General features: G+C 72.3%; 53 protein-coding genes and 1 pseudogene (1 of these 54 running past the window's edge). 22 read left to right on the top strand and 32 right to left on the bottom strand.

Annotated elements, in window-relative coordinates; translation table 11 throughout:
* The first annotated feature begins 40 nt into the window (after positions 1 to 40).
* From tgmA to tgmC, 3 genes are read left to right on the top strand one after another with little or no spacing between them, the layout of a single operon-like run.
* Positions 41 to 313, top strand: coding sequence for a putative ATP-grasp-modified RiPP (tgmA, locus tag ACF1BH_RS02780; RefSeq protein WP_391640579.1), 273 nt, complete (start codon positions 41 to 43; stop codon positions 311 to 313).
* The gene (gene tgmB / locus ACF1BH_RS02785; RefSeq protein ID WP_391640580.1) at positions 313 to 1,275 is read left to right on the top strand and encodes an ATP-grasp ribosomal peptide maturase; all 963 of its coding nucleotides are present in this window, start codon (positions 313 to 315) and stop codon (positions 1,273 to 1,275) included. Before tgmA ends, tgmB begins: the two co-directional genes overlap by 1 nt.
* Entirely contained in the window at positions 1,272 to 2,414 is a 1,143-nt protein-coding gene (gene tgmC, locus ACF1BH_RS02790; protein ID WP_391640581.1) for an ATP-grasp peptide maturase system methyltransferase, read from the top strand. Before tgmB ends, tgmC begins: the two co-directional genes overlap by 4 nt.
* A gap of 88 nt (positions 2,415 to 2,502) precedes the next feature.
* Here tgmC and ACF1BH_RS02795 read toward each other — a convergent pair whose 3' ends face one another.
* From ACF1BH_RS02795 to ACF1BH_RS02815, 5 genes are all read right to left on the bottom strand, one after another.
* Positions 2,503 to 3,774, bottom strand: a complete 1,272-nt coding sequence (locus ACF1BH_RS02795) for an amidohydrolase (RefSeq protein WP_391640994.1) — start codon at positions 3,772 to 3,774, stop codon at positions 2,503 to 2,505.
* A 192-nt stretch (positions 3,775 to 3,966) separates the two neighbouring features.
* Positions 3,967 to 5,277, bottom strand: a complete 1,311-nt coding sequence (locus ACF1BH_RS02800; protein WP_391640995.1) for a hypothetical protein — start codon at positions 5,275 to 5,277, stop codon at positions 3,967 to 3,969.
* A gap of 122 nt (positions 5,278 to 5,399) precedes the next feature.
* Entirely contained in the window at positions 5,400 to 6,326 is a 927-nt protein-coding gene (locus tag ACF1BH_RS02805; RefSeq protein WP_391640582.1) for an N-acetylneuraminate synthase family protein, read from the bottom strand.
* 68 nt (positions 6,327 to 6,394) lie between these two features.
* A complete protein-coding gene (locus ACF1BH_RS02810) occupies positions 6,395 to 7,693 on the bottom strand; it encodes a cytidylyltransferase domain-containing protein (RefSeq protein ID WP_391640583.1) in 1,299 nt (432 codons plus the stop codon).
* Positions 7,694 to 7,746: 53 nt separating this feature from the next.
* Positions 7,747 to 9,084 (bottom strand): DUF6716 putative glycosyltransferase, encoded by a 1,338-nt coding sequence (locus ACF1BH_RS02815; protein WP_391640584.1) that lies wholly within the window; start codon positions 9,082 to 9,084, stop codon positions 7,747 to 7,749.
* Between the two features lie 187 nt (positions 9,085 to 9,271).
* Here ACF1BH_RS02815 and ACF1BH_RS02820 point away from each other — a divergent pair, with 187 nt between their 5' ends.
* From ACF1BH_RS02820 to ACF1BH_RS02830, 3 genes are read left to right on the top strand one after another with little or no spacing between them, the layout of a single operon-like run.
* Positions 9,272 to 10,249, top strand: coding sequence for a glycosyltransferase family 2 protein (locus tag ACF1BH_RS02820; protein ID WP_391640585.1), 978 nt, complete (start codon positions 9,272 to 9,274; stop codon positions 10,247 to 10,249).
* Entirely contained in the window at positions 10,249 to 11,592 is a 1,344-nt protein-coding gene (locus tag ACF1BH_RS02825) for a polysialyltransferase family glycosyltransferase (protein ID WP_391640586.1), read from the top strand. The genes ACF1BH_RS02820 and ACF1BH_RS02825 overlap by 1 nt, the downstream gene beginning before the upstream one ends.
* Positions 11,589 to 12,731, top strand: coding sequence for an acyltransferase family protein (locus ACF1BH_RS02830; protein WP_391640587.1), 1,143 nt, complete (start codon positions 11,589 to 11,591; stop codon positions 12,729 to 12,731). Before ACF1BH_RS02825 ends, ACF1BH_RS02830 begins: the two co-directional genes overlap by 4 nt.
* Positions 12,732 to 12,787: 56 nt before the next feature.
* Here ACF1BH_RS02830 and ACF1BH_RS02835 read toward each other — a convergent pair whose 3' ends face one another.
* The 3 genes from ACF1BH_RS02835 to ACF1BH_RS02845 all read right to left on the bottom strand — a co-directional run bounded on the left by ACF1BH_RS02835 (position 12,788) and on the right by ACF1BH_RS02845 (position 14,591).
* Positions 12,788 to 13,357 (bottom strand): GNAT family N-acetyltransferase, encoded by a 570-nt coding sequence (locus ACF1BH_RS02835; RefSeq protein ID WP_391640996.1) that lies wholly within the window; start codon positions 13,355 to 13,357, stop codon positions 12,788 to 12,790.
* Positions 13,358 to 13,506: 149 nt separating this feature from the next.
* Positions 13,507 to 13,878 (bottom strand): VOC family protein, encoded by a 372-nt coding sequence (locus tag ACF1BH_RS02840; protein ID WP_391640588.1) that lies wholly within the window; start codon positions 13,876 to 13,878, stop codon positions 13,507 to 13,509.
* A gap of 38 nt (positions 13,879 to 13,916) precedes the next feature.
* Entirely contained in the window at positions 13,917 to 14,591 is a 675-nt protein-coding gene (locus ACF1BH_RS02845) for a TetR/AcrR family transcriptional regulator C-terminal domain-containing protein (protein ID WP_391640589.1), read from the bottom strand.
* Positions 14,592 to 14,629: 38 nt separating this feature from the next.
* Between ACF1BH_RS02845 and ACF1BH_RS02850 the strand changes: the two genes are divergently transcribed.
* The 3 genes and pseudogenes from ACF1BH_RS02850 to ACF1BH_RS02860 all read left to right on the top strand — a co-directional run bounded on the left by ACF1BH_RS02850 (position 14,630) and on the right by ACF1BH_RS02860 (position 17,414).
* Complete coding sequence (locus ACF1BH_RS02850) at positions 14,630 to 16,234, top strand: FAD-dependent monooxygenase (RefSeq protein WP_391640590.1); 1,605 nt, start codon at positions 14,630 to 14,632, stop codon at positions 16,232 to 16,234.
* A gap of 504 nt (positions 16,235 to 16,738) precedes the next feature.
* Positions 16,739 to 16,924: pseudogene (locus tag ACF1BH_RS02855) on the top strand (DUF2079 domain-containing protein); the annotation flags it as partial.
* A gap of 133 nt (positions 16,925 to 17,057) precedes the next feature.
* Entirely contained in the window at positions 17,058 to 17,414 is a 357-nt protein-coding gene (locus tag ACF1BH_RS02860; RefSeq protein WP_391640591.1) for a DUF2079 domain-containing protein, read from the top strand.
* Between the two features lie 69 nt (positions 17,415 to 17,483).
* On the opposite strand, the gene ACF1BH_RS02865 is transcribed toward ACF1BH_RS02860, so the two are convergent.
* Positions 17,484 to 18,881, bottom strand: a complete 1,398-nt coding sequence (locus tag ACF1BH_RS02865) for a gluconate:H+ symporter (protein ID WP_391640592.1) — start codon at positions 18,879 to 18,881, stop codon at positions 17,484 to 17,486.
* A gap of 62 nt (positions 18,882 to 18,943) precedes the next feature.
* Positions 18,944 to 19,453, bottom strand: coding sequence for a gluconokinase (locus tag ACF1BH_RS02870; protein WP_391640593.1), 510 nt, complete (start codon positions 19,451 to 19,453; stop codon positions 18,944 to 18,946).
* A gap of 135 nt (positions 19,454 to 19,588) precedes the next feature.
* Here ACF1BH_RS02870 and ACF1BH_RS02875 point away from each other — a divergent pair, with 135 nt between their 5' ends.
* A complete protein-coding gene (locus ACF1BH_RS02875) occupies positions 19,589 to 20,290 on the top strand; it encodes a FadR/GntR family transcriptional regulator (RefSeq protein ID WP_391640594.1) in 702 nt (233 codons plus the stop codon).
* Positions 20,291 to 20,309: 19 nt separating this feature from the next.
* Here ACF1BH_RS02875 and ACF1BH_RS02880 read toward each other — a convergent pair whose 3' ends face one another.
* The 4 genes from ACF1BH_RS02880 to ACF1BH_RS02895 form a co-directional block, all read right to left on the bottom strand.
* On the bottom strand, positions 20,310 to 20,522 hold the full coding sequence (locus ACF1BH_RS02880; RefSeq protein ID WP_030284618.1) for a hypothetical protein: 213 nt from the start codon (positions 20,520 to 20,522) through the stop codon (positions 20,310 to 20,312).
* Positions 20,523 to 20,789: 267 nt separating this feature from the next.
* Positions 20,790 to 21,776: a hypothetical protein gene (locus tag ACF1BH_RS02885; protein ID WP_391640595.1), complete on the bottom strand. Its 987-nt coding sequence runs from the start codon at positions 21,774 to 21,776 to the stop codon at positions 20,790 to 20,792.
* On the bottom strand, positions 21,776 to 22,555 hold the full coding sequence (locus ACF1BH_RS02890) for an RNA polymerase sigma factor (RefSeq protein WP_391640596.1): 780 nt from the start codon (positions 22,553 to 22,555) through the stop codon (positions 21,776 to 21,778). The genes ACF1BH_RS02885 and ACF1BH_RS02890 overlap by 1 nt, the downstream gene beginning before the upstream one ends.
* A 506-nt stretch (positions 22,556 to 23,061) precedes the next feature.
* Positions 23,062 to 24,831, bottom strand: a complete 1,770-nt coding sequence (locus ACF1BH_RS02895) for a glycoside hydrolase family 20 protein (protein ID WP_391640597.1) — start codon at positions 24,829 to 24,831, stop codon at positions 23,062 to 23,064.
* Between the two features lie 645 nt (positions 24,832 to 25,476).
* Between ACF1BH_RS02895 and ACF1BH_RS02900 the strand changes: the two genes are divergently transcribed.
* The 5 genes from ACF1BH_RS02900 to ACF1BH_RS02920 all read left to right on the top strand — a co-directional run bounded on the left by ACF1BH_RS02900 (position 25,477) and on the right by ACF1BH_RS02920 (position 29,543).
* Positions 25,477 to 25,950 carry a 2-oxo-4-hydroxy-4-carboxy-5-ureidoimidazoline decarboxylase gene (locus ACF1BH_RS02900; RefSeq protein WP_391640598.1) on the top strand — a complete coding sequence of 158 codons (474 nt, stop codon included), beginning with the start codon at positions 25,477 to 25,479 and terminating at the stop codon, positions 25,948 to 25,950.
* 181 nt (positions 25,951 to 26,131) lie between these two features.
* The gene (gene sdhC, locus ACF1BH_RS02905; RefSeq protein WP_037678497.1) at positions 26,132 to 26,512 is read left to right on the top strand and encodes a succinate dehydrogenase, cytochrome b556 subunit; all 381 of its coding nucleotides are present in this window, start codon (positions 26,132 to 26,134) and stop codon (positions 26,510 to 26,512) included.
* Positions 26,513 to 26,521: 9 nt separating this feature from the next.
* Positions 26,522 to 26,995, top strand: a complete 474-nt coding sequence (locus ACF1BH_RS02910; RefSeq protein WP_391640599.1) for a succinate dehydrogenase hydrophobic membrane anchor subunit — start codon at positions 26,522 to 26,524, stop codon at positions 26,993 to 26,995.
* Between the two features lie 20 nt (positions 26,996 to 27,015).
* The gene (sdhA, locus tag ACF1BH_RS02915; protein ID WP_391640600.1) at positions 27,016 to 28,770 is read left to right on the top strand and encodes a succinate dehydrogenase flavoprotein subunit; all 1,755 of its coding nucleotides are present in this window, start codon (positions 27,016 to 27,018) and stop codon (positions 28,768 to 28,770) included.
* Positions 28,770 to 29,543, top strand: a complete 774-nt coding sequence (locus ACF1BH_RS02920; RefSeq protein WP_030284601.1) for a succinate dehydrogenase iron-sulfur subunit — start codon at positions 28,770 to 28,772, stop codon at positions 29,541 to 29,543. Before sdhA ends, ACF1BH_RS02920 begins: the two co-directional genes overlap by 1 nt.
* Positions 29,544 to 29,807: 264 nt before the next feature.
* Here the strand turns inward: ACF1BH_RS02920 and ACF1BH_RS02925 are convergent, their stop codons facing one another.
* From ACF1BH_RS02925 to ACF1BH_RS02940, 4 genes are all read right to left on the bottom strand, one after another.
* Complete coding sequence (locus tag ACF1BH_RS02925) at positions 29,808 to 30,329, bottom strand: FBP domain-containing protein (protein ID WP_391640601.1); 522 nt, start codon at positions 30,327 to 30,329, stop codon at positions 29,808 to 29,810.
* 186 nt (positions 30,330 to 30,515) lie between these two features.
* Positions 30,516 to 31,700 carry a S8 family serine peptidase gene (locus tag ACF1BH_RS02930; RefSeq protein ID WP_391640602.1) on the bottom strand — a complete coding sequence of 395 codons (1,185 nt, stop codon included), beginning with the start codon at positions 31,698 to 31,700 and terminating at the stop codon, positions 30,516 to 30,518.
* A 119-nt stretch (positions 31,701 to 31,819) separates the two neighbouring features.
* A complete protein-coding gene (locus ACF1BH_RS02935; RefSeq protein WP_391640603.1) occupies positions 31,820 to 33,151 on the bottom strand; it encodes a hypothetical protein in 1,332 nt (443 codons plus the stop codon).
* Positions 33,152 to 33,209: 58 nt separating this feature from the next.
* Complete coding sequence (locus tag ACF1BH_RS02940; protein WP_391640604.1) at positions 33,210 to 33,521, bottom strand: hypothetical protein; 312 nt, start codon at positions 33,519 to 33,521, stop codon at positions 33,210 to 33,212.
* Between the two features lie 383 nt (positions 33,522 to 33,904).
* Here ACF1BH_RS02940 and ACF1BH_RS02945 point away from each other — a divergent pair, with 383 nt between their 5' ends.
* The gene (locus tag ACF1BH_RS02945; protein ID WP_391640605.1) at positions 33,905 to 34,156 is read left to right on the top strand and encodes an SCO4848 family membrane protein; all 252 of its coding nucleotides are present in this window, start codon (positions 33,905 to 33,907) and stop codon (positions 34,154 to 34,156) included.
* A gap of 242 nt (positions 34,157 to 34,398) precedes the next feature.
* Positions 34,399 to 35,871, top strand: a complete 1,473-nt coding sequence (locus ACF1BH_RS02950) for a D-alanyl-D-alanine carboxypeptidase (RefSeq protein ID WP_391640606.1) — start codon at positions 34,399 to 34,401, stop codon at positions 35,869 to 35,871.
* Between the two features lie 158 nt (positions 35,872 to 36,029).
* Here the strand turns inward: ACF1BH_RS02950 and ACF1BH_RS02955 are convergent, their stop codons facing one another.
* The gene (locus tag ACF1BH_RS02955) at positions 36,030 to 37,043 is read right to left on the bottom strand and encodes a YihY/virulence factor BrkB family protein (RefSeq protein WP_391640607.1); all 1,014 of its coding nucleotides are present in this window, start codon (positions 37,041 to 37,043) and stop codon (positions 36,030 to 36,032) included.
* 191 nt (positions 37,044 to 37,234) lie between these two features.
* Between ACF1BH_RS02955 and ACF1BH_RS02960 the strand changes: the two genes are divergently transcribed.
* Positions 37,235 to 37,990: a decaprenylphospho-beta-D-erythro-pentofuranosid-2-ulose 2-reductase gene (locus ACF1BH_RS02960; RefSeq protein WP_391640608.1), complete on the top strand. Its 756-nt coding sequence runs from the start codon at positions 37,235 to 37,237 to the stop codon at positions 37,988 to 37,990.
* A 106-nt stretch (positions 37,991 to 38,096) separates the two neighbouring features.
* Here the strand turns inward: ACF1BH_RS02960 and ACF1BH_RS02965 are convergent, their stop codons facing one another.
* The 5 genes from ACF1BH_RS02965 to ACF1BH_RS02985 form a co-directional block, all read right to left on the bottom strand.
* Positions 38,097 to 38,678 (bottom strand): 2'-5' RNA ligase family protein, encoded by a 582-nt coding sequence (locus ACF1BH_RS02965; protein ID WP_391640609.1) that lies wholly within the window; start codon positions 38,676 to 38,678, stop codon positions 38,097 to 38,099.
* A gap of 232 nt (positions 38,679 to 38,910) precedes the next feature.
* Complete coding sequence (gene trpS, locus ACF1BH_RS02970) at positions 38,911 to 39,924, bottom strand: tryptophan--tRNA ligase (RefSeq protein WP_391640610.1); 1,014 nt, start codon at positions 39,922 to 39,924, stop codon at positions 38,911 to 38,913.
* A 226-nt stretch (positions 39,925 to 40,150) separates the two neighbouring features.
* Positions 40,151 to 41,341: a glutathionylspermidine synthase family protein gene (locus ACF1BH_RS02975; protein ID WP_391640611.1), complete on the bottom strand. Its 1,191-nt coding sequence runs from the start codon at positions 41,339 to 41,341 to the stop codon at positions 40,151 to 40,153.
* Positions 41,342 to 41,348: 7 nt separating this feature from the next.
* On the bottom strand, positions 41,349 to 41,723 hold the full coding sequence (locus tag ACF1BH_RS02980; protein WP_391640612.1) for a hypothetical protein: 375 nt from the start codon (positions 41,721 to 41,723) through the stop codon (positions 41,349 to 41,351).
* Between the two features lie 42 nt (positions 41,724 to 41,765).
* Entirely contained in the window at positions 41,766 to 43,220 is a 1,455-nt protein-coding gene (locus ACF1BH_RS02985) for a PLP-dependent aminotransferase family protein (protein ID WP_391640613.1), read from the bottom strand.
* Between the two features lie 47 nt (positions 43,221 to 43,267).
* Between ACF1BH_RS02985 and ACF1BH_RS02990 the strand changes: the two genes are divergently transcribed.
* Together ACF1BH_RS02990 and ACF1BH_RS02995 are read left to right on the top strand one after the other, a co-directional pair.
* The gene (locus ACF1BH_RS02990) at positions 43,268 to 43,747 is read left to right on the top strand and encodes a carboxymuconolactone decarboxylase family protein (RefSeq protein ID WP_391640614.1); all 480 of its coding nucleotides are present in this window, start codon (positions 43,268 to 43,270) and stop codon (positions 43,745 to 43,747) included.
* A gap of 46 nt (positions 43,748 to 43,793) precedes the next feature.
* Positions 43,794 to 44,519 carry an isocitrate lyase/phosphoenolpyruvate mutase family protein gene (locus tag ACF1BH_RS02995; protein ID WP_391640615.1) on the top strand — a complete coding sequence of 242 codons (726 nt, stop codon included), beginning with the start codon at positions 43,794 to 43,796 and terminating at the stop codon, positions 44,517 to 44,519.
* 59 nt (positions 44,520 to 44,578) lie between these two features.
* Here ACF1BH_RS02995 and ACF1BH_RS03000 read toward each other — a convergent pair whose 3' ends face one another.
* From ACF1BH_RS03000 to ACF1BH_RS03025, 6 genes are all read right to left on the bottom strand, one after another.
* Complete coding sequence (locus ACF1BH_RS03000) at positions 44,579 to 45,571, bottom strand: ABC transporter substrate-binding protein (protein ID WP_391640616.1); 993 nt, start codon at positions 45,569 to 45,571, stop codon at positions 44,579 to 44,581.
* A gap of 2 nt (positions 45,572 to 45,573) precedes the next feature.
* Complete coding sequence (locus ACF1BH_RS03005) at positions 45,574 to 47,553, bottom strand: ABC transporter permease (RefSeq protein WP_391640617.1); 1,980 nt, start codon at positions 47,551 to 47,553, stop codon at positions 45,574 to 45,576.
* A complete protein-coding gene (locus ACF1BH_RS03010; RefSeq protein ID WP_391640618.1) occupies positions 47,550 to 47,714 on the bottom strand; it encodes a hypothetical protein in 165 nt (54 codons plus the stop codon). Before ACF1BH_RS03010 ends, ACF1BH_RS03005 begins: the two co-directional genes overlap by 4 nt.
* Entirely contained in the window at positions 47,714 to 48,871 is a 1,158-nt protein-coding gene (locus ACF1BH_RS03015; RefSeq protein ID WP_391640619.1) for a glycine betaine/L-proline ABC transporter ATP-binding protein, read from the bottom strand. The genes ACF1BH_RS03010 and ACF1BH_RS03015 overlap by 1 nt, the downstream gene beginning before the upstream one ends.
* Complete coding sequence (locus tag ACF1BH_RS03020; protein WP_391640620.1) at positions 48,871 to 50,439, bottom strand: GMC family oxidoreductase; 1,569 nt, start codon at positions 50,437 to 50,439, stop codon at positions 48,871 to 48,873. The genes ACF1BH_RS03015 and ACF1BH_RS03020 overlap by 1 nt, the downstream gene beginning before the upstream one ends.
* Positions 50,440 to 50,600: 161 nt before the next feature.
* Entirely contained in the window at positions 50,601 to 52,103 is a 1,503-nt protein-coding gene (locus tag ACF1BH_RS03025) for an aldehyde dehydrogenase family protein (RefSeq protein WP_391640621.1), read from the bottom strand.
* A 198-nt stretch (positions 52,104 to 52,301) separates the two neighbouring features.
* Between ACF1BH_RS03025 and ACF1BH_RS03030 the strand changes: the two genes are divergently transcribed.
* Positions 52,302 to 53,132 (top strand): hypothetical protein, encoded by an 831-nt coding sequence (locus tag ACF1BH_RS03030; RefSeq protein ID WP_391640622.1) that lies wholly within the window; start codon positions 52,302 to 52,304, stop codon positions 53,130 to 53,132.
* 100 nt (positions 53,133 to 53,232) lie between these two features.
* Entirely contained in the window at positions 53,233 to 53,448 is a 216-nt protein-coding gene (locus tag ACF1BH_RS03035; RefSeq protein WP_391640623.1) for a Uma2 family endonuclease, read from the top strand.
* Between the two features lie 19 nt (positions 53,449 to 53,467).
* Here the strand turns inward: ACF1BH_RS03035 and ACF1BH_RS03040 are convergent, their stop codons facing one another.
* Together ACF1BH_RS03040 and ACF1BH_RS03045 are read right to left on the bottom strand one after the other, a co-directional pair.
* Entirely contained in the window at positions 53,468 to 53,800 is a 333-nt protein-coding gene (locus ACF1BH_RS03040; protein ID WP_391640624.1) for a hypothetical protein, read from the bottom strand.
* 170 nt (positions 53,801 to 53,970) lie between these two features.
* Positions 53,971 to 54,773, bottom strand: the 3' portion of a protein-coding gene (locus ACF1BH_RS03045; RefSeq protein WP_391640625.1) for a DUF5954 family protein. Its footprint extends 208 nt past the window's final position; 803 of the gene's 1,011 nt are visible here — the last part of the coding sequence; its start codon lies beyond the right edge, outside the window — the gene reads right to left on this strand; its stop codon occupies positions 53,971 to 53,973.

The raw sequence follows: 54,773 nt of genomic DNA on the forward strand, positions 1-54,773 counted from the left end.
TGGACTTTCGGCACCATCGGGAAACGGAGGCACAGCACAGATGACGCAGACGCCCGCGCCGTGGGGCACGCAACGCATGTGGCCGTACGCCGCCACCACCACGGTTCCGCAGTACACGCCCGTGATCGACCCTGAAACGCAGATCGCCGTCATCATGGACGAGCACGGCCGCACGGTCGAGCTGGGTAACCATGGCACCAGCACGAGCGGCCTGACGCCCACCACGACCACCCCTGGTGACGGGTCCGGTCCGGGCGGTGCGACCGACGCGGACAGCACCGAGTCGTACGACCAGGACCAGAGTTCCGGCTGATGAGTGACGGCAGGCCGGTGCTGGTGCTGACCAACCCCTACGACGTGACGGCGGACGGGGTGTTGCGGCTTCTCGCCGATCGCCGGGTTCCCGTGGTCCGTCTGGACCCTGGCACCGACCTGCACGCGGGTGCCTCGCTGACCGCCACGTACCGTACGGGCGGCCAACGAGGCACCCTGCGCACGGCAAGCCGGGAACTCGATCTCACCCGAGTGCGATCGGTGTGGGTGCGACGGCCCTCTCCTTATGAAGGCCCGCCGGACCAGGACGACCAGAACCGCCGCTTCGCCGCAGAGCAGTCGTTCTGGGGCGCCGGTGGCATCCTCGCGTCGCTGCCCGGAGCACACTACGTCAATCACCCGTGGAACAACCGGGCCGCCGAGTTCAAGCCCGCGCAGCTTTCGACCGCGCGACGCTGCGGCTTTCTGCTGCCCGACACAGTGATCACCGACGACCCGAACGAAGCACGGGAGTTCGCCACGTTCCCTCACGGCGGAGTGGTCTACAAACCTCTGTGGAACACGCCCTATCGCGTGGACGACCAGCCACACAGCGTGTGGGTCCGGGAGGTGCACGGGGCCGAGATCACCGACGCCGTGTCCGTCTGCCCACACATGTTCCAAGCCAAGGTTGACAAGGCGTTCGATGTGCGAGTGACCGCCGCAGGCGACCGGCTGTTCGGGGTCCGGATCGACAGCCCCGATCTCGACTGGCGCTACCGTCAGTCCCTGATGACGTGCACACCGATCGAGGTACCCGAGCCGGTCGCTCGTGCGGTCGCCGCCTACCTTGCCGAAATGCGTTTGATCTACAGCGCGTTCGACTTCGCCGTCACCACCTCAGACGACTGGTACTTCCTGGAGTGCAACCCGAACGGCCAATGGGCGTGGCAGCCGGCGGAGACCACCGCAGCGATCGCCCACGCCATCGCCGACCAGCTGGAGAAAGGCCCCGACACGTGAGCGCATCGGCTCGACTCCGCGACACCTTGACGGACGAACTCACCGAGGAGGGCGCCCTCGCGGAACACGAGTGGCGCAGCGCCGCCAGAGCGGTCCCCCGCGAGCTGTTCACGGGGTCCTACTTCAGGCCGGTAGCGGGCACCGTCCCGACCAGCTACCGGCCCGTCCGTGAGGGCGAGCCAGGATGGCTGGAAGGGGTCTACTCCGACGAAACACTGATCACCCAACTGGACGGCCGGATCAGGCCCGACGACGTGGCCAAGGGCGTCGTGACCGGCTCCCCGTCGTCGTCGTCCACCCTGCCGTCGCTGGTGCTGCGCTTGTGGCAGCAGCTCGGAGCCGAGGCCGGGCACCGAGTGCTGGAGATCGGCACCGGAACCGGGTACTCGACCGCCCTCGGCGCGCACCGTCTCGGGGACACCAACCTCACCAGCATCGAGTACGACCCGGTGGTGGGCGGGGCTGCGGCCGCGGCGCTCAAGGCTGCCGGTTTCGCCCCCCGACTGATCATCGGTGACGGGTTGCGGGGCGACCCGGACGGTGGCCGGTACGACCGGCTGATCGCCACGTGCTCTGTCCGGTACATCCCGCTGCCGTGGCTGCACCAGGTGCGGCCGGGCGGAAGGATCCTGGTCACCCTGTCCGGGTGGAGCTACGCCAACGCCCTTGCGCTGCTGGACGTCACCGGCCCCGGGGAGGCCATGGGGCGGTTCCTTCCCGGCTACACCAGTTTCATGATCGCCCGACCCCACGACCGGCCGCCTCGCCCCACGTTGGCTCTGCTGCCCGGGGATGAACGCCCGAGTCGGATCAATCCCACGAAGCTCGATAGTTGGACCGGAGGTTGGGTCGCACAGCTCGCGGCGCCCTCGGCAGAACGCATGGGGGCGGGAGCGGAACAGATCCTCTGGGACGTGTCCACCGGGTCCCAGGCCCGGACGGCCCGCGACCCCAATGGCGGGTGGAGCGTCGTACAGCGCGGGCCCGTCCGTCTGTGGGATCGGGTCGAGGAGGCCGTGCAGCGCTGGCAGGCCGCCGGCGAACCTCATCAGGAGGCGTTCGGAATCGCGGTCTCGGCCGCCGGTCAGCGGGTGTGGCTCGGCGCCGAGGAGGGCCCCGGCTGGGACCTGCCGATCTGACGGTCGCCGGTCGGGCCAGGACGGCATACGGCCGCACGGGCGGGAAGCCGTGCGGCCATACCGGAGACGGGGCCGGGCGGGCGGGCGGTCAGAAGACCGGTGCCGCCCCGGACAGGAGCGCTGCCGCCGTGAAGAGTTCGACGCCGGTGCGGATCGCGGACTCGTCGACGTCGAAATCGCCGCGGTGCAGGTCGTAGCGGTCGTTGCTGCCGGGTACGCGGACGCCGAGGCGGGCCATGGCGCCGGGCACGTGCTCCAGGTACCAGGAGAAGTCCTCGCCGCCCAGCGACTGCTCGGTGGCCTCGACGGCCGCGGGGCCGTAGCGGGCCGTCATCGCGTCGTGCAGCAGCTGGGCCGAGGCGGCTTCGTTGACGACCGGCGGGACGCCGCGGACGTAGGTGATCTGCGACTTCGCGCCGTGCACGGTGGCGATCTCGTCGATCGCGGCATGGACGAGGTCGGGGGCGCGGCGCCAGGCCGCCAGGTCGAGGCAGCGGACCGTGCCGGAGAGTTCGGCGTGCTGCGGGATGACGTTGCAGGCGTGCCCGGCGTCCAGACGGCCCCAGGTGACGGCGAGACCGGAGCGGGCGTCGACGCGGCGGGCGACGAGGGCGGGGACATCGACGGCGACGCGGGCGGCGGCGGTGACCAGGTCGGTCGTCAGATGCGGGCGCGCGGTGTGGCCGCCGGGGCCGTCCAGGGCGACCTCCAGGCGGTCGCAGGCGGAGGTGATCGGGCCGGTGCGCAGGCCGATACGGCCGGCGTCGACGCGCGGGTCGCAGTGGACGGCGAGGATGCGTCCGACGCCCTCCAGGACGCCGGCCTCGATGGTGTCGGGGGCGCCGCCGGGCACCAGTTCCTCGGCGGGCTGGAAGAGCAGCCGGACCGGGTACGGCAGTTGCCCCTTACGGGCCAGCTCGGCGAGGACCAGTCCGGCACCGAGGACGACGGTGGTGTGGACGTCGTGGCCGCAGGCGTGGGCGCGGTTGGGGAGGGTGGAGCGGTACGCGACCGTCTTCGTGTCCGGGATGGGAAGGGCGTCGATGTCGGCGCGCAGGGCCAGCAGCGGGCGGGCGGCGGGGCCGTCCCCCTCCTCGATGTCCACGCGGGTGATGTCCGCCGGATCGGTGCCGATGTCGCAGATCAGGCCGGTGCCGAGGGACAGGACGCGGGGCCGCAGGCCGGCCGCCTCCAGACGGCTGCGGATCACCTCGGTGGTGCGGAACTCCTGATTACCCAGCTCGGGGTGCATGTGCAGGTCGCGGCGGAAGGCGGTGAGTTCGGCGTGCAACGCCTCGGGGAGGGATCCAGGGAGCAGGTCCTGCGGGTCGGTCGGGTCAGGGGCGGCGGCAGGGTACATCAGTTGGCTCACGCGGGGAAGGTTACGGCCCCCACAGGGGCAACTGTCCCTGGATCAACAAAAGTTCAGCCCGTCAGGGGAAGATTTTCGAACCTTCCGCCGCATGGATGGCTTCGGGGTGGGGTATTTCCTTTTGTTTTTGCGCCGTGCGCTCCCGCGCCCCGACCGCCGGCGCACCCCGGGGCCGTCGCCTCACTCCGTACCCGTGGGCGACTCCGATTCCGTGGCGGACCCCGGTGGCAGGCGGTCGACGCCGCGGGCGGTGCCGGTGACGTCGTCGAGGAAGCCCTGGGCGCGGGGCGAGGCGCGGCTGGTCAGCCAGGCCGGATCGACGTCACAGACCGCGACGCGGACGCCGGTGCCGACGAGGGCGAGCGGCAGGGTGTGCACCACCGTCGACGGGAAACTGACGATCAGCCGGCCGATCGGCCCGCGGCGGGCGATCAGCTCCAGCGGCAGGTCGGGGCGGACCACCTCCAGGCCGGTCTCGGTGGCGAGGCGGTGCAGCTTGTCGGTGTGCTCACGGCGGTGGGCGAAGTAGCGGGTGGCGCCGTGCGTACGGGCCAGGTGGGCGACGGCCGCCAGATAGCGGTCGACGTCGACGACGCCGGTCTCGACGAGGGAGGTGCCGACGATGTCGGCGGCGCGGGTCAGCCGCGGCGGGCCGAAGCGGCGGCGGGTCCAGGCGAAGGCGTTGGTGGCGATGCGGACGCCGGGCGGCGCCTCGACCGGCATGGAGCTGAAGACGCCGACGGTGCGGCGGCCGCCCTCCGGCGCCGGGGTCAGCCGGCGGCGCGCAGCCCGGGCGAACGGCGCGAAGACCAGATCGCGCGCCCCCCGGCCGCTGCCGTGCCGGTGCCAGCGCACCAGCCGTTCACCGCGCGCCAGTTGGGCGATGAACTCCATCGTCGCGGTGCCGTCGTCGACGACCACCAGGTCGCGGGCGCGGGCGAGGGTGAGCAGCAGGTGGACGTAGCGGGAGAAGGGGTCGCCGATGACGATGCGCTCGGCGCGGCGCAGCAGCGGGGCGAGGCCGCCGATGGTGCGCAGCGGGGCTGTCGCACCGCCGCGGGCGTCCTCCCAGCGGACGGAGTGCCCTTCCTCGCGGGCGAGTTCGGCCATCCGGCGCAGCTGACCGCGGGTCATCGGGTCGTGCGGGGAGAGGACGACGATGGTGAGCGCGGTGGCGGCGGGCGCACGTCCCGGCGCGGCGGTGGCCCGGGGCCCGCAGACGTGCCCGGGGGCGACCGGGGGTGCGGAGCGGGGCGCCGGGGCGCCGGACGCGGCCGGGGCGCCGGACGCCGCGCCCCCGGCCGCTGCTCCTGCCCCGCCTGCCCCGCCTGCCCTGCCTGCCCCGCCTGCCCCGCCTACCCCTCCTGCCCCTCCTTCTTCGTAAGCCCACTCCAGCACATTGAGCAGCTGAACCGGGCTTTCGACGAAGGCGAGGGTGGCCGGGGGCAGGGCGGTGGCGCCGGTGGCGGCGCGGTCGCGGGGGCGGGGCACCCCCGGGAGGCGGCGGGGGGTGCCCGCCGCCTCCTGGGGCGGGGCCGCCGCGCCGGGCGCGGGCAGCTCGGCGTGGGGGCCTTCGGATGCGGTCACGGGGGTGTCCGCCCTTCCTGGGCCGGTCAGACCGCGGCGGGGGCCGCGGCCTCCGCCTCGGCGACGACACCGGCGTGGCGGCGGAGCTTCTTCATCGGGCCCAGCTCGCTCTCGTAGACCTTCTTGATGCCGTCGCCGAGGGACTCCTCGATGGTGCGGATGTCGCGGACGAGGCGGGTCAGGCCCTGCGGCTCGACGGAGGCGGCCTGGTCGGAGCCCCACATGGCGCGGTCGAGGGTGATGTGGCGCTCGACGAAGGTGGCGCCGAGGGCGACCGCGGCGAGGGTGGTCTGGAGGCCGGTCTCGTGGCCGGAGTAGCCGATCGGGACGTTCGGGAACTCGTCCTGGAGGGTGTTGATCATCCGGAGGTTCAGCTCCTCCGCCTTCGCCGGGTACGTGGAGGTGGCGTGGCAGAGCAGGATGTTGTCGCTGCCCAGGACCTCGACGGCGTGGCGGATCTGCTTCGGGGTGGACATGCCCGTCGACAGGATGACGGTGCGGCCGGTGGCGCGCATGGCGCGCAGCAGCTCGTCGTCGGTGAGGGAGGCGGAGGCGACCTTGTAGCAGGGGACGTCGAACTTCTCCAGGAAGGCGACGGACTCCACGTCCCAGGGGGAGGCGAACCACGCGATGTTCCGCTTCTTGCAGTACTCGTCGATCGCGCGGTAGCCCTCCTCGTCGAACTCGACGCGGTGGCGGTAGTCGATGTACGTCATCCGGCCCCAGGGGGTGTCACGCTCGATGTCCCACTGGTCGCGCGGGGTGCAGATCTCCGGGGTCCGCTTCTGGAACTTCACGGCGTCGCAGCCGGCGTCGGCGGCGGCGTCGATCAGCGCGAACGCGTTCTCCAGGTCGCCGTTGTGGTTGATGCCGATCTCGCCGGTGACGTAGACGGGACGGCCGGGACCGGCCTCGCGGTTGCCGAGGTTGCGGATGCGGGAGTTGCTGCTCATGGGGAGGTCCTTCGTGTGTGGGTGGGTACCGGGCGCGGTGCCCGGGTGTGCGGTGTGGTGCGGGGTGTTCAGAGGGACGGGCCCAGGAGCCAGGAGGCGATCTCGCGGACGGCGCCGCTGCCTCCGGGTGTGGCGGTGACGGCGCGGGCCGCGCCGCGCACCACGTCGTGCGCCCCGGCGACGGCGACGGGCCAGCCGACGACGTCGAAACAGGGCAGGTCGTTGACGTCGTTGCCGACGTAGAGCACCCGCTCGGGCGCGACGCCGGACTCCTCGCACCACTGCTTGAGGGCGAGGTCCTTGCGGTCGATGCCGTGCAGGACGGGGATGCGGAGCTTGCGGGCGCGCGCGGCGACCACCGGGTTCTGCTCCGAGGAGAGGATCAGCAGTTTCAGGCCCGCCTTGCGGAGCGCGGCGATGCCGAGGCCGTCGCCGCGGTGGACGGAGACGAACTCCCGCCCGTCCGCGTCGATCAGCACCCGGTCGTCGGTCTGGGTGCCGTCGAAGTCCATGACGACCGCGTCGATGTCGTCCGCGCCGGGCAGCGCGGCGGGCAGCTCCGCGTCGAGGAGCGGTGCGAGGGCGCGGGCGCGGGCCAGGTCGTGCGGGTCGTCGATCTCCAGGACGCGCGCCGGATCGGTGCGGACCGGCTCGGTGCGGCCGAAGAAGCGGTGGCCGACGGCGCGGAAACCGGTGGCGTCCATCGCATAGGCGGCGCCGGTCTCCAGCAGGTCCTGGGGGCGGTCCTGGCGGCGGGGGCGGAAGGACTTGTCGTGGTTGACGCCGTAGCCGCCGGACGGGGCGACGGCGGTCGCGGTGGCGCGGCGGGCGGCCGGCGCGGCGTCCACCACCGTCTCCAGGGCGCCGTCCTCCAGCGCTCCGGCGGCCTGAGCCATCGTGTCGGCGTCGCGCCAGACGAAGCCGTGGAAGGGGGCGACCGTCAGCGCGGTGTCGGCGCCGCCCTCGACGACGGCGGCGGCGACCCCGTCGACGTCCTCGGGGGTGAGGAACGGGCTGGTGCACTGGACCAGCAGCACCGCGTCGACGGAGACCGCGTGTTCGGCCTCGTACGCGTCCATGGCGTGCCGCACGGCGGCTTCGCTGGTGGCGGTGTCGCCGGCGAGGTCGCCGGGGCGGCGGACGACGACGGCGCCGGCGCCACGGGCGACCGCCGCGATGGCGTCGTCGTCGGTGGAGACCACGACATCGGTGATCAGCCGGGAGCCGCGGCAGGCACGGACCGCGCGGGCGACCAGCGGGACGCCGCCGACGGCTGCGAGGTTCTTGGCGGGAACGCCCTTGGAGCCGCCGCGCGCGGGGATGACGGCCACCACGACGGGCGGGGTGACGGGCGGGCGGTGCGGCATGGCGGGCTCCTTCCGGGGGCCGCGCGGGCTCCCCTGGCGGGCGGACGGAACGGTCACAGCTGCCCCCAGCGGCGGATGGCGGGGGCGACGCGCTGGACGCCGTGGCGGTAGGCGCCGCGGGCGGCCTCGCGGACCGCGTCGCGGGCGACCCGGCGCAGCCCGCCGGGCGCCTCGCCGCCCTCGGGCACGCCGCCGGCGACCGGCGCGCCGCGGGTGTCCAGGCCGTACCGGGCGAGGATGCCGGGGAGGTAGCCGGGGGCGGTGCGTGCCGTGTAGTACGGGGTGAGCGGCGGCAGCGGACCTGCGGCGTGCAGGGCGGCGACCTTCGCGCGGACCGCGTCGAAGGCGTGCGGATAGCTGCCGTCGGCGCAGACGCCCTGGCGGGCGAGCCAGCCGGGGTCGGGCTCGGGCCGGTGGTCGGCGTCGAGGTCGTCCCAGGAGGCGAGGCAGCCGGAGCCGAGGAAGTGGTGGTTGCCGAGGACCTCGCGGATGCCGAGGTCGGTGAGGACGGCGGTGGGCACCCCGCGGTGCAGCGACTCCAGCGCGGCGGTCGAGGAGACCGTGACCATCAGGTCGGTGCGGTCCAGGACCTCGCCCATGTTGCCGTAGACCAGGCGGCAGTTGGCGGGCAGGCCACCGGGGGCCTTCGCCGCCAGCTTCTGGTACGGCAGCTCCTCGATGTGTGTGGTGTGCTCGCCCGGCTTGCTGCGGAGCTTGATCAGCACCTCGCGGTCGGGGTGGCTGCGGGCGTGCTCGACGGCGCGGCGCAGCAGGTACGCGCGGTCGGCGCGGTTGTCGGGCACGGACGGCTGGGCGGCGAACACCACGGTGTACGGGGTGTGTTCACCGGTGTACCGGTCGCCGCCGAGGAACGGCAGGGCGCATTCGGTGACGGCCGAGTCGTCGGCGCCGACGCCGCGGTAGACCTCGCGGAACCGGTCCGCGTCGTGCCGGGAGTTGGCGAGGACGACGTCCGCGCCGTGGCGCAGCAGCAGCCCGTCGGCGAGCTTCTCGTAGACCACGCCGACGTAGCCGGTGACGACGGCGGGGCGGCGGTCGGTGCCCTCCCAGGCGCGGGCCAGTCCGTGCAGCATCGCCTGGACACCGCCGCCGACCAGCGACAGGACGACGGTGTCGTAGGGCTCGGCGGATCCGGCGTCGCCGCGCATCAGGTCGAGGAAGTCGATCCCGCGGATCTCGCGCAGCGTCTCCGCGCGGACGCCGACCTCCTGGAGCTGGCGGACCGTGGGGGTGGCGCGACCGCGCAGGAGGTAGCCGTCGAGCCGGGCCTCCGGGTGGATTCGGTACGCTGTCAAAGCGCCCCATTTCCACCGGGTGTCCGAATCGGCGAGTACTGCGACCCGCGGCGTAGAAGAGGTACGTGAGGGCACGTCGATGACGCTAGGAATCGATTCGGTTCGGCGGGCCAACCACCGCGCAACAAAGGGTTAACAGCGGGTCGCCGAATGACGAACCGGCCCTCGGTTCGGGCGGGTTAACCGTCCCGACATTCTTCGTTCACCGTGCCGCCCGCCCGCGGTAAAGACGAATGGCGGCGCCGCCCCTAACGTCACCCGGGTGGTTAAGCTCTCCGTCATCGTGCCGTTCTACAACGTGCAGACATACGCGCCCGACACCCTCAAGAGCCTGGCGGCGAACGCCCGGGAGGACTTCGAATTCCTGCTCGTCGACGACTGCTCGCGCGATGAGACGCCGCAGATCCTGGAGCGTGCCGAACGCGAGCTGCCGGGCGCCCGGCTGCTGCGGCACGAGAAGAACGGCGGACTCGCCACCGCCCGCAACACCGGGCTCGACGCGGCGCGCGGCGAGTACCTCACCTTCCTGGACGGCGACGACTGGCTGGCCCCGGGCCATCTGAGCGATCTGCTGGGCGCCATCGAGGAGTTGGGGTGCGACTTCGTCCGCACCGACCACGTCCAGTGCACCGCGCGCGCCCGCACCATCAGCCGGGTGCCGCACGGGCGGCGCGGGGTGGTGATGAACCCGCGCGACGTGATCCTGCCCGCGGACCGCTCCACCTCCGTCGACTACGCGTACGCCTGGGCGGGCATCTACCACCGGCGGCTCCTGGACAACGGTGTGCTGCGGTTCCGCGACGGGCTGCGGACCGCGGAGGACCGGCCGTGGATCTGGCGGCTGCACCGCGAGGCGGAATCGATGGCGGTGGTCGGACTGCTCGGTGTGTTCTACCGGCGGGGCGTCGCCTCGTCGCTCACGCAGATCGGCGATGTGCGGCAATTGGATTTCCTGCGCGCATTCGATCAGGTAATCGAGGAAACGGCACAGGACCGCGATGCGGACAAACTGCTGCCGAAAGCGGTCCGGACATATTGCGCGATCATTTCCCACCATCTCGGTTCCATCGAACGTTTTGAGCCGCAGGTGGCGCGCGCACTGCGGGAATTGAGCGCGGCGGCGCTGAAGCGTATGCCGCAGGACGTACTGAAGGAAGCGTTGGATTCCATGGATGTGCAGCGGGCGTCCCGGCTGCGGCGGCTGCGCCGCCGGCCCGTCACCTCGGGGGTCGCCGCCTGATGGGTACCCGGCCGCTGACCCGCATCTTCCTGGCGTCGACCCTGTACGGCGCGGCGACCCTCGCCGCCGCCCTGGACAGCGGCGCCTTCTCCCCCGTCGACCGCAATCTGCTGCTGATCTGCAACAACGCGGCGACGCCGGAGACCACCCCGGCGCTGGACGCGGCGCCCGGCTTCGCGAGGCTGCGCGCCCGCTTCGACTCCGTACTGTCCTGGAACGCGACCATCCACCCCTTCCACCCGGGCGGCTGGTCCCCGCGCCCGGACGACGTCCCGCTGTGGGAGCGGTATCTGCGCAAGGAGTGGGAGCTGGGCGACGACCGCATCGCGCTGGTCGTGGAGTCCATCCAGGTCAACCCGGCGCTGGCGGTGGCGCAGCTCTTCCCGGACGCGCCGGTCGACGTCTACGCGGACGGGCTGATGAGCTACGGTCCGACCCGCAACAAGCTCGACCCGCTGGTCGGCACCCGCATCGACCGGCTCCTCCACCTGGACCTGGTGCCGGGCCTCGTCCCGCTGCTGCTCACCGAGTTCGGGGTGGCGGCGGAGAAGGTGCCGACGGCGGCGTTCACCAAGGTGCTCGGCGAGCTCGACGACGCCGCCGGCGCGTTGGCGCTGCCCGAGGGCGGGGCGCTGCTGCTGGGGCAGTACCTCTCCGCGCTCGCCATCCTCACGCCGCAGGAGGAGGAGGACCTGCACGTACGGATGGTGCGCGGCGCGGTCGCACGCGGCCACCGCACGCTGGTCTTCAAGCCGCATCCGTCGGCCCCGGCGCGCTGGTCGCGGCTGCTGGAGCGGGAGGCGGAACGGCTCGACGTCACGCTGACGGTGCTGGACACCCCGGTGCTCGCCGAGGTCGTCTACGCCCGGATGCGGCCGGATCTCGTCGTCGGCTGCTTCTCCACGGCGCTGCTGACGGCGTCCGCGTTCTACGGGCTGCCGGTCGCCCGCACCGGCACCGGGCTGCTGCTGGAGCGGCTCACGCCGTACCAGAACAGCAACCGCGTCCCGGTGACGATCGTGGACGCGACGGTGCCGGACCTCGACGACCCGGCGGCCACCGCGGTCACGCCGGTTCCGCCAGGGCTGATCGAAGCGGTCGGCTATGCGATGCAGCACCAGATCTACCCGCGCCTGCGCCCGGCCGCCGAGCAGTATCTGACGGCGCATCTGACACCGCGTACCCGGCGCTACTTCAAGCGGCGGCGGCTGACCGCGCTGGCGCTGCCCGGCGCGGTCCCGTCGCAGCTGGCGTTCCTGCCGCGCAACCCCGCCGTCCTGCGGGTGGCGCGCCGGGCGCGGGCGGTGCAGCGGCGGCTGAAGAAGCGGGTCGCCTCGGCATGACCGGTCAGCTGACGGCCTTGGCGCCCGCCGCCGGGCAGAGCGACGCCGCACCGTCCGGCGCCCCCGAACGGGCGCGCCGCGCGCCGTCCCGGCTGCGGGCGCTGGACGGGTTGCGGCTGCTGGCCGCGCTGATGGTCGCCGCGTACCACTACGGCGGGCGCGACGGGGAGATCGGCACGGCGTGGGGCTCCTCGCCCGCCACGCAGTTCCCGACCGCCTCGGGCCTCTTCGCGTACGGCTGTCTGGGCGTGCAGATCTTCTTCGTGATCAGCGGTTTCGTGATCTGCCTCAGCGGCTGGGGCCGCACCCTGCGGGCGTTCATCGCGTCCCGGATCTCACGGCTGTATCCGGCGTACTGGGTCGCGGTCCTGCTGGTCACGGCCGTCTTCGCGCTGCCGGGCGTGGTCTACAAGGCCGTGCAGCCCAGTGAGGTGCTGACCAATCTGACGATGCTCCAGATGCCGTTGGGCGCCCATCGGGTGCTGGGGGTGTGCTGGACGCTCTGGGCGGAGATGCGGTTCTACGCGCTCTTCGCGCTCTGCGTGGTGCTGCCCGGGGCGACCCGGCGCCGGGTGGTGCTGTTCTGCGCGGGCTGGACACTGGCCGCGGCGCTGGCGCAGGCGGCCCACGAACCGCTGCTGGACACCGTCCTGATGCCGGAGTACGCCCCGTTCTTCATCGGCGGCATCGGTCTTCACCTGCTGCACCGCTACGGCGCCCGCGATCCGATCGCCTGGTCGATCGTGCTGGTCAGCTGGCTCATCGGACAGCATTTCGCGGTGGCCGGGCTCTGGCATCCGGCGTCCGCGGGCGGCTTCTCCTACCGCTCGCAGTTCGGCATCGTCGCCGTCGTCACGGTCGGTTTCGTCCTCGTCGGCGCCATCGCGCTGGGCCACTTCCGGTGGGCGAACTGGCGCTGGCTGACCGTCGCCGGCGCGCTGACCTACCCCTTCTACCTCGTCCACGAGCATCTGGGCTGGGTCGTCGTCCACGTCCTGCACCGCGGCGCCGGACTGCCGTCGTCCGCGACGCTGGCGCTGACCGTCACCGCGATGCTGCTGCTGGCGTGGCTGCTCCACCGCCTGGTGGAGCGCCCGCTGACACCACTGCTGAAGCGGGCGATCGACCCGAGGCGGTGACGGCGCACGGGGGCGCGGGCCGGCCGGGCCCGCGCCCCCGTAGCGCGGCGTCGGGCTCAATCGCCTGATCGACTGCGAAGATCCGCGGACAGCGCCGCGTAGATGTACTCGCTGCCCCAGCGGTCCCCGTCGAGGTCGTTCTCGACCAGGTGCGCCTCCCGGCGCATTCCGAGGCGCTCACAGACCCGCACGGACCCGGTGTTCTCCACATCCAGCCGTGCGTAGAGCCGGTGCGCGCCCAGCGTGCCGAAGGCGAACCCGGCCAGCGCCGCGGCCGCCTCGGTCGCGTAGCCGTGCCCCTGGTGACCCGGATCGAGAGTCCAGCCGATCTCGGCCTGGGCGGCGCGGGCATCGGCCAGGGTGAGGCTCACCTCGCCGAGGACGTCGGGCTCATCGCGCCGGCAGACGGCGAGCGCCAGCTTGTCCCCGTCGGCGCGCCAGACCGTCTGCGCCGCGCGCTCGGCGGCAACCTGCTCGCTGCGCTCACGTGTGTGCGCCGGCCGGTACAAGTAGCGCGCCACGCTCGGCAGGCTCTGGTAGGCGTACAGGTCGTCGGCGTCGCCGGGAGTGAACAGACGCAGTGACAACCGGGCCGTGGTCAACGGCAGCAGCGAGGCGACGTCCACACGGACCTCCGGGACGCGGATGCGGATCACATTGCGGACCGATTTTCACATCACGGCTGCCCGGCAGCCACGCCTTTTCACGAGCAGCGCCCGGCAGGCACTTCACCACGGGACGCGGCATGCCAGGGCTCGTTCGCCGCCCCACGCTCCTAGCCGATGAGGGTCCGCTTCGGGCGGACCACACAGAATTCGTTTCCCTCCGGGTCGACGAGTACGGTCCACGACTCGTCGCCGCGCTGTCCGACGTCCGCCCGGCGGGCACCGAGCGCGAGGATCCGCTCGATCTCGGCCTCCCGGTCCTCCGCGACGGTCGTCAGATCCAGATGCAGACGGTTCTTGACGACCTTGCGGTCGGTCACCGGCATGAAGCAGATGCCCACCGGGGCGTTCTCCTCCGGCCCGATCACGACCTCCCGCTCCCGCTCGGACAGGATCCGCCACCTCAGCACCTCGGCCCAGAACCGGGCCAGGGCAGGCAGATCATGGGCGTCGATGACGAGATGGTGCAGCGTCAGAGGCATGCCGGCGAGTATGCCCGCGAGCCACCGGAGGACACCCGCTAGCGCGCGTCCGGGCGTATCTCGGCCGTCGCCTCGATCCCGGCGATGATGATCCGCAGCCCGGTCTCGAAGTTCCGCTCGATGTCGCCGAAGAGCTCGGCACCGGCGCGCGCCGCGTACGGATAGCGGTCGCCGAGCCGCGCGGTGCGCTCGGCGTCGTCGTACGCCGGGTCGCGGTACTCCGGGTGGGCCGGATCAGGGTGGACCGACTGCTCCTCGATGACCAGACCGACGGTGAAGTTGTACGCCGTCCACCACGCCCGGACCGCGTCGGGGAAGGCGAAGCCCGCCCCGACGAGCCGCCGCAGGAAGACGTCGTACGGCTCGGCGTAGCCGTGGCCGACCATCCGGGTGCCGCTGAAGACCTTGGCGCCGTCGCGGTAGCCGAGCAGTCCGCGGCGCAGCCCGCGGCAGACCTCGGCCAACTGCTCCTGCCACGGGACGCCGGGCTCGGGCTCCAGCTCGACCAGCAGGGGGGTGGCCATCCGGCGCATCATCTCGGTGGCCATCTCGTCGAGGAGTTCCTGCTTGTTGCGGACGTGCCAGTAGAGCGCGGGAGCCTGGACGCCCAGCTCCGTGGCGATACGGCGGACGGTGAGCTTGTCGAGACCGACCTCGTTGAGCAGCCGGAGGGCGGTGTCCACCATCTTTTTCCGGTCGATGCGCGAAACCATGTTGACAACTTAACACCGTTAAGCGCAGCCTCGGAAGCATGGAACTTAACAACGTTAAGGACGCCGCTGCCGAAACCCCGGCCGCGACCGCCGCCCTCCTGCCCGCCCCCGCAGACTCCGGCAGCCAGGTCGACGTCCTCATCGCCGGGGCCGGCCCGACCGGCCTCGCCCTCGCCATCGACCTGACCCGCCGCGGCCTGCGCGCCCTCGTCGTCGAGCGGCAGCAGACCCTCTCCCCCGGCGCCCGCGGCACCGGCCACCAGCCGCGCTCCCTGGAGGTCTACGACGACCTCGGGCTGCTGGACGCCGTCCGGGCGGCGGGCGGCCCCTACCCGGAGATCGGCCTCTGGCGCGACGGCCGCCTTGTCGAATCCCTCACCGCCATCGAGCGGTACGAGCCGACGCCCGCCACCCCGTACGCCAACATCCTGATGGTGCCGCTCTTCCGCGCCGTCGAGCTGTTCCACGACCGGCTGCGGGAGCTGGGCGGCGAGGTCCGCTTCGGCACCGAACTCACCACGTTCGCCCAGGACACGGAGGGCGTGACCGCCACCCTCCGCGGGCCCGACGGCGCCTCGCGGCCGCTCCGCGCCCGCTATCTGGTCGCCGCCGACGGCGGCCGCAGCACCGTCCGCCGCGCCCTGGGCATCACCATGAGCGGGCCGTCCCTGGAGGAGGGCGCCGCGCTCCTCGCCGACCTCCGCGTCGACGGCCTCGACCGCGACCACTGGCACCGCTGGGTCCTGCCGGACGAGCGCGGCATGGTGATGATGCTCCCGCTGGCCCGCACCGACCTCTTCCAGGTGTTCGTCATCGTCCTGGACGAGACCCCGGACCCGAGCGAGGAAGGCACCCGCGCCGCCCTCGCCCGCCACACCCACCTCACCCCCGAGCAGATCGGCGAGGTGCGGTGGACCTCCGTCTACCGCCCCCGGGCCGCCCGCGCCGACACCTTCCGCGCCGGCCGCGTCTTCCTCGCCGGCGACGCCGCGCACATCCACTCCCCCGCCGGCGGCCAGGGCCTCAACACCGGTGTGCAGGACGCCTACAACCTCGGCTGGAAGCTCGGCCAGGTGCTCCGCCACGGCGCCCCCGACACCCTCCTCGACAGCTACGAGACCGAACGCCTGCCGATCGCCGACCACATCCTCGACACCAGCACCCGCCTCCACCGCAACCGCACCTGGCGCCGCAGCCGCGACCTCCACCAACTCGGCATCGGCTACCCCGACAGCCCGCTCACCCAGGAGCTGCGCCCACACGTCCCCGCGTCCGCCCCCCACGCCGGCGACCGCGCCCCGGACGCCCCGTGCACCGCCCCCGACGGCACCCCCGTCCGCCTCTTCGACCTGCTCCGGGGGCCGCACTTCACCCTGCTGGCGCTGGGCGACGTCGAGCTGGACACCGCCGCCCTCCCGGCCGACCCGACCGTCCTCCGCCTCGTCCGCGCCGCGGGCCCGGCCCCCGACCTCCTCGACCCCCACGGCCATCTCCGGGACGCCTACGGCCCGGACTCCGCGCTCTACCTCATACGCCCTGACGGATATATCGCGTGGGCGGCACCGGCGGAGGGCGCGGAAGACCGTGTGGCGAAGGCCCTGCGGTCGTTCTTCGGGGAGGGGGCACTCGGGGCGGCGGGTTGAGGTGCGGCGCCCGCGCCCTCCGTCGGACCGTCAGCGGCGGCCGGGGAACGGCCGGTTCCCCGGCGCGCCGGGGGCGGGCCGGCGGGCGCACCGCCCGGTCCACACTCCCGTCGCCGCCCGGGCGCCCGGCGCCCCGCCGCGCGCCGGTTCTCACGCCCGCCCACGGCGAGGCGGCAGCGCCCGGGCGGGCCGAGCACAGGTGGGGCGATGGCAGAGCCGGCGGAGCGGACCGGCGGCATACCCGCGAAGGCCGGGCGCACCGCCCGGGACGCGGCGGACGCGGGCCGGATACCGGGCGCCCGGAATCCGGCGGAGCCCGCCGCACCCGGGACGGCAGGCACCCGGGAGGCCACCGCGGACCGGCCGCCGGGGGCCGGGGAGTCCGGCGGGCGCCTCCTCCCGGCGCTGCGCGCCCGCCTCCCCGGCCCCCGGGCCCTGGCCTGGTCGCTCTCCGCGGCCTGCTTCGTCCTCTACACCGTCGTCTCGCTGCTGCGCCACGGCCAGATGCTCAACGCGGGCTACGACCTGGGGATCTTCGAGCAGGCGATCCGCGCCTACGCCCACGGCCGGGCCCCGGTCGTGGAGTTGAAGGGCCCCGGCTTCAACCTGCTCGGGGACCACTTCCACCCGATCCCGGTGCTCGTCGCCCCCGTGTACCGGCTCTTCCCCGGCGCCACCACCCTGCTCGTCGTCCAGGCCGCCCTGATGGCGTCGGCCTGCTACCCGCTCACCCGGTGGGCGCACCGCGCGGCCGGGCCGGTCGCGGGGCTCGTCCGCGACGTTCACGCTGATCGCCGCGGCCGTCTATCCCTTCCACGACCTGGTGCTGCCCTCGGCCTGGCGCACCCCGGCGCACGTCCGTACCTCCGAGGAGGTCGCGGCGCGGATCCCGGACGGCGCGCGGGTCGCCTCGTCCAACCGGCTGGCGCCGCTGCTGACCGGCCGCACCACCGTCAGCCTGGTCTGCTTCGGCACCGGCCCCGCCCCCGCCGCGCCCACCGGCCTGCCCGCCCGGCTGCCGGACTGGGTGATCTCCGACCGCCACGACCCCACCGTCAAGACCCCCTGCCCGGCGGCCGGCACGGCCCGCATGCTCGACCTCTACCGCGCCCACGGCTACCGCCAGCTCACCGAAGAGGACGGCATCGTCCTGCTGAAACGACCGCCGGACACGCCCTGACCCGCGCATATACGACGGGGCCGTACGGGCGGCGATCCGCCCGTACGGCCCCGTCGAAGGGAAAGGGGGCTAGACGACCAGCGACAGCAGCAGCACGCAGGCGATGCCGACCACCGAGATCAGCGTCTCCATCACCGACCAGGTCTTGAGGGTCTGGCCGACGTTCATGCCGAAGTACTCCTTGACCATCCAGAAGCCGGCGTCGTTGACGTGGCTGAAGAACAGCGAGCCGGTGCCGATGGCGAGGACCAGCAGGGCGACATGGGTGCTGCTCATGTCGGCGGCGAGCGGGGCGACCAGGCCCGCCGCGGAGATGGTGGCCACCGTCGCGGAGCCGGTCGCCAGGCGGATGGCGACGGCGATCAGCCAGGCCAGCAGCAGCGCGGAGATGTTCCAGCCCTTGGAGATGTCCAGGATCATCTGGCCGACGCCCGCGTCCACCAGCGTCTGCTTGAAGCCGCCGCCGGCACCGACGATCAGCAGCACACCGGCGATGGGCCCGAGCGACGACTCGACGGTGGTGGCGATCCTGCCCTTGGTGAATCCGGCCGCGCGGCCCAGCGTGAACATCGCGACGACGACACCGGTCAGCAGCGCGATCATCGGGGAGCCGATGACGTCGAAGACCCGCTGCACGGAGTCCTTCGGATCGTCGATGACGATGTCCACCAGCGCCTTGGCCAGCATCATCACGACCGGCAGCAGCACGGTGGCGACGGTGACGCCGAACCGCGGGCGCTTCGCCAGCTCGGCCGAGGCGCGCTCGGGGATCATGTTCTCGGGCGGCTTGATGTCGACCCAGCGGGCGGCGTAGCGGGAGAACAGCGGCCCGGCGACGATCGCGGTGGGGATCGCCACGACGACGCCGAGGGCGAGGGTGATGCCGAGGTTGGCGCCGACCGCGTCGATCGCGACGAGCGGCCCGGGGTGCGGCGGGATCAGGCCGTGCATCACGGAGAGTCCGGCCAGGGCGGGGATGCCGATGCGCATCAGGGAGAAGTTGCCGCGCTTGGCGACGAGCAGAACCACCGGGATCAGCAGCACGATGCCGACCTCGAAGAAGATCGGCAGCCCGACGACGCAGGCGATCAGCACCATCGCCCAGGGCATCGACCGCCGGTTCGCCTTCGCCAGGATCGTGTCGACGATCTCGTCGGCGCCCCCGGAGTCCGCGAGCAGCTTGCCGAGGATCGCACCGAGGGCGATGAGCACGCCCGTGCCGGCGACCGTCGAGCCCAGTCCGGTGGAGAAGCTGGCGATGGCCTTGTCGAGCGGCGCCCCGGCGGCCGCGCCGAGCACCAGCGAACCGATGATCAGCGACAGGAAGGCATGCAGCTTGAACTTGGTGATGAGCACAACGATGACGGCGATGCCCGCCAGAACGGCGATGCCCAGCTGCGCATGACCGGCCGAGGTGATCGGCTCGACCGCGTCCGCTGCGAGCATCTCGACGCTGAGATGAGTCACGGCGATTCCTAGGAGGAAGGGGAGGTGAGGGAGGGGTGGGCCCTTGGGGGCGGGCCCGGGGGTCAGACGGCGGGGACGCGGAGCGCGTCGGCCGCGCGGGCGGCGATCTCCTCGGGGGTGCCCGAGACGTCCACCGCGACGCCGCGTTCGTCGGCGCCGAGGGGTTCGAGGGTGGCGAACTGCGAGTCGAGCAGCGCGGTCGGCATGAAGTGGCCCCTGCGCTCGGCCATCCGGCGCTCGATCAGCGCGCGGTCGCCGCTGAGGTGGAGGAAGACCACCTCGGGGGCGGCGGCGCGCAGCCGGTCGCGGTAGCCGCGCTTGAGGGCGGAGCAGCTGACCACGCCGCCGTGGCCGGCCCGCTCATGAGCCCAGGCGCCGATGGCGTCCAGCCACGGGCCGCGGTCGGCGTCGTCCAGCGGGGTCCCGGCGGTCATCTTGGCGATGTTGGCCGGCGGGTGGAAGTCGTCGCCCTCGGCGTACGGCACGCCGAGCGCCTGCGCGACCAGCGGGCCGATCGTCGTCTTGCCGGTGCCGGCAACTCCCATCACGACGATGACGTGGGGCGTGCTCATTCCCGGGTACCTCGCTGTCTTCTTCGACCTCGGTGGGACACCCCACTGAAACCCATTACGTATGACTTATTCAAGAGAGTGTGGCGCAAACGTCATACTTAAAGTGCCAGTCGGGCGGAACGTAGGGTGATCCCCATGGAGAACCAGGGGCAGGGGCCGCACACACGGGTGCTCGAAGCCCTCGGTCCGGCGATCACCGCGGGCGATCATCCGCCGGGCACGGTCCTGCGCACCGAAGAGCTGGCGGCGGAGTTCGACGTCTCCCGCACCGTCGTCCGCGAGGTGATCCGGGTCCTGGAATCCATGCGGCTGGTGACCTCCCGCCGCCGCGTCGGCGTGACGGTCCTGCCGGCCGAGGAGTGGAACGTCTACGACCCACGGGTCATCAGCTGGCGGCTGGCCGGACGCGACCGCCCCCGGCAGCTGCGCTCGCTGACCGTGCTGCGCTCCGCCGTCGAACCGGTCGCCGCGGGGCTCGCCGCCCTCCACGCCGACCCCGCCCAGTGCGCCGCGCTCACCGAACACGCCATGGGCATGGTCGCCACCTCCCGCGGCCAGCAGCTCGACGCGTATCTGGTGCACGACACCGCGTTCCACCGTGTGGTGCTGACCGCCTCCGGCAACGAGATGTTCGCCCGGCTCGGCGACGTCGTCGCCGCGGTGCTGACCGGCCGCACCGCCCACCATGTGATGTTCACCGACCCGGACCCGGCGGCGGTCTCGCTGCACGTCCAGGTCGCCGAGGCGGTACGGGTCGGGGACGCGGCGCGCGCCGAGGAGCTGACGCGTCAGATCACGGTCGGCGCCATGGCCGAACTGGACGTGCTCGCGCCGTAACGGGCCCGGGGCGCACTGCTCAGAACAGCGGCTGCTGGCCGGGGAACGGCGGCTCCTCCGGGTCGAAGAGCTTCTCCGCCGGCGCCATCATCGGGGCGATCCGCCGCGACCCCGGGCAGGAGACCAGCTCCAGCACCGTGCGCCGCCCGGGCGGGTCGTGACGGGCGAAGCGGCCGCCGACGACGGCGATCTCTCGGGTGCAGACGGGGCACGCGCGGCGGGGTGACGACATGCCACCAGTGTGACGCAGCCCCCGCACCCCCCGCCCGGCGGCCGGACCGTCGCCCCGGACACCGCGGAACGGCGACGCCGGACGGGCGCGGGCACGAGGGGAAGAGGTCCGCGGAGCGCGGGAGAAGTGGGGGGCGCGGGCAGGGCCGGGGGAACGTGCCCCGCCCGCGCCAGGTGCGCGAGGTGCCTGGGTACGGGGGGAACCCGGCCCGCGCGCCGCCGATGACCAGTCGGCTCACTCAGTACTGCGCCGGGCGCCGCAAAAACGTCACACCGAAGCGGGAGCCGTGCCGTTCCCGCCGGTGGAGGGCGTCACCGTCACGGTGTCCGAGGGCTCCGGGGAGCTGGGGACGGGGTCCGGGGCGCCGGGTGCGGAGGGCTCGGGTGCGGTGGACGGTTGTCCGTCACCCTCCTCGTCGCCGCCGTGGCCACCGCCCTGGCCGCTGCCCGCGCCGCCGTCACCGTTGCCGTTGCCGCCGCCACCGCCGCTGCCCTGGCCGCCGCCGCTGCCGCCGCCGCTGCCCTGCTGCTGGAGATAGCGGCGGCAGAACGCGTGGATCCTCGCCGGGCCCCCGGCGGCACGCTCCAGACGCTGGAGGGTTTCGCGGTCCATGTCGCCGCGCTTGCCCGCCTCGTAGTCGCGGCAGAGCGCCAGCACCACCGCGCGCGGCTCCGCCGAACCGTTCTTGCCGTTGCCGGGCACACCGGGTGCCCCACGGCCCGGGCTCCCGGTGGTGGCCGACGGCGGCGGGGTGGTCGTGCCGTGCGAGGCGTCCGGGGTCGGGGATTCCGTCGCGTCGCCGGTCGGCCGCTCCCCCGCCGTCGCGTCCGGCGAGCCGGGGAGTGTGGTGCCGGGGTCCGGGGATTCGAGGGTGCCGGGGCTGACGTCCGTGGAGACGCTGGAGGCCGGATCGGGGCCGGGCCGGAAGGGGCTGGGCAGCACGCCCGTACCGGCGGCGACCGCCACCCCGCCGAGCGCGCAGGCCGCCAGCGCCACCGCGAGACCGCGCCGGAAGGGCCGGGCGAGACCGGCGCGGGCCGCCGGGCGGGACGGTTCGGCGGGGTGGGCCCGTCGGAAGGCGGCGACGGCTGCTTCCTCCCCGGGCAGCGGCCCGGCGTCCGGCCCGGCGGAGGCGGCGCCGTCCAGCAACCGGGCGAGTTCCTGCGCGCCGTGTGCGGTGGTGCCGACCGGCTCGCCGCGCAGCAGGCGCTCCGCGGCATCGTTGTCGAGCCAGTTGTACCGGTCGTCGGCCATCACATGTCCTTCTGCGTTCGCGCGGCCGTTTCCGTCACACCCGGTACGTACGATTCCGCCACGCCGTCACGGCGTCTTCGCCCCTGTACGGGGACCCCGCCCATCGTTCCACCACCCCCGCGCGGTCCGCCCCGCGCCCGGCGGGCCGGGGCACCGTCCGCCGCGCCGTCGCCCTCGGTGACGGGCCCCGCTTCCGCCCCGTCCTCGCCCTCCGCCCGGTCGCCGAGGAGTTCGGCCAGGCGGCGCAGCCCGCGGTGGGCGGCCGTGCGCACCGCGCCGGGCCGCTTGCCGAGGACCTTCGCGGTGCTCTTGGCGTCCAGCCCGACGACGACCCGCAGCACCACCGCCTCCGCCTGGTCCTGCGGGAGCGCGGCGATCAGCCGCAGCGCGCGGCCGGTGCCGAGGGCGGCGAGCGCCTCGCCCTCGGTGTCGGAGAGTGCCGGGGTGCCGACGAGTTCGCTCTCGTCGCCGCCGCTCACCGGGCGGCGGCCGCGCATCCGGATGTGGTCCAGGGCGCGGTTACGGGCGATCCGGGCCGCCCAGCCGCGGAACCGGTCGGCGTCCCCCTTGAACCGGCCCAGGTCACGGGTGATCTGGAGCCACGACTCCGACGCCACGTCCTCCGCGTCCGCCTCGCCCACCAGCGTCCGCACATAGCCGAGGAGCCTGGGGTGCACCGCACGGTAGACCGCGCGGAACGCCGCCTCGTCGCCGTCCTGTGCCGCCTGCACGGCAGCGGTCAGCCGGGTGTCGTCCGGCTGAGTGTCGTCCCCTCGCACGGGTCCATTCCTGTCACGTGCGGAATCTCCGCTGCCCGGTCCTTGCTGCTGCCCCACTGCCCGCTACCGGCTGCCGCCTCCGGCGACGGCGGCGGAACCCCCGGTAACCCCGATGGTCCCGCAGACGGTATACCGGCTGATCACCGCGGTCCTCCGCGGGCCCGGAATCCGCCGCGGACGGCCCGGGACGTACTGCGCGTACCGCGCGTACCGATCCATCGAACCCCCCGTTGACGGCGGCCCGGCTCCGGCCGCGGCAGACGTACGACAAGCGCGCCGACCGGCGCGAAGTGGCACGTTACGGGCCTCGCCCGGCCGCCGTCCAGACCGCTGGGGTGCGGCCTTCCGCACCCCCTGTGACGCTTTTGGCGCGTACGGCGCTGTATCGGTTGAGGGGTCCGCGACGGGCCTCTCCCGCGAACGACGGCCGGGGCCTCTCCTGTGGGGGGTGGCGGCCCCGGCCGTCCCGCGCGCCCCGCCGGGCGGGTTCGCGCCGGGGCCGTCTCTCAGCTCCTGCTGGCCACCTTCGTCGCCAGCTCCTTGAAGTCCGTCCAGCTCATCGAGGGTTTCCGCGGATCCCACACCTTCTGCGACAGCGCCGCCAGCGGCATCCGGATGCCCTGGGCGATCTGCTGCGGCGTCTGGGCGTGCGACAGGTCGCACCAGATCGCGAAGCGGGCGCCCGGGATGCGGTCCGGGGTGGTCATGCTCGCCGGGACGTCGACGGGCGAGGTGTGGCGCAGCACCGCGGGCGTCCACTCGCGGAAGATCCGCTCACCGGTCGGATAGGTGAACTGATTCGGCTCGCCGAGGACGTAGTAGAGGTACTCGTCGTTGAGGTTGACCACGTTGCGGCCCTCACGCAGGAAGGTGGCCGGATCGTTGGCGCCGATCTCCTTGCCGGTCCAGTAGCCGACGGTGCGGTTCTTGTCCGCCTGGACGCGCGTGTCCTTGAAGAAGCCGTCGTTCCACGCCTCGATCCGGTCGCGCCCGGCCTTCTCGGCGGCGCGCTGCCGGTCGTTGAGCCAGCCGGTCGCCAGGTCCTCGATGGTGCCGTTCGCCCCGTACTTCTTCCGGGCGGCCTGCGCCAGGCCCGGGTAGGAAGCGGCGGGGTCGGAGACCGTCAGCGCCTGGTACTCGTCGCCGCCCAGATGCCAGTAGGCGGCGGCGCCCTTGGGCACCTCGAAGAGCTTCCCGTACTCGCCGATCAGGTCGTCGATGAGCTTCCCGGCGGCGGGCTTGGAGATGTCGATCGCGCCGCGCAGCACCGTCCCGCTCGCGTTGCGCAGCTGGAGGTCGGGGTGGTGGTCGAGGACGGCGCCGAGGTGTCCGGGCGAGTCGATCTCGGGGACGACGCTGATGTGGCGGGAGTGTGCGAGGCGCAGGATGCGGCGGACCTCGTCCTTGGTCAGATGCTCCTTGGAAACGATCTCCGGGTGGCTGTCGCTCTCGATGCGGAAGCCCTGGTCGTCGGAGAAGTGCAGCTGGAACTGGTTGAGCTTGAGGTCGCCCAGCTCCCGGATCCGGTCCTCGATCCAGCTGGCGGTGAACGGTTTGCGGGCGTTGTCCAGCAGCATCCCGCGCTGCGCCCGGTCCGGCCGGTCCTCGATCGTGCCCTCCGGCAGCCCGCCGGCGGCGCGGACCGCCTGTTTGACGGTCCGGGTGGCGTAGAAGATGCCGGCGTCGGTGGGGGCGGCGAGGGTGAGCCGGGAGCCGCGGGCGGTCAGCGTGTACGCCTCGTCGGCGGTGTTGCCCGTGGGCGCGTTGTCCGGCCGCTCCGGGAGCCCCTTGCCGTTCGTCCCGGCGAGCTTCACCTCGACGTCCCCGGGGCGGACCGGCTCGTCGCCCCAGACCACGGGCATCCCGCCCAGATCCTGGCCGAGCAGCCGCGCCTCGTCGGCGACGGTGCTCTTCTCCCCGGCGGGCACCACGATCCGGGCGCCCTTGGACGGCCGCCAGCCCTGCCCGTCGGCCGGCCGGAAGTCCCGTACGGCGGGGACGGTGCGCGGGGGGCCGGTGACCTTCTGCCAGGAGGGGGTGGGCAGCGGGGACGCCCCGCGACCGGTGGCGCCCGGCGCCTGGGAGTCCGCCGCGTCGGAGCAGGCGGACAGGGTGAGCGCGGCGGCCACCAGCACGGCGGGCAGCGCCGCCCGGGCCACCGGCGACCGGCCGCCGGCCCGCACCGGACACTTCCCCGGCCGCCGCGCGCCCGGCGGCGCATTCTCCGGTGCCGCCTTCGTCCGTTCAGGGCGTCCGGACCGACTCGGGTAGGACATCGTGCGCTCCTCACTGCTCGGTTCTCTGCTCGCTGTGCCGCGGCTCCCGCGGCCGGCCGCGCCGGTACGGGGAGCGCGGGTCCCGCCGCGTCCCGGGGCGCCGTCTCCCGGGGGCGGGCCCCGGCGGCGGCGCCCGCCCGGCGCGGCGGGCCGCCCCCGGCGCACGGGCCCGCGCACGGGCCCGCGGGCGGGCCCCGTCGTGCCGGCGGCGGTCCCTGGGGCGTGTCCCTGACGTCCCGTCGTGAACCGGACGGAAGATCAGGGACACGTCCTAGGGAAAACCTCTCTCATCCGGGTGAAATTCGCGCATCCGTCGGACAGCGGCCATCCCGCGTCGTTACGGTGGCGTTTCGGTTCATCACACCGCGCGCAGGGTGTCCGGATCTCCGGACGGCCCCGGCCGACGCCTCCGTCGCCATGACACGCCCCGGCCGCCGCGCCAGCGATCCGAAGCCCGCACCGCCTCCGTCAGCCGCCGCACCCCGGCCGCCCGCACCACCCCGCTCGTCCGATCCTCCCGAGGAGCCTCCGCTGTCCGGTGACACCCCGGCCGCCCGGCCGACGATGCTGCGCCCGCCGTGCGCGCCCTGGAGCCGCATACCCTCGCAGAGCCACGGCGCCCGGCCCCCGCTTTCGGACACCGCCGTGCCCACCACCTTCAACGCGCTGCCGCCCAAGGACGCCCTGGCCGCGCTGCTGACCTGCTGCGGAAGCCTCCGCTGGGCCCAGCGGCTGGCCCGGCACCGGCCGTATCCGGACCTCGGCGCGCTGCTCGCCGCCTCCGACGAGGGCTGCTACGACCTCTCCGCCGCCGACCTGGACGAGGCGCTGGCCGCCGAATCGGCCTCCCCCATGCCGCCGCTCGGCGCCCGCGGCCCGGGCACCCTCGCCGCACACACCGCGCTGCGCGCCGCCCACGCCGAGTACGAGCGCCGCTTCCGCCACGCCTTCGTGATCTGCCTCGACGGCTACGGCGAGGACGAGGTCCTGGATCAGATGCTGGCCGGTATCCGCACCCGGCTGGGCCACGACCCGGACGAGGAGCGGGCGGTGGCCGCGGATGAGCTGCGCCGCACGGTTCGCGGGCGTTTGGCACGCTATATCACGGGATGCCCATAACATCCCGTTTTGCTCTTGCGTGATAGCCCGTTGGTGGCTGTTTGATCACACCTGCAGGGCCCCGGGGCAATGAACCGACAAGGCGTCGCTACGATGACCAGGGCCGGTGGACCGTATCCGGCCGGGCCAGACCGACAGAGAAGCCGGCAGGCCCCAATCCCCGCTCCCGGAGGGTTTTTCCGTGCCGGCTGGAACGCTGTACCGCGGCCGGGAAGGCATGTGGTCCTGGGTGGCTCACCGAGTCACTGGCGTCCTCATCTTCTTCTTCCTGTTCGTGCACGTCCTCGACACCGCTCTCGTCCGCGTCTCGCCCGAGGCGTACGACGACGTCGTCGCGACGTACAAGACACCCATCGTCAATGTGCTGGAGTACGGCCTCGTCGCCGCGATCCTCTTCCACGCACTCAACGGTCTCCGCGTCATCGCCGTGGACTTCTGGTCCAAGGGCCCGAAGTACCAGAAGCAGATGCTGTGGACCGTTGTGGGCGTCTGGGTCGTGCTCATGGCCGGTGCCTTCTACCCCGTGCTGCAGCACACCCTGCGCACGCTGTTCGGGAGCTGATGACGCGAGATGTCTGCTGAAACGACCTCCCCCGCGGGTGCCTCCGACGTCGCCCTCTACGACGTGGACAACCCGGCACCGGTCATCGAGCCGCCCCGGAAGCGCACCGGGAAGACCCCGAAGTCGACGCGGACCAACTTCGAGCTGTACGGCTGGCTCTTCATGCGGCTGTCCGGCATCGTGCTGGTCGTCCTGGTCCTCGGCCACCTGCTGATCCAGCTGGTGCTGGACGGCGGCGTCTCCAAGATCGGCTTCGCCTTCGTGGCCGGCCGCTGGGCCTCGCCGTTCTGGCAGGTCTGGGACCTCCTGATGCTGTGGCTCGCGATGCTGCACGGCGCCAACGGCCTGCGTACGGTCATCAACGACTACGCCCAGCGGGACAACACCCGCTTCTGGCTGAAGATGCTGCTGTACACCGCCACGGTGTTCACCGTCCTCCTGGGCACGCTGGTGATCTTCACCTTCGACCCGAACATCCGCTAACGCCGGGGCTGACGAGACCTATGAAGATCCACAAGTACGACACCGTCATCGTCGGCGCCGGCGGCGCGGGCATGCGCGCGGCGATCGAATCGACGAAGCGCAGCCGCACCGCGGTCCTGACGAAGCTCTACCCGACCCGCTCCCACACCGGCGCGGCGCAGGGCGGCATGGCCGCCGCCCTGGCCAACGTCGAGGAGGACAACTGGGAGTGGCACACCTTCGACACGATCAAGGGCGGCGACTACCTGGTCGACCAGGACGCCGCCGAGATCCTGGCGAAGGAGGCCATCGACGCCGTTCTCGACCTGGAGAAGATGGGCCTGCCGTTCGGCCGTACGCCCAAGGGCGAGATCGACCAGCGCCGGTTCGGCGGTCACTCCCGCAACCACGGCGAGGCCCCGGTCCGCCGTGCCTGCTACTCGGGCGACCGCACCGGCCACATGATCCTCCAGACGCTGTACCAGAACTGCGTCAAGGAGGGCGTGGAGTTCTTCAACGAGTTCTACGTCCTGGACCAGCTGGTCGTCGAAGAGGACGGCGTCAAGAAGTCCGCCGGCGTCGTCGCCTACGAGCTGGCCACCGGCGAGATCCACGTCTTCCAGGCGAAGTCGGTCATCTACGCCTCGGGCGGCACCGGCAAGTTCTTCAAGGTGACGTCGAACGCCCACACGCTGACCGGTGACGGCCAGGCCGCCTGCTACCGCCGCGGGCTGCCGCTGGAGGACATGGAGTTCTTCCAGTTCCACCCGACCGGCATCTGGCGCATGGGCATCCTGCTGACGGAGGGCGCCCGTGGTGAGGGCGGCATCCTCCGCAACAAGGACGGCGAGCGCTTCATGGAGAAGTACGCGCCGGTCATGAAGGACCTCGCCTCGCGTGACGTCGTCTCGCGCTCCATCTACACGGAGATCCGCGAGGGCCGCGGCTGCGGTCCCGAGGGCGACCACGTCTACCTCGACCTCACGCACCTCCCGCCGGAGCAGCTGGACGCCAAGCTGCCCGACATCACCGAGTTCGCGCGGACCTACCTCGGTATCGAGCCCTACACGGACCCGATCCCGATCCAGCCGACCGCGCACTACGCCATGGGCGGCATCCCGACCAACGTCGAGGGTGAGGTCCTCTCGGACAACACCACCGTCGTCCCGGGCCTGTACGCCGCCGGCGAGGTCGCCTGCGTCTCCGTGCACGGCGCCAACCGCCTGGGCACCAACTCGCTGCTGGACATCAACGTGTTCGGCCGCCGGGCGGGCATCGCCGCCGCCGAGTACTCCGCGGGCCACGACTTCGTCGAGCTGCCCGAGGACCCGGCGCAGCAGGTCGTCGACCAGGTCGAGCGGCTGCGGAACTCCACCGGCACCGAGCGCGTCACCGAGCTCCGCAAGGAGCTGCAGGAGTGCATGGACGCCAACGTGATGGTGTTCCGCACCGAGCAGACGATCAAGACCGCGGTCGAGAAGATCGGCGAGCTGCGTGAGCGCTACCTGAACGTGTCCATCCAGGACAAGGGCAAGCGGTTCAACACCGACCTGCTGGAGGCCATCGAGCTGGGCAACCTCCTCGACCTGGCCGAGGTCATGGCGGTCTCCGCCCTGGCCCGTAAGGAGTCCCGCGGCGGTCACTACCGCGAGGACTTCCCGAACCGCGACGACGTCAACTTCATGCGGCACACCATGGCGTACCGCGAGGTCGGCGCGGACGGCAAGGAGTCGATCCGTCTCGACTACAAGCCGGTCGTCCAGACCCGCTACCAGCCGATGGAGCGTAAGTACTGATGAGCACCCCGACTCTCGACAAGCACTCCGCGGCGCTGGACGCGGCCGAGAACACCGCTTCCCACACGATCAAGGTCACCTTCCGGATCCGCCGGTTCAACCCGGAGGTCTCGGAGGAGGCGAGCTGGCAGGACTTCGAGCTCGACATCGACCCGAAGGAGCGTGTCCTCGACGCCCTCCACAAGATCAAGTGGGACCAGGACGGCACCCTGACGTTCCGCCGTTCCTGCGCCCACGGCATCTGCGGTTCCGACGCCATGCGCATCAACGGCAAGAACCGCCTGGCGTGCAAGACGCTGATCAAGGACATCAACCCGCAGAAGCCGATCACGATCGAGGCCATAAAGGGCCTGACGGTCCTCAAGGACCTGGTCGTGGACATGGAGCCGTTCTTCCAGGCGTACCGCGATGTGATGCCCTTCCTGATCACCAAGGGCAACGAGCCGACCCGCGAGCGCCTGCAGTCCCCCGAGGACCGCGAGCGCTTCGACGACACCACCAAGTGCATCCTGTGCGCCGCGTGCACGTCGTCCTGCCCGGTGTTCTGGAACGACGGTCAGTACTTCGGCCCCGCCGCGATCGTCAACGCGCACCGCTTCATCTTCGACAGCCGTGACGAGGGTGGCGAGCAGCGTCTCGAAATCCTCAACGACAAGGACGGCGTCTGGCGCTGCCGTACGACCTTCAACTGCACGGACGCCTGCCCGCGCGGTATCGAGGTCACCAAGGCCATCCAGGAGGTCAAGCGAGCGCTGATCACCCGGCGCTTCTGACCCCTCACGAGCCGGACGCCACACCGTGGCTGAAGGCCCGGGCTTCACAGGAAGAACCCCGCATCCGGATTCCCGGATGCGGGGTTCTTCACGTCGTAGGTCGGGTGAGGCGACAGGCGCGCGGCCCGGCGGTGTCGTCGCGCGGCAGCCATGCCGAGGGCGGTGACGTCGTGCGGCAGCCATGCCGAGGGCGGTGTCGTCGCGCGGCAGCCATGCCGAGGGCGGTGGCGGTCGGGTGAGTGGGTGAGCGTGCGCCCGGCCCGGCTACCGCCTGCGGGCCGCCGACGCGCCCGCCGTCACCTTCTCCAGGAACTCGTCCAGATTCCGCGTCATCCGCGCGATCCGCTCCTCGACCGGCAGCGCCTCCTCGTACCGCGCGGCGAGCTGCGAACGCTTCTTCCCGCGGACGTACAGCGAACAGGCGAGGTCGGCGCAGAAATAGGCGCCCACGGTGTTCCCCTCCCGCCCGGAGGCGCCCGCGCGGCGGGCGGCGAGCAGACTGACGCCGGAGCCGGGGTGCCCCGTGAGGCACACCGAGCAGACCGTCGTCTTCGTGAAGCTCCGCCGCACCCCCTGCGGCACCCGCAGCGTGACCCCCACCAGCCCGTCCGCCCGCGGCACCACCAGATAGCTCCGGTCCGGCGCCCCCTGGTCCCGCCACCCGAGGAAGTCGAGGTCCTCCCACGGCAGCTCTCCCAGCTCCCGGGGCAGATTGATCCTGCTCGCCTCCCCCTTCGAGCAGTTCACGAACGACGCACGGATCTCTTTTTCACCTACGGGGTCCATGACCAGGAACGTAACAGCGACCCCCCGGGCGTGTCGTCCGGTTTTCTCCGCCCCCGTCCCACGCCACGGGGGCCCTCGCCACACCCCACGCCCGGACCGAGCCGCCGCCCACCCGCACAACGGCCGAGGCCGCCACCCGATGTCGGGCGGCGGCCTCGGCCGTGTCCGCTGCAGTCGCTCCGGGCCTCAGCCCCAGGACTGACCACCCGCGTTCCCCTTACGCCGCGCAAGGGCCACACCACCGATGATCACACCGAGCACGATCACCACACCCAACCCGATACCGCCGTACAGCAGCACCGCCTGCTTCCCACCCATCGGCGGGTCGGGATCCTGCCCCTTGTCCGCCCCGGCGACAACCGGCGTCTTCGACGCCTTCCCCTCCGGCATGGGGAGCGGGCCGGCGGCGGGGCCGGCGGGGATGTCCTTCGTCAGCGCCACCAGCGGCTTGATGAAGCCGTAGCCGTAGTGGGCGTCAGGGAGCTTGAGTCCGTTCTTCTCCACCGACGCCGGCAGTCCGGCGGTCTTCACCAGGCGGTTGGCGATCTGCCCCGGCGTGAGGTCCGGGAACTTCTCCCTGAGAAGCGCGGCGGACGCGGAGACGTAGGCGGAGGAAATGGAGGTACCACTGGACTTGCCGTAGCTCGAGCTGTCGCCGCCGAGGACGGGCGCATCCACTCCCGGGGCCAGGAGATCCACGGTGGAGTTGAAGTTACCGCCGTCCCAGGCCGTGCCGCTCTCGTCCACCGCGCCCACACCGATCACGCCGGGGCAGGCCGCAGGATAGTTCTTCTTGGGCAGGGCGTCGTTGCCGACCGCCGCAACCACGACCACGCCCTTCTCCACCGCGTAGTGCACCGACTCGCACATGTCCGGAACGTGTTTGGAGACACCGATGGACATGTTGACGACGTCCGCTCCGTGGTCAGCCGCGTAACGCACCGCCTCAGGAACCGCGTTGTGCTCTTCCAGCGGAAGGATCTTGGCATCCGGCGCCAGACCGCGCAGGCCCTGTTGGCCGCCTGCTCCATGTCCGTGCCCCGCGATGAGGGCCGACATGCTGGTGCCGTGCGTCCGCACATCCTCGCCCGGCAGCACCTGCGTCTGACCTTCGACACCTCCGCTGAACTTCTTCAGCGGAAGGAACTTCCCGGTGAGGTCCTGCTGTTCCAAGTGGAAGCCCGCGTCGATGACGGCCACCGTGACGCCCTTGCCCGTGGCCTGCTCATGGATGTTCGCCGCTTCAAAGGCAGTGAGCGGCCACTGACTGTTGCCGTGCTCGTCCGCAGCGGCCCACCCACCGGTGCCGAGGAAAAGCGCTCCGGTCAGCGCAGCACCAACGGTCGCGCGAAGGGTACGTGTGACCCTCATGCCTTGCTCCTCACTTGCTTCGTCCCGGGCGGCAGCCGACCGCCTGCGAAGGTGCCCCGCACCAGGCCGTGCGGGGCACCTCTGAGCACCGGCAGGTCCGCCGGAGCCGTCGTCTCCTGCTACTCGATCACGCGGGGCGCCACATTACGCTGCGAGGTCCACGTCTCTTCGTCCTCGACAAGGTAGTCGGGACGCTCCTTGCCTTCACGCTTCTTGTCTTTCTTCCCCTTGCCCGCGGCACCGCCCATGCCCGCGCCGCCCTGGGCTCCGCCGCGGCTGCGGTGCAGACCGGCGCCGCCCTGCTTCAGGCCGCCGGCCGGGCCGCCGGGCTTGCCCTTCGCGCCGCCGGGGACGCGCGGGGCGCCACTTCCCGCACCCGGTATCCCTGAACGTCCGGCACCAGGGCCGAGCCGCATGGCTCCCCCTACGCCACCGGCCATTCCCGGCATGAATCCCACAGGCACGGCCCCGCCGGAGCCGCCGCCGGTGGTGGCACCGCCGCCGCCATGACCTGATCCGAAGGTGCCGCCGGCGTTTCCGGGGGCAGGTGTCAAGGTGCCGCCCTGGACTCCGTCAAGGCCGGTGGTGGGCGACGGTCCGAGCGACTTGATGTTCCCCAAACCGTCGCGCCGGATGCCGCTGCCCGAACCATGGGGCGTCGCCGTGGTCACACGCGGGTGATCGCCTCCGATCGTCGGCATGTTGACGGGCTGATGGGGCTTGTAATCCGTGGGAGGGGTGGGCCAATCGCTCCCGGGGCCGGGGGGCTCGCCGGGGTTGAACTGGTTCTGGTGCCCGCGGTAGTTCGCGGCCAGTTCTTCCATCACGATGACCGCTTCGACCTGGCGTTCCTTACTCAACGAGAGCTTGTCACGGTTGAGTTCAAGGGCCATCTTGGCGTCCATCTTGGGGTTCGCCATGTCCTTGTGGAACTGGGAGTCGTCACCCGAAGAGTTGAACGCGCTCTCGACCTTGCCCGGATCCTTGATCTTGGCCATGGTCTTCTTGGCCTCACGCAAGCTGTGGGCGACACCGTACTCAGGCCCCATGGCCCGGCTTCCGATGAGCATGGCCTCGACGTTGCGGGCGTGGCCGTAGGTGCGGTCGATCTTCACCAGGACCTTGCCCGCCTCGCGCCGGAACGCGTCGGCGGCCGTGCCGCGCCAGTGCTGCGAAGCGTGCTCCACTGCATCGACGAATGCCTTTCGGATCCCGCCTCGGCCGTCCTGGCCCGCGAGCCGGTCGGCCGATGCCCGCCAATGGTCGCCGGACCGCTCCAGAGCCTCCGGAGAAGCACTCTCCACCATCTTCCGCAACGCGTTGATGCCGTGGTGATGGAAGTCCGAACTGGACTTCTTGACGGGCTTGTACCCGTCGAACTGCTTCATCCCCTCGGTGCGGTGCTTCTCATCGATCTGCTTCGCGTACGCCTTGTTGCCGTCGTTGTCCATCGGGCCCGGCATGATCTTCTCCCCCTGGTCATCGCCGATACAGCTGCCCTCGCCGAGGTCAGCTACTCATCGATGTCTTCGTCTCTTGCTCCTGGTCGGCGTATGCACCATGGCTGCGCTCGGCTTTCCCGCCGAAGTCCCGGATGAGGTCCTGGAGGGCGGTGATGACCTGTGTCATGTAGTTCTGCATCTCGTCGTGCGCACTGCTGATCTCATGAGCTTCGTCGAAGTCGATGCCGAACGCCGACTTGGGGATCGTCGTGCTGTATTTGATCTTCTGGTTCGGCTCGTCCATGTCGGCCTGCAGGTGCTTGAGCCGGCGCACGACTCCGTCCAGCTCGTCGAGATCGACTTGAAACTTCTCGCCCACCGTGACCACTCCCCCGTTGTCCTGCATTTCGCGCCCCGCCGAGCTTCTCTAAGGGCAGCGTAAAGAGTGTCAATACTAGGGAGTTAGGGCCCGCTCGGGCAACATCGAAAGTCCTGATGTGTCCGATTTAGTGCCAGATGGTGCCACGCTCCGTAGAGGTGTTGTTACCAAGTCGAGGCAACCTTCCGCACGGTCGGTACATCAGGGCAAGCGCACGGCGCCCCACGCCGAAGGCGCCTGCCAACTCGGCTTCTCCGGTGGCGAAGTGGGGATCTGGAGGCAGGGAGGCCGCATCCGTCGCCCCCCGTCGACACCTCGACGGCAAAGCGCGGGGCGAGGGCGGGATACTGGAAGTCCCTTCGCCTTAGTAAAGGAGCTTATTCATGAAGCTCAGCCGTTCCGTTTCGTGGTTCCTGCTCGCCTTCGGTGTGTGGTCCTGGGTGGTGTGGGTCACCTTTGCCAAGAACCTGGTCAAGGATGCCAGTGGGCTCGCCTTTGACGGGGCGGGGAATCCGACCGGGTATTTCTGGGTGCATCTCGTGTTGGCGATTACTTCTTTCCTTCTGGGAACGGCGATCGGTGTGATCGGTTTCCGTGGGGTACGGGCACATGCGCGGCTTCGGGAGAACGCATAGCGGTCCGGGACCGTTGCGGCGCGCCTTCGGATGGCGAGGGGGCGCAACCCGGCGGGCGTCCGCGTCATCCAACAGGGAGGCGACAGCGGCGGCACCGGTCCGGCCTGTCCTTCCGCCTGGTCGCCGTCTTGTGTCGAGTGACCGCGGAAGGTGATCCAGTGAGCCGGTTTGAGCGCCCCGGGGCGGACGAGGGCCGGGGCCCGGGGCGGGAGAACGTCGCGACGGCCCGTACCGGGGCAAGAATGCGCAGGGTGGCGGGCGGTGGAGCAGGGGTGGCGGGTACGTTCGCGAGCGTGTCGATGATGTTCTCCTCCTCGGTTCCCTCGCCCGCGCCTCGTGGGGCCTTCCGCAGGGGCGCCGTGTCCGCCCCCGGTGGCTCCCCGGACGGAGCCCCGGGCGGTGCGGTCCCGGGCCCCCGTACGGCGCCCGCCGCCGCGCCCCGTGTCCCTGCCCCGCGTGGGCGCCGTGCCGTCTCCGCGCTCGCCCTGTCCGCGCTGCTGGTACCGCCCGTGGTGGCCGGCGGTACCGCGTACGCCGCGGACGGTGGCGGGGAGAAGCAGCCGAAGGATCCGGCGCCACCTGCGGTGATGTCGCGGGTGGGGGGTGAGCGGCTGGGCGTGCCGGGTGTGCAGGTGCAGCTGAAGGACGGGGCGCCGAAGGTGCCGAGGGGGATCTCGGCGCGGTCGTGGATCGTGTCCGACGCGGAGTCCGGTGAGGTGCTGGCGGCGAAGAATCCGCACTGGCAGCTGCCGCCGGCCAGCACGTTGAAGATGCTGTTCGCCGATACGGTTCTGCCGAAGTTCCCCAAGGGCGAGAAGTACACGGTCAAGCCGGCGGATCTGGAGGGGATGGGCGCGGGCAGCAGCCTGGTCGGGATAAAGGAGAACCTGACGTACACCGTCCACGACCTGTGGCTGGGGGTCTTCCTGCGGTCCGGCAACGACGCGGTGCACACGCTCTCGGCGATGAACGGCGGTACGGAGGCGACGGTCGCGGAGATGCGGCAGCGGGCCAAGGACCTGAACGCCGTCGACACCCATGTGGTCACGCCGGACGGCTACGACGCGCCGGGCCAGGTCTCCAGCGCGTACGACCTGAGCCTGTTCGCGCGTGCCGGGCTGCAGAACGCCGACTTCCGGGAGTACTGCGCGACGGCGACCGCGCAGTTCCCCGGAGACAAGGGCAAGGGCGGCAAGCGGGAGACGTTCGGGATCCAGAACACCAACCGGCTGCTCACCGGCGCTCCCGGCCTCCAGCCGTACCCGGGGATCGCCGGGGTGAAGAACGGCTACACGACGCACGCCGGGAACACCCTCACCGCCGTCGCCCAGCACGGGGCGCGCAAGCTGCTGGTCACCCTCATGAATCCGTCGAAGGAGGAGCCCAACGAGTCGTACAAGGAGACCGCGGCGCTCTTCGACTGGGGTTTCGAGGCGGCGGGCAAGGTCGAGCCGGTCGGGCGGCTGGTCGGGCCGCGGAGCGAGGAGGGCGACGCGTCGGCCGCCGGGCACCACGGCGCCGCCGGCGACGACGGCAAGTCCGGGAAGGGCCAGGACCCCTCCGCGCTGGAGGCGACCGATTCGTCGGGCGGGGCGTGGACGGCGGTCGGGGTGGCCGGCGGTGCGCTGGTCGTGGTGGGGGCGGTGGCCCTCGTGGTGCGCCGTCGCCGGCCGTTGCCGGAGGCGGTACGGCGTGAGGCGCGGCGGCGCCGGTGAAGTGGGGCGGGGTCGGGATCGGGGTCAGGGCCGTCAGCTGAGGCGGGCCCGTGGGGACCGTCCCGTAGGGCGCATCCCGTAGGGCGCATCCCGTAGGGCGCATCCCGTAAGGGTTCGGCGGCCCCCTTGCGGGCCAACTACCCGCCGGGCCAGCGGATTTAACGCTTCCCCTCACCGCCCCGAGAACTTCCCCCTCCACCGTCCTCCGCCCCGCCCACCGGCCGTGCGTCGACCGGTTCGACTGGCTCGACTGGCTCGGCCGGATCGGCCGGATCGGCCGGATCGGCCGGCCCAGCCGGATCGGCGGGCTCACTCGGCTCAGCCTCCGGGTTCTGCGTGGCTGTCCACGCCGCGCAGAAGACCAGCAGCTTGGCGGTGAAGTTGATCCAGAGGAGGAGGGCGATGGGGGTGCCGAAGGCGCCGTACATGCTCTTGGAGGCGACGCCCTGGAGGTAGCCGCTGAGCAGGAGTTTCAGGAGTTCGAAGCCGATGGCGCCGATGAGGCCGGCGGTCACGACGGCGCGGCGCGGTGGGTGGACGCCGGGCAGTCGGGTCAGGACGTAGACCAGCAGCAGGAAGTCGGCCAGGACGGCGATGCAGAAGCCGGCGGCGGTCAGCAGGGCGCCGCCGGCGCCGCCCCCGCCCAGGCCCACGCTGTGGGCGGCCCGGCCGACGGCGGCGGTGGCGAAGACGGAGCAGGCGACGGAGAGCAGGGCGACGCCGCCGAGACCGATGAGGACGGCGCCGTCGCGGAGCTTGCCGAGGAAGAAGTTGGTGTCGTCGTCCGCCCTCTCCCAGACGGCGCGCAGGCAGTCGCGGAGCGCCTGGATCCAGCCGATGCCGGTGAAGAGCAGGGCGGCACCCGCGATCAGGCCGACGGTTCCGGCGTTGTCGACCAGTGCGCCCAGGTCGAGTTGGCCGGAGATGCCGGGGATCTGGGCGGCGAGCCGGGTCTCCAGGGAGTGGAGTTGGCTCTTGCTGAGGACGGTGGCGCCGATCGCGGCGCCGACGGTGATCAGCGGGAAGAGCGCGACGAAGCTGGTGAAGGTGATCGCGGCGGCCAGCCGGGTCCAGTGCACCCGCTGTATCCGGGTCCAGGCGCGCCACAGGTGAGTGGTCATCAGCCAGGTCACCGCCGGTCCGATCAGCGGCAGCCTGCTCAGCCAGTCCATGGCGTTCCCCTCGTCGCACGTCGTCGGGCCGGGTGATCCGGAACCTTAGCCTCCGCGTACCCCGGAATCCGGTGGGTACGGGTGCCGGGTCCGGTCCGTCGTACGGAGGCGGCCACCCGTTCGGGCGAGACGTGGTCGGGGCGGGCGGTTCGGAGGACTAGTAGGGATGTCACACCGTCTACGGTCGCGGCATGAACGACGCCTGTGGGAGCCCGCGGTCGCTGCTGGTGCTCGGCGGGACCTCCGAGATCGCCCTGGCCACCGCGGAGCGGCTGGCCGCCCGCCGCACCCGGACGATCTGGCTGGCCGGGCGGCCGTCACCGGGGCTGGAGGAGGCGGCGGACCGGCTGCGGACCTACGGCGCGGAGGTGCGGACCGTCGCGTTCGACGCGCTGGAGACGGGCAGTCACCGGGAGACGCTGGAGGCGGTCTTCGCCGAGGGCGAGCTGGACCTGGTGCTGCTGGCGTTCGGTGTGCTCGGGGACCAGCCGCGCGACGAACGCGACGCCCGGCACGCGGTCCGGCTCGCGCAGACCAACTACACCGGCGCCGTCTCCGCCGCCCTCATCTGCGGCCAGGAACTGCGGCTCCAGGGGGGCGGCTCGCTGGTCGTGCTCTCCTCGGCGTCGTCCGAGCGGGCCCGGCGTTCGGACTTCCTCTACGGGTCGAGCAAGGCGGGTCTCGACGCGTTCGCGCAGGGGCTCGGCGACGCGCTGCACGGGTCGGGGGTGCACGTCATGGTGGTGCGGCCGGGCCGGGTGCGGACGCGGATGACGCCGGAGCTGCCGGCGGCGCCGCTGGTGACCACGCCGGAGGAGGTCGCCGAGGCGGTCGAGGAGGGTCTGCGCCGCCGCTCGGAGGTGGTGTGGGTGCCGGGGAAGCTGCGGTATGTGATGGCGGCGCTGCGGCATGTGCCGCGGCGGACGTTCCGGCGGCTGGCGCTGTAGGCGCCGGAACGGGCCGGGAGCGCGGCTGTCCGCCCGCCACGGGCCCGGGGCGGGGGAATGATCACGGCGCCCCGCCGTCGCCGCCGTACGGCCGTTGTACGGCCCGTCAGCAGGACGGGGCCGGCGGTCGCGTGAGGTCCGCCTGGCGGGGGACGGTCGCGGTACGGGGGCCGAAGGGGTATTCGCGTTCCAGGCGCCAGACGGCGTCGGCGCCCTGTTCGTAGAGGGCGAAGCCGCCGATGGTCCAGGTGGCGCGGAAGTCGCGGAGTTCGCGCTGGGCGCGGTCCATCGCGGCGTCGTCGAGGTGGTGGGCGACGGTGACGTGCGGGTGGTACGGGAACTGCAGTTCGCGGGCACAGGGGCCGTCGGCGGCGCGGACGCGGGCCTGGAGGGCGGCGCAGCCCTCCTCGCCCTCGGCGACCTTCACGAAGACGACGGGCGACAGCGGGCGGAAGGTGTCGGTGCCCTCCAGGCGCAGCGGGAAGGGGCGGCAGCCCGCGGCGACCTCGGCGAGGTGCCGCTCCACGGCGGGCAGCGCGTCCCGGTCCACCTCGGTCGGTGGCAGCAGGGTGATGTGGGTGGGGATGCCCTGTGCGGCGGAGTCACCGAAGCCCTCGCGCTGCCTTTGGAGGTAGCTGCCGTAAGGCTCCGGGACCGCGATCGAAACGCCCAGCGTTACGGTCCCCACTGCGTTCTCCCTCCACTGTGTGCGCTGTGCCGACGGCCGCCCCGCAGGGGGCCGCACGACGGGGTGCGCCGCTTCGTCCGAGGCGTCGCACCGTGACCAGTGTGACGCGTGTGGGCACCGCGCGGCGGCGGTGCGGGCCCCGGGCAGGCGGGGCGGAGCGGCCGGCGGGGCCGCTTCGGTGGTCCGTCCGGGGGCCGCCGGGCCGGTGTCCGGCCGGCCCGGCGGGTGCCGGTCAGCGAGCGGCGGGGAGGAATCCCAGCCGGTCATAGGCGGTGGCCAGGGTCTCGGCGGCCACCGCGCGGGCCTTCTCGGCGCCCTTCGCGAGGAGTGCGTCGAGCGTCGCCGGGTCGTCGAGGTAGGCCTGCGTACGGTCCCGGAACGGTGTGACGAAGTCGACCATGACGCCCGCCAGGTCGGTCTTGAGGGCGCCGTACATCTTGCCCTCGTACTCCTTCTCCAGCTCGGGGATGCCGGTGCCGGTGAGGGTGGAGAGGATGGTGAGGAGGTTGGAGACGCCGGGCTTGGCCTCGCGGTCGAAGCGGATGACGGTGTCGGTGTCCGTCACGGCGCTCTTGATCTTCTTCGCGGTGGCCTTCGGGTCGTCGAGCAGGTCGATGATGCCCTTCGGCGAGGACGCCGACTTGCTCATCTTGATCGACGGCTCCTGAAGATCGAAGATCTTCGCGGTCTCCTTGACGATGTACGGGTTGGGGACCGTGAAGGTGTCGCCGAAGCGGGTGTTGAAGCGGTCCGCGAGGTCGCGGGTCAGCTCCAGGTGCTGGCGCTGGTCCTCACCGACCGGGACCTGGTCGGCCTGGTAGAGCAGGATGTCCGCGACCATCAGCACCGGGTAGGTGAACAGACCCACGGTGGTGCGGTCCTGGCCCTGCTTGGCGGACTTGTCCTTGAACTGCGTCATCCGGGACGCCTCACCGAAGCCGGTGACGCAGTTCATCACCCAGCCGAGCTGCGCGTGCTCGGGCACATGGCTCTGCACGAAGAGGGTGCACTTCTCGGGGTCGAGCCCGGCGGCGAGCAGCTGCGCCACGGCGACGCGGGTGTTCTGCCGCAGCGTGGCGGGGTCCTGCGGGACGGTGATCGCGTGCAGGTCGACGACCATGTAGAAGGCGTCGTGGGACTCCTGGAGCGCCACCCACTGGCGGACGGCACCGAGGTAGTTGCCGAGGTGGAACGAGCCTGCGGTGGGCTGGATGCCGGAGAGCACCCGCGGGAGATCGTGAGCCATACCGTCGATTGTCTCAGGTCCGGGAAACTCTCCCGCGCGAGGTCGGCGGCGGGCGGCGGCACCCGGGGCGCGCGGCTCCGGGCGGCGGGCGCGGGGGCGCGCCCCGGGGACCGCGGGGCGCGCCCGGGAGCGCGGCGGCGCGGGGCGCGGAAGGAGCGGGCCCGGCCCGGTGCCGGGGGCGTCCCGCCCCGGGCCCGGCCCGCCCCCGGCGCGTCGCCGGTGCGCCTCAGCGGATGACGTGCGGCAGGAACCGCGCGTACTCGTCCGTGATCGGCCCGGAGGATTCGCGGATGCCCAGACCGGCCGCCTCGTTCTCGACGACCCAGGCGCCGAGGACGGTGCGGTTGCCGTCGAAGTCCGGGAGCGGCGCCAACTGCTGGTAGCAGCAGCGGTCTTCGGGGTCGCGGGGCGCCGCCGGGGCGCCGGGCGGGTGGAGGGTGACGCCCTCGCCCTCGCGGCCCAGCAGCGGCTTGGCGGCGTAGCCGGTCGTGCCGGCCAGTTCGCGGGGGCCGTCGAGGTAGGCGGGGAGGAGGTGGGGGTGGCCCGGGTACAGCTCCCAGAGGATGGCGAGCAGCGCCTTGTTGGAGAGCAGCATCTTCCAGACCGGTTCGATCCAGAGCGTGGTGCCGGTGCCGCCGCCGTTGTCGAGGGTGTCCAGGACGTGCGGGCCGAAGGCGTCGGTGGTCAGCCACTCCCAGGGGTAGAGCTTGAAGCAGGCGCGGATGAAGCGCAGCCGCTGGTCGACGAAGCGGCCGGTCAGGCCGTCCCAGCCGATCTCCTCGACGGGGATCGCGACGGTCTCCAGGCCCGCCTGGCGCGCGGTCTCCTCCAGGTAGGCGACGGTCATCAGGTCCTCGCCCAGCTCGTCCCCGGCGGAGTGCGCGAAGTGCAGCGGGGCGCCGGGCGGCAGCAGCGGGGCCTGGCGTTTCCAGGCGTCGACGAGGCGTTCGTGGAGGGAGTTCCACTGGTCGGCGCCGGGGAAGCGCTCCTCCATCCAGAACCACTGCGGGCTCGCCGCCTCCACCAGCGAGGTCGGCGTGTCGGCGTTGTACTCCAGCATCTTCGCCGGTCCCGTGCCGTCGTAGTGCAGGTCGAACCGGCCGTAGAGGGAGGGGAGTTCGGCGCGGCGGTGCCAGGACTCGCAGATCAGCTCGGCGACGCGCGGGTCGTGGATGCCGAGGTCGGCGAGGCGGCCGTGGGTGACGAGGTGCTCGGCGGCGGCCAGGCACATCGTGTGCAGTTCCTCGACCGTCTCCTCCAGTGCCTCGACCTCGGGCAGCGTGAAGGAGTAGTACGCGCTCTCGTCCCAGTACGGGCGCAGCTCACCGTCCGGGTGGCGGGTGAGCGGGTAGATCAGCCCCTGTGCCTCGACGGTCTGCTGCCAGCCGGGGCGCGGGGTGAGGGTGTGGCGCTCCACGCTGCGTTCACCCGCCGCTGGAGCCGGAGTGGCCGGAGCCGGAGTGGCCGAAGCCGCCGCGGCTGACCGAGCCGCCCTTGCTGAACGAGCCGTCGCCCGCGTAGGAGCCGGACTTGCCGGAACCGCCGTAGTACCACTGGCCCTTGACGGGCTGCTTGCCGGTGCGGCGGTTGCCCGTGCCGTAGTGGGACGAGGTCTCGCTGCCGGAGCGGCAGAACTTGGCGTCGACGACGCGGTAGCCGCGGGCGGCGTCGTAGCTGTTGCGGTCGACGCAGCGCTTGTCGGGCTCCGAGCCACAGGCGGTCAGCGTCGCCGCGAGGACGCCCATACCGCCGAGGATCACCGTGCCCGAGCGCAGCCGCCGGTGTGCTTTTTCGGCCATCTTCCGTCTCCCCCGTGGAGCAGTTGCAGGAACATGCCAACCCTAGACGGTGGTCGCGTCGGGGTCAGGGGGCAGGGCCCGCAGCAGGGCCTCCAGGGCGCCGCCGAAGGCGTGTTCCGGGGGTCTGCCGTACGGGACGACGAGACCGTCGCGGGCGGGCATCGTACGGGCCGCCGGATCGCGGAAAGCGTGCAGGCCGTTCAGCGCCAGGCCCTGCCAACGAGCCGCCTCGATCATGGACTGCTCGGTGCCGGGCGGGAGTTCGAGGACGGCGTGGAGTCCGGCGGCGATGCCGGAGACCTCGATGTGCGGGGCGTGCTCGGCGAGGGCGGCCACGAGGCGGTCGCGGCGCCGACGGTAGCGCTGCCGCGAGCCGCGCACATGACGGTCGTACCCGCCGCCGGTCAGGAACTCCGCGAGGGTGAGCTGGTCGAGGGCGCCGGACTGCCATTCCCCGCCGCTCTTGACCGCGAGGACCGGGTCGACGAGGCGGTCGGGCAGCACCAGCCACGCCAGCCGCAGCGCCGGGGCGAGGCTCTTGCTCGCGGTGCCCAGGTAGACCACCCGGTCAGGGTCGAGGCCCTGGAGCGCGCCGACCGGCTGCCGGTCGTAGCGGAACTCGCCGTCGTAGTCGTCCTCCAGGATCCAGCCGTCGTGCGCCACGGCCCAGTCGAGGGCGGCGGCGCGGCGGTCGGGGTGGAGCGGGACGCCGGTGGGGAACTGGTGCGCCGGGGTGAGCAGCGCCGCCGACACCCCGTCGTACGAGGCGAGTTCGGCGGTGCGGGCGCCGAGGGCGTCGACGGTGAGGGGGACGGTGCGCAGTCCGGCGCGGGCGAGCACGTCGCGGTGGAGGCCGAGGCCGTAGCCCTCGGTGGCGACGGCGGGGGCGGCCGGGCCCCCGGCGACGGCGGTCAGGGCGCGGGCGACGAGGGCGAGGCCCTGCATGAATCCGGCGCAGATCACGATGCGGTCCGGGTCGGCGCGGACGCCGCGGACCCGGGCGAGGTAGTCGGCGAGGACCGCCCGCAGCTCGGGGCGGCCCTGCGGGGTGCCGTAGCCGAGCGCGTCGTTGGGGGCGGCGTTCAGCGCGCGGCGGGCGGCGGCGAGCCAGGCGGCGCGGGGGAAGGCGGAGACGTCCGGGGTGCCCGGGGTGAGGTCGAAGCGGGGCGCCGGGCGGCCGGACGGCGGGGTGCGGCGGGCGGGCGCCGGGCGGGGCGGGGTGCGGTCGGCTATCCGGGTGCCGGAGCCCTGGCGGGCGCTGAGCCAGCCCTCGGCGACGAGGTCCGCGTACGCCTCGGCGACGGTGTTGCGGGCGATGCCGAGGTCGGCGGCGAGGGTGCGGGAGGAGGGCAGGCGGGTGCCGGGGGCGAGCCGTCCGGTGCGGGCCGCCTCGCGCAGCGCCCGTATCAGACCGGCCCGCAGGCCGCCCGGTCCGGCGAGGTCCAGATGGAGGTCGCGGCCGAAGGCGTCCCAGGAAGTGGCCCAGGAATTGTCCATGGAAGTGGACCATACGCGGGTGCCACTGTGGCCGTAGATTCGGTGGCATGACGACGAACGACACCACGAAGCACGCGACCGCGCACACCCCCCGGCTGCGGATGGCGGAGCTGGCCCCCGAGTTCTACAAGTCCATGATCGCGCTGGACGCGGCGTCCCGTAAGGGCATCGACCCGGCCCTGGCCGAGCTGGTCAAGATCCGCGCCTCGCAGCTCAACCACTGCGCGTTCTGCCTGGACATGCACACCAAGGACGCCCGGAAGAACGGCGAGAGCGAGGAGCGGATCTACCTCCTCAGCGCCTGGGAGGAGGCGGCCGGATTCTTCACCGAGAAGGAGCAGGCGGCGCTGGCGCTGACCGAGGCGGTGACCGTCCTGACCGACGGTTTCGTGCCGGACGCGGTCTACGCACGGGCCGCGGCGCACTTCGAGGAGGCCGAGATCGCCCAGCTGATCTCGCTGATCATCACCATCAACGCGTGGAACCGCATCGCGGTGACCACCCGACTGGCCCCGGGCCAGGGGTGAATCCGGTGGCCCCGGCGTTGACGTCCGCCCGTCCGTGCGGAGCCCCGTGCTGACCGGCGCCGCCGCGCTGCGCGCGCTGCACCACGGGCCCGGGCTGCCGCTGGTGCTGCCGGGCCCGTGGGACGCCGCGAGCGCGAAGGTCTTCGCCGACGCCGGGTTCCCCGCGCTCGCCACGCCCAGCGCCGGGGTGGCCGCCGCCCTCGGCTACGCCGACGGCGACGTGCCGCCGGACGAGATGTTCGCCGCGATCGGCCGGATCGTCCGCGCGGTGGACGTCCCCGTCACGGCGGACGTGGAGGACGGATACGGGCTCGGCGCCCGGGAGCTGGTGGCGCGGCTGGCCGAGGCGGGGGCGGTCGGCTGCAACCTGGAGGACGGCGACCGCGCGTCCGGCGGGCTCGTCGACGCGGAGCGCCAGGCCGAGCGGCTGGCGGCGGTCCGCGCCGAGGCGGGCGACGCGCTGGTGCTCAACGCCCGGGTGGACACCTACGTCCGCGGCTCGGGCGGGGTGGCGGAGACGGTGCGGCGCGGGCGGCTCTACGCCGCGGCCGGGGCGGACTGCGTCTACCCGATCGCGGCGCCCCCGGCGGAGCTGGCGGCGCTGACCGAGGGGATCGGGCTGCCGCTCAACGCGCTGGCCGCGCCCGACGGGCCGTCGCCGGCCGAGTGGGGCGCGCTCGGCGCCGCCCGGATCACGTTCGGGCCCTGGCAGCAGCGCCGGGCGATGGCCTCGGCCGCCGCCGAGGCGCGGGAACTGCGGGGCGGGGAATGACCGGGGAATGACGAGGGCGGGGCGGTGGCATCGCTGCCGCCGCCCCGCCCTCGGGTGCCTCACTTCTTCGGCAACCACTGCTTCCAGACGTCCGGGTGCTTCTTCACCCAGCGTTCGGCCGCCTCGTCGGCGGTCAGCCCGTCCGCGGCGATCATCTCGGAGACCTCGTTCTGGTTGTCCTTCGTCCAGTGGAAGGACTTCAGGAACGCCGAGGCGGCGGTGCCGCTCTTCGCGAAGTCGGTGTTGAAGAACTTCTTCAGCGGCGTCGTCGGATAGGCGCAGTCGACGGTCGCCGGGTCCTTCGTGCCCTTCTCCGCGCACGCGTCGGTGTACTTCGGCAGCTTCACCTCGACCATCGGCACCTGGTTGAAGAGCCACTGCGGCTCGTACCAGTACGTCAGGAAGGGCTTCTTCTCCTTGGCGAACTGCTGGATCTGGGTGATCTGCGCCGCCTCGGAGCCGGCGAAGACGACCTGGTAGTCCAGCCCGAGGTTCTTCACCAGCGCCTTGTCGTTGGTGACGTAGGACGGCGAGCCGTCCATCAGCTGGCCCTTGTCGCCGCTCTCCGGGGTGCGGAGCTGCTTGGCGAACGTGTTGAGGTTCTTCCAGTCGGTGACCTCGGGGTGCTTGTCGGCCCAGTACTTGGGGACGAACCACCCGATGTGGCCGGTGACGCCGTTGCCGCCGCCGTCCGTGATCGTCTTCTTGTCCTTGACGTAGCGCTTCTCCTGGTCCGGGTGGCCCCAGTCCTCCAGGATCGCGTCGACGCGGCCCTGGCTGAGCGCGTCCCAGGCGGGGATCTCGTCCACCTGGACGGTGTCGACGTGGTACCCCAGCTCGTGTTCGAGGAGGTACTTGGCGACCGCGACGTTGGACTGCGCGCCGATCCAGGTCTGGACGGAGAGCGTCACCGACTTGGTGCCCTTGGCGGCGGCGAACGGGGACGCCTGCTTGGTCATGTCGGCCTTGCCGCAGCCGGACAGCGCGAGCAGCGCCGCCCCGGCCAGCAGCGAGGCTCCGGCCGTGGTGCCGATCCGTCGGGTACGGGACATGGTCAGGCTCCCTTCGCGGCGCGGCGCTCGGTCGGCTGGGTCACCCGGTCGAGCATCAGGCCCAGGCAGACGATGGCGACACCCGCGACGAGGCCGAGGGCCAGGTCACCGGTGGCGAGGCCGGTCACGACGTCGTAGCCGAGGGCTCCGCCGCCGACCAGGCCGCCGATGATGACGACGGCGAGGACGAGGACCACGCCCTGGTTGACGGCGAGCAGCAGCGCCGGGCGGGCCAGCGGGAGCTGGACCTGGCGCAGGATCTGCCAGCGGGTGGCGCCCAGCGAGGTCGCCGACTCCATCGCCGCCGGGTCGACCTGGCGCAGCCCCTGGGTGGTGATGCGGATGACGGCGGGCAGCGCGTAGACGACGGCCGCGGCGGCAGCCGGGGCGCGGCCCACGGCGAACAGCGCGACGACCGGGATCAGGTAGACGAACTGCGGCATGGTCTGCATGACGTCCAGGACCGGGCGCAAGATCGCCTCCAGGCGCTTGCTGCCGGCCGCGAGGATGCCGGTGCCGACGCCGATGACCAGCGTCACCACGAGCGCGGCGAGCACCTGCGACAGCGTGTTCATCGACGGCTTCCACACGCCCAGCACACCGATCGCGGCCATCGCGAGGACGGCGGTCAGCGCGGTGCGCCAGGTGCCGATCAGCCAGGCCAGCGCGGCGACGATGAGGAGCATGGCGTACCAGGGCAGCGCGGTCAGGCCGTCGCGCAGCGGGTTGAGGACCCAGTTGGTGAAGTGCGCGGCCCAGTCGGCGGTGCCGCCGACGACGGGGACACCGGAGTAGAGGTGGTCGACCATCCACTCCTTGGCGTCGTTGACGGGCCGGGCGACGGCGACGGTCGCGCCGGCCGGCCACACCGTGGAGCCGGCCAGCCGTCCGGCGGCCGCGACCACGGCGGTGCCGACGGCGACGGCCGCCCAGCCGCGCCAACCACGCAGCAGGGCGGGTCCGGCGGCGCCCCCGGCCCCGGCCTTCTCGCCCGCCGCGGCGGTGGTGCGGTCCATGACGATGGCGAGCAGCACGATCGGGAGGGCAGCGGCGAGGGCCGCACCGACGTCGACGGAGGCGAGGGCCTGGTAGACGCGGTCGCCGAGACCGGCGGCGCCGATCATCGAGGCGATCACGGCCATCGACAGCGCCATCATGATCGTCTGGTTGAGGCCGAGCAGCAGTTCCTTGCGGGCCAGCGGCAGCCGGGCGGTCAGCAGCCGCTGCCGTCCGGTGGCGCCGAGCGAGGTGACGGCCTCCAGGACACCGGCGTCCGCGCCGCGCAGCCCGAGGGCGGTGAGCCGGGCCATCGGCGGCGCCGCGTAGACGACGGTGGCCAGCAGCGCGGCGGGCACACCGATGCCGAAGACCAGCACGACCGGCAGCAGGTAGGCGAAGGCCGGCAGCACCTGCATGGTGTCCAGGACCGGGCGCAGCAGCCGGAACATCCGGTCCGACAGCCCGCCCGCCAGGCCCAGGAGCGCGCCGACGACGACCGACGCGATGACCGCGACGATCATCAGCGCCAGCGTCTGCATCGTCGGCACCCACATCCCCAGCACGCCGCTGACCAGGAAGGACAGCAGGGCGGTGGCGGCGATGCGCCAGCCGGCGACGCGCCAGGCGACGAGGGTGACGCCGGCGGTCACGCCCGTCCAGCCCAGCGCGAGCAGCACCAGGTAGACACCGCGGACGGAGAGGACCACGGCGTTGGAGAGGTGGCCGAGGAAGTAGACGAACAGCGGGTGGCTGTCGCGGTTGTCGATGATCCAGTCGCTGGCGCTGCCGAGCGGCTTGGACAGGTCGACGGTGAGCGCCTCGGGCCACACCCCGCCGGACCACTTGGCGTGCAGCAGCGGGACGAGGACCGCGGCGACGACGGCGAGCAGCACCAGCTTGGCCAGGCCCCGGCGGCGCAGCAGGGCGCGCAGCGGACCGGCGGACGGGGCGTCGGGCACGGTGGTGACGGTGGCGGCACTCATGCGCGGCCCCGTTTCACGGTGCCGGTGGACACGTTCATGGCGGCGGCGCGCTGCGCCTCGCGCCAGCGCCGCCGCAGCGCGGCACGCAGCCGCGGCAGCACCGGGGTGTGGGGGACGCGGGCGCCGCGCAGGGCGGCGCCGTGGGGGGTGGCGGGGTACATCAGGCGGCCACCTCGGTGCGGGTGCCGTCCACCCGGGCGACGACGTTCAGCAGGCAGGCGTGGTCGACGATGCCCAGGCAGCGGCCGTTCTCGGCGACGCGGACGGCGCCGCCGGAGCGGGCCACCGCCTCGATGGCGTCGGAGATGAGGGTGGTCGGCGCCAGCGCCGGCCCCTGGTCGGCCTCGTCGCCCTCGGCCGGGCGCATGGCGCGGCGGACGGTGAGGACCTGCTCGCGCGGCACGTCGCGGACGAAGTCGCGGACGTAGTCGTCGGCCGGGGAGCCGACGATCTCCTCGGGCGTGCCGAGCTGGACGATCTCGCCGTCGCGCATCAGGGCGATGCGGTCGCCGACGGTCAGCGCCTCGGCGAGGTCGTGGGTGATGAAGACCATCGTCCGGCCCTCCTCGCGGTGCAGGCGGACGACTTCCTCCTGCATGTCGCGGCGGATGAGCGGGTCGAGGGCGCTGAACGGCTCGTCGAACAGCAGGATCTCGGGGTCGACGGCGAGGGCGCGGGCCAGGCCGACGCGCTGCTGCTGGCCGCCGGAGAGCTGACCGGGGCGGCGCTTCTCCAGCCCGGCGAGGCCGACCTTCTCCACCATCTCGGCGGCCCGCTCGCGGCGTTCGGCCTTGCCGACGCCCTGGATCTCCAGGCCGTAGGCGACGTTGTCGAGGACGGTGCGGTGCGGCAGCAGACCGAAGTGCTGGAAGACCATGGCGGCGCGGCGGCGACGCAGGTCACGCAGGGTGGTGCGGTCCATGCCGAGGACGTCCTCGCCGTCCATCTCCAGGGTGCCGCCGGTCGGCTCGATGAGCCGGGTCAGACAGCGGACGAGGGTGGACTTGCCGGAGCCCGAGAGGCCCATGACGACGAAGACCTCGCCCTTGTGGACGTCGAAGGAGACGTCACGGACGGCGGGCGTGCAGCCGGTGCGCTCGCGCACCTCGGCGACGCTCAGGCCGGTGAGGGTGGCGTCGTCGGGGATGCGGTCGGCCTTGGGGCCGAAGACCTTCCAGAGGTTGCGGGCGGAGAAGACGACGTCACGGCCATCGGTGTTCTCCGCGCTCGTGGCGGGGGCGGGGACGGCCGGGGACCCGACCCCGGTGTCCGTCCCGTCGGTGGCTATGCCGGAGGCGTCGGCGGTGGTGGCAGCCATCAGGCATCACCTCCCTGGGCCGGGGCTTCCCTGAGCAGTTCGGCGGCCTTCTCCCCCACCATCAGGACGCCGATCATCGGGTTGACCGCGGGCATCGTCGGGAAGACGGAGGCGTCGGCGATCCGGACGTGCGACAGGCCGCGGATCTTCAACTCCGGGTCGACGACGGCGAGTTCGTCGTCCTTGGCGCCCATCTTGCAGGTGCCGGCGGGGTGGTAGACGGTGTGCGCGGCCTTGCGGACCAGCTCGCTGATCTCCGCGTCGTCGGTGACCTCGGGGCCGGGGAAGACCTCGCGCTTGAGCCACTTCTTGAACGGCTCGGCCTCGGCGACCTTCCGGGCCAGCTTGACGCCGTCGACCAGCGTCCTGCCGTCGTAGTCCTCGTCGTCCTCGAAGTACTTGAAGTCGAGGGCGGGCTTGGCCTCGGGGTCCGCGGAGGTGAGGTAGAGGCGGCCGCGGGCACGGGACTTGGGGATGTTCGGGGTCATCGAGACGCCGTGCTCGGGGCGCTCGTAGCCCAGTCGCTCCGGGTTGTCCGTGAACGGGATCTGGTAGAAGTGGAACATCAGGTCGGGCCCCTTGTGGTCGGGGTCCCGCTTGATGAACAGGCCCGCGTCGGAGTCCATCGCGGAGTTGCCGGGCAGCGGCCCGTTGGTCTCCCAGACGATGACCGACTCGGGGTGGTCGATGAGGTTCTCGCCGACGCCCGGCAGGTCCAGGACGCAGTCGATGCCCAGCGCCTCCAGGTCCTTCTTCGGGCCGATGCCGGAGAGCATCAGCAGCCGCGGGGTGTCCACCGCGCCGGCGCAGAGCAGCACCTCGCGCCCGGCCTCGACGAACAGCTCCTCGCCGTCCTTCGTACGGGCGTGGACGCCGGTGGCGCGGGTACCGTCCAGCTCCAGCTTGTCGACCCAGGTCTCCAGCAGCAGCGTGAGGTTGGGGCGGTCCCCGGCCTCCATGTGCGGGTGGAGGTAGGCGACGGAGGCGGAGGAGCGCTTGTTGTTCTCCGGGTGGTACGAGAGGTCGAAGAAGCCGACGCCTTCGTCGAAGGGCTGGTCGTTGAAGCCGACGACCTCGGGCACGTCCAGCGCGGTCTTGACGGCCTCGACCCAGTCGGTGGCGATGGCGTTCTGGTCCTTCTTGGCGACCCGCACGATGTTGTTGCGGAGCTTGCCGAAGTAGGGGTCCATCTTCGCGGCGCCCCAGCCGGCGGCGCCCGCGGCCTCCCACTCGTCCCAGTCGGACGGCAGCGGCTTGAAGGAGATCAGCGTGTTGTGCGAGGAGCAGCCGCCGAGGACCTTGGCGCGGCTGTGCAGGATGTGGGAGTTGCCGCGCGGCTGCTCGGTGGTGGTGTAGCCGTAGTCGAGGTCACCGCCGAGCAGGCCGAGCCAGCGGCGCAGCGTCAGCACGTCCTCGCGGTCGATGTCGGTCGGGCCGCCTTCGATGACGACGACGCTGACGTCCGGGTCCTCGGTCAGGCGGGAGGCGATCACCGATCCCGCGGTACCGCCGCCGACGATGACGTAGTCGGCCTTGACGGTGCGGGCTGCGGGGGAAGACGGGGGCATGCGGGTACTCCTTCGTGCACAGTGCCTGAGCTGCTGCGTGGGGGTGCGGTGCCGCGGAGGGGCGGGCGGCGACGCGGGCCGGGGCGGCCCCGGGCGGCCGGGGCCGGGCCCCGGCGGGGCGGCGGGCGGCCGTCAGGGACGCCGCCCGCCGTGCGGCCTGGTCAGCCGCCGAACCAGCGGACCGGCTCGGGCCGGAGGTTCTCGTAGATGTGCTTGGACTCGCGGTACTCGTCCAGACCGGACGGGCCCAGCTCACGGCCGATGCCGGACTTGCCGAAACCGCCCCACTCCGCCTGCGGGAGGTAGGGGTGGTAGTCGTTGATCCACACGGTGCCGTGGCGCAGCCGGGCGGCGACGCGGCGGGCGCGGGCGGAGTTGCCGGAGAAGACCGCGCCGGCCAGGCCGTACTCGGTGTCGTTGGCGAGCGCGACGGCCTCGTCCTCGGTGGTGAAGGTCTCGACGCTGAGGATCGGCCCGAAGGTCTCCTCGCGGACCACCTTCATCTCCCGGTGGCAGCCGTCGAGGACGGTCGGGGAGTAGAAGTAGCCGCTCGCCGGGCGGATGTCGCTGGGCTCGGGGCGGGCGCCGCCGGTGCGCAGCTGGGCGCCCTCGGCGAGCGCGGAGGCGACGTACGCCTCGACCTTGTCGAGCTGCTGCTGGGAGACGAGCGGGCCGCACTCCACACCGTCCTCGGTGCCGCGGCCGAGCTTGATCTTCTCGGCGCGGCGGGCCAGCTCGGCGACGAAGCGGTCCTTGACCGACTCCTCGATGATCAGCCGGGCGCCGGCCGAACAGACCTGGCCGCTGTGGATGAACGCGGCGTTCAGCGCCTGGTCGACGGCGGTGTCGAAGCCCTCCTCGGTGGCGCAGGCGTCGGCGAAGACCACGTTGGGGTTCTTGCCGCCCAGCTCCAGGGCGATCTTCTTGGCGCCGGAGACCGCGGCGGCGCCCGCCTTGGTGCCGCTGACCAGCCCGCCGGTGAAGGAGAAGAGGTCGACGTCCGGGTGGTCGGCGAGGCGCTGGCCGACCGGCACCCCGGCGCCGGTGACGATGTTGGCGACGCCGTTCGGCAGACCGGCCTCGGCCAGCAGCTTCACCAGGTACACCGTCGACAGCGGGGTGACCTCGCTGGGCTTGATGACGAAGGTGTTGCCGGCGGCGAGCGCCGGGGCGACCTTCCAGCTGGCCTGGAGCAGCGGGTAGTTCCACGGCGTGATCAGCGCGCAGACGCCGACCGGCTCGTGGACGACGACGCTGTGCACATCGGCGGAGCCGGCGTCGACGACGCGGCCGCCGCTCTCGTTCATGACGGTGTCGGCGAAGTAGCGGAAGGCGTTGGTGACGTCGTCGACGTCGACCCGGCCCTCCTCCAGCGTCTTGCCGGTGTCGCGGCTCTCGATGAGCGCGATCTCCTCGCGGTCCCGCTGGAGCAGGTCGGCGACGCGGCGCAGCAGCGCGGCACGCTCGGCGACCGGGGTGGCGGACCAGCGGCCGTCGTCGAAGGCGCGGCGGGCCGCGGCCACCGCCGCGTCGGTGTCCTCCGCATCGCCCTCGGCCACCAGCTGGATCACCGTGGCGTCGGCGGGATCGAGGACCTCCCGCGTGGCGCCGGATGCGGCGGCGCGCCACACCCCGTCTACGTGAATGGTCTCGCTTGCCGACACGCTGTTCTGCCTTCCGTCACCGATTTCTTCCACTGGTTCACACCAGCAACGGGGACCCCTCCCCGAAACCTCTACAGCTATGCCCAACCATTCGGGGAAAGTGGCCCGAGTCACTCAATGTGCGGCCGAATGTCCTCATACGTACCCTGAATAGCCGTACGTCCCTACGTACGCCCTTCTCGGTGCGGAGGTTCACGGATGAGCAGCAGACGCCGAACCGCGACCAGCATCACCGCCCTGACCTGCGGCGCGGCCCTTCTCGGCGGTTTCGCGGGGACCGGGGTCGCCCGGGCGCGCGACTCCGGTGGCGAAGGAGATCTGGCAGGAAAGTCCGCCGAACAGATCTCCGAGCTGGCCCGCAAGGAACTGCTGGCCGCGACCTCACTACGGCTGCGCACCAGCACCAGCGTCGACGCCACCCGCCTCGACATCACGATGAACCGCTCCGGTGACTGCACCGGCGCCATCAGCAAGGGCCGCTACGGCAAGGTCGAGCTGATCAAGCACGGCCGGCAGATCTGGCTCAAGCCGGACGACGCGTTCTGGAAGGGCCAGCTCTCCGCGGACGCCGCCGCCTCCGTCATCGCCCGCGTGAAGGGCCGCTACCTGCACGGCACCACCGACGACCCGCTCCCCGCGAGCATCGCCGCCGCCTGCGACCTGGCCGCCTTCCAGAAACAGACCGCCGGCTCCGGCAGCCCCGAATCCCCCACCCCGACCCCGCCGGGCGCCTCCCCCCAGCCGAAGCTCACCCTGAGCAAGGGCAGACCGACCGTCCAGGAGGGCACCCGCGTCCTGCCCATCCTCAAAACCCGCGGCGGCGCCCGCCAGACCCTCTACGTGGCCATCGACGGCAAACACGTCCCCCGCCGCCTCACCGCCGAGGTCGACCACCAGACCGCGACGATCCTCCTCAGCGACTACGGCGCCCACGTCTCACCGAAGACCCCGACCGCCGCCCGGAGCATGGAGATCTCCGAGGTGGAGGACCAACTGCCGGGGGCGAAGCCGCCGTCGCAGAAGACGTGACCGCGGCGCCCCCAACTCCCCTCCCTCGTAAGCAAAGAGGAACGTTTTCGCACATACGCACGTATCGCGTGCCCCCGCGTATCGTTGGAAGGGCACCGGCATGAACGACTACGGCCCCAAGAAGGCCGCCTATGCGCGGGCCGAGGTGCCGGTGCACCTGATCGCCGATCCGTACACCGTCCGCTGCCGGGTCTTCACCCACCCGCAGGACGGCGACTACAAGAGCGACCTCACCCTGGCCTACGGCGAGCCCGTCGATCTGACCGGCACGGTCGTCGGCATCACGCTCGCCACCGAGGACTTCCCCCGGGACTGACCGCGCCCGGGGCCCGGCCTCAGCTCCGGCCGCGCCGCACCGCGTACACGACGAGCCCGGCGACGATCAGGGCGATCAGGGCCAGGCCGACGACCGCCGGGGCGGCACTGCCGAAGGCCGCGGAAGCCGCGGCGAGCACCATCGGGATGGCCAGTTGGACGACCATCATCAGCACGAGCAGTCCGGCGCCGACCCGGGCGAGGAAGCCGAGGCCGGGGCGGCGCAGGTCCTGGACCTCCTCCTCCAGCCGCTCGATCTCGGCGGCCATCCGCCGGTGGCTCTCCTCCAGTGCGGCGATACGGGCGTCCGCGTCGGTACCGCCGCCGGGCCGTGCTGTGCTGGGCGCGTTCATGCCCTCACCCTATGCGGGCGGGGTGGGGCGGGGAGGGACATGGGACCGCCCCGGCAGTGGCCACGGGGGCGCCCAACGGGACCAAGAGGCAGGTTCGTTGCCGTGCGACGACCGCCCTCAGCGCTCCCCGACTCCCTGAACTCCGTTCCTTCGTACGGGAGTTGAGGGGATCAGCCACGGCCCGGGCCGCGTTCCGGGGCGGCGTCGGGCCGACGGTGCCGTTCCGCGGACGGGGTTTCCGGGTCGAGGTCGGAGGGGCGGGGGCCCTCCGGGCCGTCCGGGCCGATGCGGACCAGCCGTTCGACGCGGACCACCTTGAAGCAGCGGCCCGGGTGACCCTCCACGCGTACGTCGTTGCCGGGGCGCCGGGCCAGCCGGTCACCGGCCCGCTCGTACGCCTCCCGTTCCACGCCGGTCAGTTTGAGGGTGACGGGGGCGAGGACGCGCAGCCACATCGTGAGCGCGTCGCGGGCGTCCTGCGGGGTGTCGCAGGAGGCGGTGTGCGCCTGCCACTCGCCGCCGGTGCGCTCGGCGACCATGAACGCCGCCGGGAGCAGCACCCCGCCGGGATGGCTGACGGCCGCCCGCCGCTCGTCCCGTTCGACGTCCGGCGGCGCCGAGCCCTCCGCCCGGACGAACTGGAGCAGATCGAGTTTGAGGACACCGTCCGACATGCCCGTGCCGACCGCCGGATCGATGACGAAGCCCTTCGTCCGGCCCGGTCGGCAGGCGTCGCCGCACATCGCCGGGTCCGGGTCCGAGGGGCGCGGCGGCTCAGGCCCGTCGGGGCCCATCCGGACGAACTCCTCGCAGCGCACGACGCGGTACCGCTCCCCCAGGACGGTCAGTTCGTCGGGCCGCTCCCGCTCCAGACGGGCGGCGGCCGCCAGATAGGCGGGCGCGTGCGCCGTGCGGGCGGAGCGGCGGGCCCGCCGCCGGAACTCCGCGGCCAGCGCGTCCCGGGCGGTCTGCG

The sequence above is a fragment of the Streptomyces sp. NPDC014733 genome (assembly GCF_043083385.1).
GTDB lineage: Bacteria > Actinomycetota > Actinomycetes > Streptomycetales > Streptomycetaceae > Streptomyces.

What these genes read in the sequence shown, in the direction of transcription:
- tgmA (WP_391640579.1), top strand. Translation starts at nt 41, where the DNA reads ATGACGCAGACGCCCGCGCCGTGGGGCACGCAACGCATGTGGCCGTAC.
- tgmB (WP_391640580.1), top strand. Translation starts at nt 313, where the DNA reads ATGAGTGACGGCAGGCCGGTGCTGGTGCTGACCAACCCCTACGACGTG.
- ACF1BH_RS02795 (WP_391640994.1), bottom strand. Translation starts at nt 3,774, where the DNA reads ATGTACCCTGCCGCCGCCCCTGACCCGACCGACCCGCAGGACCTGCTC.
- ACF1BH_RS02805 (WP_391640582.1), bottom strand. Translation starts at nt 6,326, where the DNA reads ATGAGCAGCAACTCCCGCATCCGCAACCTCGGCAACCGCGAGGCCGGT.
- ACF1BH_RS02810 (WP_391640583.1), bottom strand. Translation starts at nt 7,693, where the DNA reads ATGCCGCACCGCCCGCCCGTCACCCCGCCCGTCGTGGTGGCCGTCATC.
- ACF1BH_RS02825 (WP_391640586.1), top strand. Translation starts at nt 10,249, where the DNA reads ATGGGTACCCGGCCGCTGACCCGCATCTTCCTGGCGTCGACCCTGTAC.
- ACF1BH_RS02830 (WP_391640587.1), top strand. Translation starts at nt 11,589, where the DNA reads ATGACCGGTCAGCTGACGGCCTTGGCGCCCGCCGCCGGGCAGAGCGAC.
- ACF1BH_RS02840 (WP_391640588.1), bottom strand. Translation starts at nt 13,878, where the DNA reads ATGCCTCTGACGCTGCACCATCTCGTCATCGACGCCCATGATCTGCCT.
- ACF1BH_RS02845 (WP_391640589.1), bottom strand. Translation starts at nt 14,591, where the DNA reads ATGGTTTCGCGCATCGACCGGAAAAAGATGGTGGACACCGCCCTCCGG.
- ACF1BH_RS02850 (WP_391640590.1), top strand. Translation starts at nt 14,630, where the DNA reads ATGGAACTTAACAACGTTAAGGACGCCGCTGCCGAAACCCCGGCCGCG.
- ACF1BH_RS02870 (WP_391640593.1), bottom strand. Translation starts at nt 19,453, where the DNA reads ATGAGCACGCCCCACGTCATCGTCGTGATGGGAGTTGCCGGCACCGGC.
- ACF1BH_RS02875 (WP_391640594.1), top strand. Translation starts at nt 19,589, where the DNA reads ATGGAGAACCAGGGGCAGGGGCCGCACACACGGGTGCTCGAAGCCCTC.
- ACF1BH_RS02880 (WP_030284618.1), bottom strand. Translation starts at nt 20,522, where the DNA reads ATGTCGTCACCCCGCCGCGCGTGCCCCGTCTGCACCCGAGAGATCGCC.
- ACF1BH_RS02885 (WP_391640595.1), bottom strand. Translation starts at nt 21,776, where the DNA reads ATGGCCGACGACCGGTACAACTGGCTCGACAACGATGCCGCGGAGCGC.
- ACF1BH_RS02895 (WP_391640597.1), bottom strand. Translation starts at nt 24,831, where the DNA reads ATGTCCTACCCGAGTCGGTCCGGACGCCCTGAACGGACGAAGGCGGCA.
- ACF1BH_RS02910 (WP_391640599.1), top strand. Translation starts at nt 26,522, where the DNA reads ATGTCTGCTGAAACGACCTCCCCCGCGGGTGCCTCCGACGTCGCCCTC.
- sdhA (WP_391640600.1), top strand. Translation starts at nt 27,016, where the DNA reads ATGAAGATCCACAAGTACGACACCGTCATCGTCGGCGCCGGCGGCGCG.
- ACF1BH_RS02920 (WP_030284601.1), top strand. Translation starts at nt 28,770, where the DNA reads ATGAGCACCCCGACTCTCGACAAGCACTCCGCGGCGCTGGACGCGGCC.
- ACF1BH_RS02925 (WP_391640601.1), bottom strand. Translation starts at nt 30,329, where the DNA reads ATGGACCCCGTAGGTGAAAAAGAGATCCGTGCGTCGTTCGTGAACTGC.
- ACF1BH_RS02930 (WP_391640602.1), bottom strand. Translation starts at nt 31,700, where the DNA reads ATGAGGGTCACACGTACCCTTCGCGCGACCGTTGGTGCTGCGCTGACC.
- ACF1BH_RS02935 (WP_391640603.1), bottom strand. Translation starts at nt 33,151, where the DNA reads ATGGACAACGACGGCAACAAGGCGTACGCGAAGCAGATCGATGAGAAG.
- ACF1BH_RS02945 (WP_391640605.1), top strand. Translation starts at nt 33,905, where the DNA reads ATGAAGCTCAGCCGTTCCGTTTCGTGGTTCCTGCTCGCCTTCGGTGTG.
- ACF1BH_RS02950 (WP_391640606.1), top strand. Translation starts at nt 34,399, where the DNA reads ATGCGCAGGGTGGCGGGCGGTGGAGCAGGGGTGGCGGGTACGTTCGCG.
- ACF1BH_RS02955 (WP_391640607.1), bottom strand. Translation starts at nt 37,043, where the DNA reads ATGGACTGGCTGAGCAGGCTGCCGCTGATCGGACCGGCGGTGACCTGG.
- ACF1BH_RS02960 (WP_391640608.1), top strand. Translation starts at nt 37,235, where the DNA reads ATGAACGACGCCTGTGGGAGCCCGCGGTCGCTGCTGGTGCTCGGCGGG.
- trpS (WP_391640610.1), bottom strand. Translation starts at nt 39,924, where the DNA reads ATGGCTCACGATCTCCCGCGGGTGCTCTCCGGCATCCAGCCCACCGCA.
- ACF1BH_RS02980 (WP_391640612.1), bottom strand. Translation starts at nt 41,723, where the DNA reads ATGGCCGAAAAAGCACACCGGCGGCTGCGCTCGGGCACGGTGATCCTC.
- ACF1BH_RS02985 (WP_391640613.1), bottom strand. Translation starts at nt 43,220, where the DNA reads ATGGACAATTCCTGGGCCACTTCCTGGGACGCCTTCGGCCGCGACCTC.
- ACF1BH_RS02990 (WP_391640614.1), top strand. Translation starts at nt 43,268, where the DNA reads ATGACGACGAACGACACCACGAAGCACGCGACCGCGCACACCCCCCGG.
- ACF1BH_RS03000 (WP_391640616.1), bottom strand. Translation starts at nt 45,571, where the DNA reads ATGTCCCGTACCCGACGGATCGGCACCACGGCCGGAGCCTCGCTGCTG.
- ACF1BH_RS03005 (WP_391640617.1), bottom strand. Translation starts at nt 47,553, where the DNA reads ATGAGTGCCGCCACCGTCACCACCGTGCCCGACGCCCCGTCCGCCGGT.
- ACF1BH_RS03010 (WP_391640618.1), bottom strand. Translation starts at nt 47,714, where the DNA reads ATGTACCCCGCCACCCCCCACGGCGCCGCCCTGCGCGGCGCCCGCGTC.
- ACF1BH_RS03015 (WP_391640619.1), bottom strand. Translation starts at nt 48,871, where the DNA reads ATGGCTGCCACCACCGCCGACGCCTCCGGCATAGCCACCGACGGGACG.
- ACF1BH_RS03020 (WP_391640620.1), bottom strand. Translation starts at nt 50,439, where the DNA reads ATGCCCCCGTCTTCCCCCGCAGCCCGCACCGTCAAGGCCGACTACGTC.
- ACF1BH_RS03030 (WP_391640622.1), top strand. Translation starts at nt 52,302, where the DNA reads ATGAGCAGCAGACGCCGAACCGCGACCAGCATCACCGCCCTGACCTGC.
- ACF1BH_RS03035 (WP_391640623.1), top strand. Translation starts at nt 53,233, where the DNA reads ATGAACGACTACGGCCCCAAGAAGGCCGCCTATGCGCGGGCCGAGGTG.
- ACF1BH_RS03040 (WP_391640624.1), bottom strand. Translation starts at nt 53,800, where the DNA reads ATGAACGCGCCCAGCACAGCACGGCCCGGCGGCGGTACCGACGCGGAC.